The 57,421-nt window shown below is 70.4% G+C and carries 46 protein-coding genes and 3 pseudogenes (2 of these 49 cut by a window edge); 21 read left to right on the top strand and 28 right to left on the bottom strand.

The window, feature by feature from the left end:
• Positions 1–121: the 3' portion of a hypothetical protein gene (locus ACFU3E_RS06955; RefSeq protein WP_384153220.1), read on the top strand. 101 nt of this gene lie to the left of the window's left edge; only the last 121 of its 222 coding nucleotides appear in the window; the start codon falls outside the window, past its left edge; the stop codon is at positions 119–121.
• 14 nt (positions 122–135) lie between these two features.
• Here ACFU3E_RS06955 and ACFU3E_RS06950 read toward each other — a convergent pair whose 3' ends face one another.
• From ACFU3E_RS06950 to ACFU3E_RS06940, 3 genes are all read right to left on the bottom strand, one after another.
• Complete coding sequence (locus tag ACFU3E_RS06950; RefSeq protein ID WP_384153216.1) at positions 136–864, bottom strand: GntR family transcriptional regulator; 729 nt, start codon at positions 862–864, stop codon at positions 136–138.
• Positions 865–950: 86 nt separating this feature from the next.
• A complete protein-coding gene (locus ACFU3E_RS06945; RefSeq protein ID WP_384153213.1) occupies positions 951–1,391 on the bottom strand; it encodes an ATP-binding protein in 441 nt (146 codons plus the stop codon).
• Positions 1,392–1,667: 276 nt separating this feature from the next.
• On the bottom strand, positions 1,668–2,408 hold the full coding sequence (locus ACFU3E_RS06940) for a GntR family transcriptional regulator (protein WP_384153209.1): 741 nt from the start codon (positions 2,406–2,408) through the stop codon (positions 1,668–1,670).
• Positions 2,409–2,552: 144 nt separating this feature from the next.
• On the opposite strand from ACFU3E_RS06940, the gene ACFU3E_RS06935 reads away from it, so the two are divergent.
• On the top strand, positions 2,553–3,650 hold the full coding sequence (locus ACFU3E_RS06935; RefSeq protein ID WP_384153206.1) for a DUF1152 domain-containing protein: 1,098 nt from the start codon (positions 2,553–2,555) through the stop codon (positions 3,648–3,650).
• 232 nt (positions 3,651–3,882) lie between these two features.
• Here the strand turns inward: ACFU3E_RS06935 and ACFU3E_RS06930 are convergent, their stop codons facing one another.
• From ACFU3E_RS06930 to ACFU3E_RS06910, 5 genes are all read right to left on the bottom strand, one after another.
• A complete protein-coding gene (locus tag ACFU3E_RS06930) occupies positions 3,883–4,209 on the bottom strand; it encodes a hypothetical protein (protein WP_384153203.1) in 327 nt (108 codons plus the stop codon).
• Between the two features lie 891 nt (positions 4,210–5,100).
• Entirely contained in the window at positions 5,101–5,415 is a 315-nt protein-coding gene (locus ACFU3E_RS06925; RefSeq protein WP_384153200.1) for a hypothetical protein, read from the bottom strand.
• A gap of 1,005 nt (positions 5,416–6,420) precedes the next feature.
• On the bottom strand, positions 6,421–6,927 hold the full coding sequence (locus ACFU3E_RS06920) for a hypothetical protein (RefSeq protein ID WP_384153197.1): 507 nt from the start codon (positions 6,925–6,927) through the stop codon (positions 6,421–6,423).
• Positions 6,928–6,963: 36 nt separating this feature from the next.
• Positions 6,964–8,487, bottom strand: a complete 1,524-nt coding sequence (locus ACFU3E_RS06915; RefSeq protein WP_384153194.1) for a carboxylesterase/lipase family protein — start codon at positions 8,485–8,487, stop codon at positions 6,964–6,966.
• 264 nt (positions 8,488–8,751) lie between these two features.
• Positions 8,752–9,879 (bottom strand): amidohydrolase family protein, encoded by a 1,128-nt coding sequence (locus ACFU3E_RS06910; RefSeq protein ID WP_384153191.1) that lies wholly within the window; start codon positions 9,877–9,879, stop codon positions 8,752–8,754.
• A 202-nt stretch (positions 9,880–10,081) separates the two neighbouring features.
• Between ACFU3E_RS06910 and ACFU3E_RS06905 the strand changes: the two genes are divergently transcribed.
• The gene (locus ACFU3E_RS06905) at positions 10,082–10,558 is read left to right on the top strand and encodes a MarR family winged helix-turn-helix transcriptional regulator (RefSeq protein WP_384153188.1); all 477 of its coding nucleotides are present in this window, start codon (positions 10,082–10,084) and stop codon (positions 10,556–10,558) included.
• A gap of 239 nt (positions 10,559–10,797) precedes the next feature.
• The gene (locus ACFU3E_RS06900) at positions 10,798–11,112 is read left to right on the top strand and encodes a hypothetical protein (RefSeq protein ID WP_384153185.1); all 315 of its coding nucleotides are present in this window, start codon (positions 10,798–10,800) and stop codon (positions 11,110–11,112) included.
• Between the two features lie 157 nt (positions 11,113–11,269).
• Here ACFU3E_RS06900 and ACFU3E_RS06895 read toward each other — a convergent pair.
• The 4 genes and pseudogenes from ACFU3E_RS06895 to ACFU3E_RS06880 form a co-directional block, all read right to left on the bottom strand.
• Positions 11,270–11,386 (bottom strand): annotated as a pseudogene (locus tag ACFU3E_RS06895) (VapC toxin family PIN domain ribonuclease); the annotation flags it as partial.
• Positions 11,387–11,692: 306 nt separating this feature from the next.
• A pseudogene (locus tag ACFU3E_RS06890) lies at positions 11,693–12,607 on the bottom strand (ThuA domain-containing protein); the annotation flags it as partial.
• A gap of 324 nt (positions 12,608–12,931) precedes the next feature.
• Positions 12,932–13,816 (bottom strand): SgcJ/EcaC family oxidoreductase, encoded by an 885-nt coding sequence (locus ACFU3E_RS06885; protein WP_384153182.1) that lies wholly within the window; start codon positions 13,814–13,816, stop codon positions 12,932–12,934.
• Between the two features lie 5 nt (positions 13,817–13,821).
• The gene (locus ACFU3E_RS06880) at positions 13,822–14,412 is read right to left on the bottom strand and encodes a hypothetical protein (RefSeq protein ID WP_384153179.1); all 591 of its coding nucleotides are present in this window, start codon (positions 14,410–14,412) and stop codon (positions 13,822–13,824) included.
• 556 nt (positions 14,413–14,968) lie between these two features.
• On the opposite strand from ACFU3E_RS06880, the gene ACFU3E_RS06875 reads away from it, so the two are divergent.
• Together ACFU3E_RS06875 and ACFU3E_RS06870 are read left to right on the top strand one after the other, a co-directional pair.
• Positions 14,969–17,917 (top strand): GH59 galactosidase, encoded by a 2,949-nt coding sequence (locus tag ACFU3E_RS06875; RefSeq protein ID WP_384153176.1) that lies wholly within the window; start codon positions 14,969–14,971, stop codon positions 17,915–17,917.
• 304 nt (positions 17,918–18,221) lie between these two features.
• Entirely contained in the window at positions 18,222–19,721 is a 1,500-nt protein-coding gene (locus ACFU3E_RS06870) for an alginate lyase family protein (protein WP_384153173.1), read from the top strand.
• A gap of 364 nt (positions 19,722–20,085) precedes the next feature.
• Here the strand turns inward: ACFU3E_RS06870 and ACFU3E_RS06865 are convergent, their stop codons facing one another.
• The 4 genes from ACFU3E_RS06865 to ACFU3E_RS06850 all read right to left on the bottom strand — a co-directional run bounded on the left by ACFU3E_RS06865 (position 20,086) and on the right by ACFU3E_RS06850 (position 23,050).
• A complete protein-coding gene (locus tag ACFU3E_RS06865) occupies positions 20,086–20,967 on the bottom strand; it encodes a 2-oxo acid dehydrogenase subunit E2 (protein ID WP_384153170.1) in 882 nt (293 codons plus the stop codon).
• Positions 20,968–21,034: 67 nt separating this feature from the next.
• Complete coding sequence (locus ACFU3E_RS06860) at positions 21,035–21,688, bottom strand: hypothetical protein (RefSeq protein WP_384153167.1); 654 nt, start codon at positions 21,686–21,688, stop codon at positions 21,035–21,037.
• A 23-nt stretch (positions 21,689–21,711) separates the two neighbouring features.
• Positions 21,712–22,386, bottom strand: a complete 675-nt coding sequence (locus ACFU3E_RS06855; RefSeq protein WP_384153165.1) for a hypothetical protein — start codon at positions 22,384–22,386, stop codon at positions 21,712–21,714.
• A 253-nt stretch (positions 22,387–22,639) separates the two neighbouring features.
• Complete coding sequence (locus tag ACFU3E_RS06850; RefSeq protein WP_384153162.1) at positions 22,640–23,050, bottom strand: hypothetical protein; 411 nt, start codon at positions 23,048–23,050, stop codon at positions 22,640–22,642.
• 146 nt (positions 23,051–23,196) lie between these two features.
• On the opposite strand from ACFU3E_RS06850, the gene ACFU3E_RS06845 reads away from it, so the two are divergent.
• A complete protein-coding gene (locus tag ACFU3E_RS06845; RefSeq protein WP_384153159.1) occupies positions 23,197–23,385 on the top strand; it encodes a hypothetical protein in 189 nt (62 codons plus the stop codon).
• Positions 23,386–24,121: 736 nt separating this feature from the next.
• Here ACFU3E_RS06845 and ACFU3E_RS06840 read toward each other — a convergent pair.
• Positions 24,122–25,036, bottom strand: coding sequence for a ribosome-inactivating family protein (locus ACFU3E_RS06840; protein ID WP_384153156.1), 915 nt, complete (start codon positions 25,034–25,036; stop codon positions 24,122–24,124).
• 360 nt (positions 25,037–25,396) lie between these two features.
• On the opposite strand from ACFU3E_RS06840, the pseudogene ACFU3E_RS06835 reads away from it, so the two are divergent.
• From ACFU3E_RS06835 to ACFU3E_RS06815, 5 genes and pseudogenes are all read left to right on the top strand, one after another.
• Positions 25,397–25,960, top strand: a pseudogene (locus tag ACFU3E_RS06835) (helix-turn-helix domain-containing protein); the annotation flags it as partial.
• Between the two features lie 5 nt (positions 25,961–25,965).
• Positions 25,966–26,250: a hypothetical protein gene (locus tag ACFU3E_RS06830; protein ID WP_384153549.1), complete on the top strand. Its 285-nt coding sequence runs from the start codon at positions 25,966–25,968 to the stop codon at positions 26,248–26,250.
• Between the two features lie 273 nt (positions 26,251–26,523).
• Positions 26,524–27,108 (top strand): TetR/AcrR family transcriptional regulator, encoded by a 585-nt coding sequence (locus ACFU3E_RS06825; RefSeq protein WP_384153153.1) that lies wholly within the window; start codon positions 26,524–26,526, stop codon positions 27,106–27,108.
• Positions 27,108–28,274, top strand: a complete 1,167-nt coding sequence (locus tag ACFU3E_RS06820) for an FAD-dependent monooxygenase (protein ID WP_384153150.1) — start codon at positions 27,108–27,110, stop codon at positions 28,272–28,274. Before ACFU3E_RS06825 ends, ACFU3E_RS06820 begins: the two co-directional genes overlap by 1 nt.
• A 404-nt stretch (positions 28,275–28,678) precedes the next feature.
• Positions 28,679–29,428, top strand: a complete 750-nt coding sequence (locus ACFU3E_RS06815) for a calcium-binding protein (RefSeq protein ID WP_384153147.1) — start codon at positions 28,679–28,681, stop codon at positions 29,426–29,428.
• A 340-nt stretch (positions 29,429–29,768) separates the two neighbouring features.
• Here the strand turns inward: ACFU3E_RS06815 and ACFU3E_RS06810 are convergent, their stop codons facing one another.
• Positions 29,769–31,940: a hypothetical protein gene (locus ACFU3E_RS06810; RefSeq protein ID WP_384153144.1), complete on the bottom strand. Its 2,172-nt coding sequence runs from the start codon at positions 31,938–31,940 to the stop codon at positions 29,769–29,771.
• A 315-nt stretch (positions 31,941–32,255) separates the two neighbouring features.
• On the opposite strand from ACFU3E_RS06810, the gene ACFU3E_RS06805 reads away from it, so the two are divergent.
• The gene (locus tag ACFU3E_RS06805; protein WP_384153141.1) at positions 32,256–34,019 is read left to right on the top strand and encodes a PucR family transcriptional regulator; all 1,764 of its coding nucleotides are present in this window, start codon (positions 32,256–32,258) and stop codon (positions 34,017–34,019) included.
• An 80-nt stretch (positions 34,020–34,099) separates the two neighbouring features.
• On the opposite strand, the gene ACFU3E_RS06800 is transcribed toward ACFU3E_RS06805, so the two are convergent.
• Entirely contained in the window at positions 34,100–35,713 is a 1,614-nt protein-coding gene (locus ACFU3E_RS06800) for an alanine/glycine:cation symporter family protein (RefSeq protein WP_384153138.1), read from the bottom strand.
• Positions 35,714–36,095: 382 nt separating this feature from the next.
• Here ACFU3E_RS06800 and ACFU3E_RS06795 point away from each other — a divergent pair, with 382 nt between their 5' ends.
• From ACFU3E_RS06795 to ACFU3E_RS06785, 3 genes are all read left to right on the top strand, one after another.
• Positions 36,096–36,515: a trypco2 family protein gene (locus ACFU3E_RS06795; RefSeq protein WP_384153135.1), complete on the top strand. Its 420-nt coding sequence runs from the start codon at positions 36,096–36,098 to the stop codon at positions 36,513–36,515.
• Position 36,516: 1 nt separating this feature from the next.
• Complete coding sequence (locus ACFU3E_RS06790; RefSeq protein WP_384153132.1) at positions 36,517–39,540, top strand: hypothetical protein; 3,024 nt, start codon at positions 36,517–36,519, stop codon at positions 39,538–39,540.
• A 542-nt stretch (positions 39,541–40,082) separates the two neighbouring features.
• The gene (locus ACFU3E_RS06785; RefSeq protein ID WP_384153129.1) at positions 40,083–42,401 is read left to right on the top strand and encodes a PAS domain S-box protein; all 2,319 of its coding nucleotides are present in this window, start codon (positions 40,083–40,085) and stop codon (positions 42,399–42,401) included.
• A 156-nt stretch (positions 42,402–42,557) separates the two neighbouring features.
• On the opposite strand, the gene ACFU3E_RS06780 is transcribed toward ACFU3E_RS06785, so the two are convergent.
• Both ACFU3E_RS06780 and ACFU3E_RS06775 read right to left on the bottom strand, forming a co-directional pair.
• Entirely contained in the window at positions 42,558–42,764 is a 207-nt protein-coding gene (locus tag ACFU3E_RS06780) for a hypothetical protein (protein ID WP_384153126.1), read from the bottom strand.
• 102 nt (positions 42,765–42,866) lie between these two features.
• On the bottom strand, positions 42,867–43,523 hold the full coding sequence (locus ACFU3E_RS06775; protein WP_384153123.1) for a hypothetical protein: 657 nt from the start codon (positions 43,521–43,523) through the stop codon (positions 42,867–42,869).
• Between the two features lie 189 nt (positions 43,524–43,712).
• Between ACFU3E_RS06775 and ACFU3E_RS06770 the strand changes: the two genes are divergently transcribed.
• Entirely contained in the window at positions 43,713–45,269 is a 1,557-nt protein-coding gene (locus ACFU3E_RS06770) for a PH domain-containing protein (protein ID WP_384153120.1), read from the top strand.
• An 81-nt stretch (positions 45,270–45,350) separates the two neighbouring features.
• On the opposite strand, the gene ACFU3E_RS06765 is transcribed toward ACFU3E_RS06770, so the two are convergent.
• From ACFU3E_RS06765 to ACFU3E_RS06755, 3 genes are all read right to left on the bottom strand, one after another.
• On the bottom strand, positions 45,351–46,394 hold the full coding sequence (locus ACFU3E_RS06765; RefSeq protein ID WP_384153117.1) for an ABC transporter ATP-binding protein: 1,044 nt from the start codon (positions 46,392–46,394) through the stop codon (positions 45,351–45,353).
• Positions 46,391–47,857, bottom strand: a complete 1,467-nt coding sequence (locus ACFU3E_RS06760; RefSeq protein WP_384153114.1) for an ABC transporter permease — start codon at positions 47,855–47,857, stop codon at positions 46,391–46,393. The genes ACFU3E_RS06765 and ACFU3E_RS06760 overlap by 4 nt, the downstream gene beginning before the upstream one ends.
• A gap of 177 nt (positions 47,858–48,034) precedes the next feature.
• The gene (locus ACFU3E_RS06755) at positions 48,035–49,081 is read right to left on the bottom strand and encodes an iron ABC transporter substrate-binding protein (protein WP_384153111.1); all 1,047 of its coding nucleotides are present in this window, start codon (positions 49,079–49,081) and stop codon (positions 48,035–48,037) included.
• Positions 49,082–49,268: 187 nt separating this feature from the next.
• On the opposite strand from ACFU3E_RS06755, the gene ACFU3E_RS06750 reads away from it, so the two are divergent.
• Positions 49,269–51,923, top strand: coding sequence for an AMP-binding protein (locus tag ACFU3E_RS06750; protein WP_384153107.1), 2,655 nt, complete (start codon positions 49,269–49,271; stop codon positions 51,921–51,923).
• Positions 51,924–51,993: 70 nt separating this feature from the next.
• On the opposite strand, the gene ACFU3E_RS06745 is transcribed toward ACFU3E_RS06750, so the two are convergent.
• Entirely contained in the window at positions 51,994–53,133 is a 1,140-nt protein-coding gene (locus ACFU3E_RS06745; RefSeq protein ID WP_384153104.1) for an ABC transporter substrate-binding protein, read from the bottom strand.
• Positions 53,134–53,327: 194 nt separating this feature from the next.
• Complete coding sequence (locus ACFU3E_RS06740) at positions 53,328–53,822, bottom strand: MarR family winged helix-turn-helix transcriptional regulator (protein ID WP_384153101.1); 495 nt, start codon at positions 53,820–53,822, stop codon at positions 53,328–53,330.
• 188 nt (positions 53,823–54,010) lie between these two features.
• Between ACFU3E_RS06740 and ACFU3E_RS06735 the strand changes: the two genes are divergently transcribed.
• Positions 54,011–55,012, top strand: coding sequence for a TIGR00341 family protein (locus tag ACFU3E_RS06735; protein WP_384153099.1), 1,002 nt, complete (start codon positions 54,011–54,013; stop codon positions 55,010–55,012).
• 79 nt (positions 55,013–55,091) lie between these two features.
• Here ACFU3E_RS06735 and ACFU3E_RS06730 read toward each other — a convergent pair whose 3' ends face one another.
• Together ACFU3E_RS06730 and ACFU3E_RS06725 are read right to left on the bottom strand one after the other, a co-directional pair.
• Positions 55,092–55,421, bottom strand: a complete 330-nt coding sequence (locus ACFU3E_RS06730) for a TfoX/Sxy family protein (protein ID WP_384153096.1) — start codon at positions 55,419–55,421, stop codon at positions 55,092–55,094.
• Positions 55,422–55,429: 8 nt separating this feature from the next.
• Positions 55,430–55,888 (bottom strand): SRPBCC family protein, encoded by a 459-nt coding sequence (locus ACFU3E_RS06725; protein ID WP_384153093.1) that lies wholly within the window; start codon positions 55,886–55,888, stop codon positions 55,430–55,432.
• A 224-nt stretch (positions 55,889–56,112) separates the two neighbouring features.
• Here ACFU3E_RS06725 and ACFU3E_RS06720 point away from each other — a divergent pair, with 224 nt between their 5' ends.
• Together ACFU3E_RS06720 and ACFU3E_RS06715 are read left to right on the top strand one after the other, a co-directional pair.
• Complete coding sequence (locus tag ACFU3E_RS06720) at positions 56,113–56,691, top strand: redoxin family protein (protein WP_384153090.1); 579 nt, start codon at positions 56,113–56,115, stop codon at positions 56,689–56,691.
• A gap of 6 nt (positions 56,692–56,697) precedes the next feature.
• Positions 56,698–57,421 carry the 5' portion of a cytochrome c biogenesis CcdA family protein gene (locus ACFU3E_RS06715; RefSeq protein WP_384153087.1) on the top strand. It continues 119 nt past the right edge of the window, so 724 of the gene's 843 nt are visible here — the first part of the coding sequence; its start codon is at positions 56,698–56,700; its stop codon lies beyond the right edge, outside the window.

Below are 57,421 nucleotides of genomic sequence, written 5' to 3'. Positions count from 1 at the left end.
GAACGACGTCGGCACCACGATTGGGGTGGGCCTGATGATCGGGCTCTGGGTGGCCGCGGACTTCATCCTGGCCCTGACATACGTGATCTACCGGCTTGCCAGCCGCCAGCCTCGGAGCTGAGGCCCGTTCACCCGTCAGCTGAGGCGGTAAGTGTCTTCAAGTTCCTGCCGGTCAGCAGGAAGCAGCACGTCAGAGACCTGCAACGCCTGCCCTGACGCATCGCACGCGATGACCAGGACGCTCAGCACGGGCACGCCGTCCAGCAGGCCCAAGAGGTCGGCTTCGCCTGTCTCGGGGAGCCGAGCTGAGACCCGTTCCGTGACATGGTCGAAGCGGATCTTCTTCCTCGCTTCCAGGTGCTCGCGCACACTGCCGGCAAGGAGTTCAGCGCTCGCCAGCTCAGTGTCCTCCACCAGGCCGACGGGGAAGTACGACGAGACCAGCTCAACTGCTTCGCCTTCCTCCTGAACGAGGAAGCGACGCATGAGCACTTTGGCCTTCTTCGGCAAGCCGAGCGCTGAGGCGACTCGCGCCGGGACAACGACTTCGGCGACTTCCACGAGCCGTCCCGAAGTCTGGGACTCGTCGCGCTGCAGAGCCTCTCGCCCCCGCCTGTCCTTCTGCTCGACCACTTCCGGCCGGTCCCGAACGATCGTGCCGTACCCCTGTCGGGACTCCAGCCAGCCGTCACGCTTCAGCAGTTCCAGCGCCCGCACGACGGTGGGGCGGGACATCCCGAAGGACTGCACCAGCTGGTTCTCGCTGGGCACCCGAGTGCCAGGCGGGTACGTGCCGTCCTCGATGCGGTGCTGGATCGTCTGTGCGAGGCGCACGTACTTCGGTGGCTCCACTTCATACGCCATGAACGCCGCCTGTCGGGATTGGCCAAGTCAACTGGTCAACCAGACTAGCGAATCTTCGATTGTCAAAGTAGAAGCGGAGCGAACTCTTACCTTCCGGGCCAGGCATCGGCCACCACGAAGGAGACGACGGTTCCGCCGAAGCGGCTCGGTGCGGCGTGCCACGACTCGGCCAGGGAATCGACCAGGAGCAGCCCACGCCCGTGGGAGTCGTTGGCGTCGGGATGCCTCAGCCGCACGTTCGCCGGAAAGCCGGGGTTGTGCACGTCGACCCGGAGCGAGGTCCCCTCACGGAACCACTCGACCCGTACGAGCCAGGGTTCGTCCGACCGGCCGTAAGCGATGGCGTTGGTCACCAGCTCCGAGATCATCAGCGCACAGTCGTCGACGGAGCAGGCCGGGTTGTACGGCGCGATGAACTTGCGGAACCAACGCCGAGCCCGCGGTACGGACTCAGCGACAGGGTGCAAGGTCATCGCACCGAGGCGCGGTGATTCCTCAGACGGGTAGCGGTCGATCATGTAGGCCATCAAGTGCTCACTTCCTGCCGCTACCGTCGCAGTCGAGGCAGCGCCGCTTCGATGTGGCGCGGGTGCGGTCGGCGACGGTGGCAAGCGCCAGGGTCGTGCGTGAGCCGACGCGCTTCCAGCCGCGCCCCCGGCAACCCCGGCAAGGTAAGTGCGTGCCCTGATCCGGCCGCTGACTCGTCACACCGCGCCTCCTCCCAGTGAAGTGGCCTTAGCCACTTCCTGGATAGTGGCATTAGCCACTTGGCGGACGCAAGCGATTCGCTGCAACTGACACCCTCAGGTGAGGGGGTAGCCCTGCTCGAACGCCCAGCGATGCGGCGGGTAGGTGGCCTCAGCAAACTCCAACGGCCGGTCCTGGAGGTCGAAGACGACGTGGTGCACGATCAGCACGGCGGAGCCAGCCTCAAGTTGAAGGTCCTCGGCCTCTTCCTCCGTGGCCCCACGCGCGCACATGCGGTCTTCCGCGTAACTCCCCTGCCGTCCGGTCATGTTCTCGACGTACTGCAGCGTCCCCTCTTGAATCCGCTCCGGCCCCAGAAGCTTCGGCGCACGCTGACCGACATCCGGAGCGAACCACGAGGTGGACAGCGTGATCGGCCCGGCCTGGTTGTTCGTCACACGCCGCCGGTGCACCGCCCGACGGTCCTTGACCAGGCCCAGCGCCCCAACCACGTGATCCGGCGCCTCCATCCAACCGGCAGAGGTGATCACGGCGTACTCACCAGGCGTGTAGATCTTCCCGGTCTGCCGAGCGCGCCCGTACAACTCACGAGCCCGCCGGTTGACTTCGAGGCTGCGCACGTACGTGCCCGACCCCTGACGCTTCTCGACGAGCCCTTGATGACTCAGCGCTTCCAACGACCGTGCGGCCGTGGGCCGGGACACCTTCCAGTCCGCCGCCAACTGCCGTTCAGACGGCACCTCATCACCCGGTCGCAGGTCACCCCGAAGAATCTGATCACGGATGTAGTGCGCGATCTGGAGATACTTCGGCTGAGCCTCCTCGATCTGCGGCATCAGTCCTCCTCACCCAAGGCGAGCCCCAGGCGAGTAGTCGGGCACCCCGCTACCGAGCTGAGGCCTGCTTCTCGATACAAGTGGCTATGGCCTCTAGCCACTATAGGGTGAGTGGTCAACCCCCCACCCCGTAGGCTGAGACGCATGACGCGGTTGATCGTCGCAGCAGGAGGAGGGGGCGACGCAGTCGCCGCCGCAATGATTCACGCCGCCCTCTACGGCGACGAGGACCAGGCGGTGATCCTCACGTACGCGTGGGACCGCCTCCTGATCGACCCGGTTCCGGGTCCCCGAGGACCGGACAACTTCACCGGCCTCCACCCCCTCACTCCAGCAGTCTGGGCAGTGCCGGCCGAGGCCCGCCCGATCGCTCCGGCGGGTTCGACTCTCCCCCGACTCGCAGCAGAGCTCCGGCACACGTTCGCGCTGATCGATCCGCGCTCTGGGGTCGAGGGCGTCACCCGCCAACTCGAAGAGCTGGTCGACCACTTGTCACCGGAGTCGATCGACCTCCTGGACGTGGGCGGCGACATCCTCGCCCGCGGCGATGAGCCGACGTTGAAGAGCCCGCTTGCCGATGCCGTCACGCTGGCCGCGTGCTGCCAGGTGAACGCTCCCGTCCGCCTCTTGGTGACGGGCCCCGGCCTCGATGGCGAACTCCCTCTCGACGAACTGCGCGGCATGCTCGGCGCGCTCCTCCACACCCTCACCGCGAAGGACGTCGAGCCGATCAGCTCGGTACTGGAGTGGCACCCCTCCGAGGCAACCGGGATGCTCGCTGCGACAGCCCGAGGCGTACGCGGCACCTGCGAGATGCGAGACGCCGGCCTTCCTGTTCCCCTAACCAACGAAGGACCGTCGGTCCACGAGGTCGACCTGGACGACGCGTTGACCCGCAACCAGCTGGCCCGCGCCATCCTGACGACCGCCACCCTGGACGAGGTCGAGGCACACAGCCGCGAAATCTGCGGCTACTCGGAGATCGACTACGAGCGCAACAAGGCCGCGTGGCTCAAGGATCAGCAACCGGCACAGCTCGTCCCGGAGGCCGTACTGTCCCAGCTCGACCAGTTCGAAGCCGAGGCCGGGGGCCGCGGGGTTACCCACACGACGTTCCGCCGCATCACCGAGGCCCTGAACCTCAACGGCTCCTTGCGCGAGGACCTACGCCAGCTGCTCATCAGCAGCCGTCCAAAGCAGTACGACGCTCCCTTGTGGCGCATCGCAGCCACTACTGAGTAACAACCTTCTTTGCGGGTTCAAGTGCGGCTCGCTCCGCTCCCCGCGCGCGGCCCGGCCCCCGGCCGGTCCTGCGCTCCAGTCTCCGCCCCGCTCCAGCCCGGCCGGCGCCCGTGCCGCGCGCTGGCTAGCGTGCCGTTTTGACGCGAGAAGGCCCATGTCGTGGCTGGGCCACTCGATCGCAAAGCCCGCACCCAGACGCCGGAGCGTTCTGGGTACAGGCCAGTGAGCGATGCTAGTGGTGGGCGAGCTGCTCCATCTCTCCCTGCTCCACCGCCTCGATTTTCACCTGACCTCGAAGCTCGTCCGCGGTAAGTGCCTTCGGCGACTCAACCGCGCACCAAATCCACACCCTGGTGTTGGTCAGACTTCCATTGACGAGCTGAACAATACCTGTATGGGAGTCTTGCACGAAGATCTGAGACGCCCAGAGCTGTTCAGCCCATCCCTCACTCTGGAACCCAAAGGTCACCAAAGTATTCGGGTTTGACACGTCTACCTTGATCCCTTGCCATGTTGCGCCGGAGATGTCGATTGGCTTCTGCGAGCGGTAGTACTGCATGGTGCGCCTCCTTTTGGGTCACCGCATGCCTATCGCGTCTTCACTATTTATGACCGCACAAGTGTCAGAGGTTTGCAACTCGGCCTCCTACATAAGCGCCTGGTTGGTCGCGTCCAGGTTGAATTTACAACTGCGTGACAACACCGATGAATAGCAGCAGACAGCACGCATGCGTACGGATCATCAGGGCAGGTGAATGGTGCGCTAGCCCAAGGCATAGCCCTGCCAGAGTTGTTTCGGGATGTAGGAGTCATCACGCAAGGTCGTCGCCCATGCGCTTCCGTAGTCGTACCTTGCTCTGGTCGACGGTAGTAGCAACGTGGCTGGGGCCGGTGGGGGTGCAGCGAGGCACACGCGCGCGTGACCGGTCGACGCACCCGCCGACGTGGCTGACTTTCGTCGGCTTGGGTTCAAGCGTGGGTATGGCGAATAGGCTACTGATGCCCGAGGAGTTGCACGGTGCGTTCGAGGTTCGCGGTCTCGATGCCCTGCCGGCGAGTGCGCCGAAGCCGACGTCCGCAAATATGGGCGAGTGACTCAGCGGGTGTGATCCCGTCCCAACCAACATGGGAGCCACCGCCACGAAGCGCAGCCAGCGCGGCTAAGGCCGCAGCGTCACTGCCGACCAACAGCCGTTCGAGTAGTTCCCGCTCCAAACCGTCACCCCACCAGAATCCTGTTGTACAGCAGCCGGATACAGCAACCGGTCCCACCTCGTAGCGGCCCGCTGAGACCGGCGCGCGACCTCTATGACCGTCCCCGACCGATCTCTGTAGAGCTACGGATCAGAAGGGCACAGCAAGTGGGCCGTCCGACTCTCGCCTGACGGTCTTCTGCTCTCAGGCGCTCCACTTCTCTGTGGCATGAGGGCGGACACTGCTGTCTCGGCTGCTACCGGCCCGGCTTCCAGTCCGCATCGAGGATGGCAGCATGCACAGCGGCGACGATCATCGTGAGGGCAAGGACGCCACCCACCCAGTTATTCGGGTTGCCGAGAACCGATCCCAGGACAGCGGAGCCGTAGGTGATCACCGCGTACACAGCTGGCACGGCCATGCTGACTACACGCTTCTTGGCGGCGATGAAGAAGAGGGGCGGGGCCAGGAGGCCGGCCGACGCTACGACCGCAACGAGCCAGATCACCTTGTGCAGTGTGTTCGCGTACATGCGTGCTCGGATGGGCGCATTGATGTGCGGGCTGCTCATGGTTCCCCCTTGGCTCCGCCTGGCGCCCAGTGTGACCTACAGCACCTGCAGTATGGAGGCCTTTTGGAGGATCCGCTGAACGGATCTCAGCGTTCGCCCGGCTCGACCCCGTCTCAGTTTCCGTCTCATTCAGCGCCGTTCACGGCCGTTCAGCCAGGACGCAAGCCAGTAGCCGCTCAGGCAACCGGCCGCCCGTGAACGCAAGTGAACGGCCCTGCTCGTGGCCCTGCCGGACACCACCACAGTTGGAAATTGTGTTGGCGCGAGAGCAGGGCGGGTACTGCGCCCGGTCGGTCATACGTGATCAGCTTGGGGCGTGGAGACCATCATCGCCAGTGCCATAGCCGTTCTGGGGGCCCTGCTCGGCTCGGGGCTCACCCTGGCGTTTCAGCAGCGCACCACCGACAAGGGGCATGAGTTCACCCGCCATGAGAGGCTCCGGCAGGAGCGACTCGATGCTTACTCCGCCTACGCCGACGCACTCATCAACTACCGCCGCTGCCTTGTACATCTCTGGTTCTGCGAACACGAACAACCACCACACGAGGACCCCGGGGCGGTGCGAGTCCGCGCGTACGATCTGCGTTCCAACGCCCAAGAGGCTCTTACTTGCAGACGTCACGGCCCTGCCCAAGACGGACAGCAGGGGCGAACTGGACCAGCGCAGGGTCAAGACCCGCGACGACATCAGTCGATTGGTCAGAGCGTCCAAGCGCCATCTCTGATGCGCCTGCCGACGCGTCTACGAACGGTCAGTCCGTCAAAGCCGTGCTCCGGGCGGGCCGCACCACAAGCGCACCAGATCAGGCGGGGAACAGCGGGGAATCACGGTGAAAGCCGTTCAGCCTGAGCAGGCGGCAACTGGGGCGTTCCGCCAGCTCAGCGCCCGGACCGCCCTCAAGTGCCCGCAGCTTCCCAAGCTGAGAGCGCGAGTTCGATTCTCGTCACCCGCTCCATGAAGAAGGCCCAGGTCAGAGACCTGGGCCGTTTTGTTGTCCGTTGTGATCAGTCGCCGCTTGCCAGATCCGTGCCAGAACGCTTCCCGGCGGCCTTCTGGACGCGGCGACCGTTCGTCCGCTCCGGCTCGGCGAAGCGGACGTGGAGGCGCAGGTTGTCGAGGTCGACGTCCCGACGCCGGAGTCCGGCCAGCTCTTCCGGCCGGAGCGGACCATAGGCACCGGGGTAGACCATGAGCCGCCACCGCATCCCCACCGCCACGTCCGGCACCGCTCCGGCAAGCGCGCCCAAGCCGAGTGCCACCTCGTCGAAAAGGAACTCGGCTTCCACCAGGTCGCCCCTGGGGACGGCACCGCCGCCAAGCGCACCACCAGCACCGAGCGGCACAAAGCCGAGCGGCAGGGCAAGGAGGCCGCGCGGGAGGAGCCTCGCCCGCCTCGCCCTCACCGCACCGGACGACGAGCCCAGCCCGATCAGCTCCGCAACCGGTTCTGGACCGCCCGCCCGGACCGCGCCCGCCGTGGCTCCGTCCACTTCAAGCAGCAGCGTTTGCACGCCGGTTTGAGCGGTCGGTGTCGAAAGGCAGGTGTTCTAGTGGCAGGCGGTGACGTCGTCGGCCGGGGGTTCGGTGATCATGCGGTCGGCTGCGGCCGGGGAGCCGCCGATGGCCCGGGAGTTGCCCGTGGCTTCCGGGGCATACGGCGGCCAGCCCGGGGAGCCGGTGGCGGCGAAGGCGGCCCAGGCGCCGACGAGGGTGTCGCGGGCGGCGAGGTGTTCGGGGGTGTCGGCGCCGACGTCGGACAGTTTGTCGAAGACGTGGAGCAGGTCGGCGCCGTGGAAGGCGCCCATGGCCGGTCCGCACGGTTCGTCGACGAGGAGGTAGTGGTAGGCGCGGCCTCCAGCCCCTGCCTGGGCCTGGGCCAGACGCGTGGCCGGGATCCGGTAGAGGGCGTCGGTGAGGAAGGCACCGCGCAGGGCTGAGAGGTCCTCGGAGTCGGCGATACGGCTCCGGTAGGCGTCGAGGAGCTTCTCCGGCTCTGTGACACCGGCGCGCCGCATTTCGGTGTACAGGGCTGTTTCGCCCTCGGGGCGAAAGGACTCACCGCCGATCATCTGGAAGACGCGGACTTCGTCGCGGGTGGCACCGACGAGCAGGGGGATGTCGGCGGCGGCGCCGTCGGCGACGGCCTGCTGCGGGGCGACGGGCAGCACGCTGCCGTCGAGTACGGCACCCCAGGACCGGCCGCCGGGCAGGTTGCGCTGTCCGATGTCGCCGGTGACGACCGTGCTCTGCGCGTCCAGGATCCGCCGGCAGGTGACGGTGAGCAGGTCCTCTGGGCCATCGAGGCGGAGTGCGGTGATCAGGTCCTCGGCCATGGTGGTGGCGGTGGCCCGGTCGAAGATCCGGGACGTGCTGCCGCTCTGGAGGATCGCCTTGTGGAAGAGGCCGGCGGCCGCTGGTGCGGCCAGCAGGGCTCCGATGGAGAAGGCACCGGCGGACTGCCCCGCCACGGTGATGTTGCCGGGGTCGCCGCCGAAGGAGGCGATGTTGTTCCGTACCCAGCGCAGCGCGGCCGTCTGGTCCTGCAGGGCGAGATTGGTGGACCCGGCCCACTGGCTGCCGAGGTCGGCCAGGTGCAGGAAACCGAGGGCTCCCAGACGGTAGTTGGCGGTGACGACAACCGCGCCGGTCTGCCGGGCGAGAGCGGCCCCGTCGCTGTAGGGGGGTGCGGCGGAGCCGGCGTCGTATCCGCCGCCGTAGATCCACACGATGACGGGGCGGAGGGCGTCCTCGGCCGTCGTCGTGGACGTCCAGACGTTGAGATACAGGCAGTCCTCGGACGTCTCCCGGATCTCCGCCGTGGGGAAGGTGGGAAAGGAGGACTTCTGGCTCGCCCCCGGCACCAGGGAAGACGCGCCCTGCGCGGGCGCCGGTGCGAAGCTGTCGGCCCGGCGGACACCCCGCCACGGCCGGGGTGGCTGAGGCGGGCGGAACCGCAGCTCACCCACCGGGGGTGCGGCGAAGGGGATACCGGCGAAGAGTCGGCCTCCGTCGGGGAGTGCGCGTCCGCGAACGGTTCCCGTGGTGGTGTCGGTCAGGAGTGCGTCTGCCATGGCGTGAGCCTGTCTTCCCAAGGTGCGGAGGATTCGTTGCTGCTGTCGGCGTGGTGGGCCAGGCCCTGCCTGACGGAAGTCGCGCCCAGCCTGGCGAGGATCCCGTTTGAAGGTCTGCTCAAGTGGCGTACCAACGCCATCGACGTACGGGCGGATCCCGTGGGCTCAGGACCGAGCATGCGGTGCCGGTGCTCGCGGGGCCGGGCCGACGGCACATGTACGCACCGTCGGCCCGACCACACTCCTCACCTGCTGCTGTCTTGATCAGAGGTTCAGCAGGTGTGCCGCGTTGCGGTGTGCGATGCGTGTGAGGTCGGCGCGGGAGAACGGCGCTGTGCGGAGGAACTCGGCTGCCTCGGCGGTTGATTCGTAGGGGTAGTCGACGGCGAACAGCAGCCGGTCGGCGCCGATGGCCTGGACGGCTCCGAGGAGGGCCGCGTGGGAGAAGACGCCGCTGGTGGTCGCGTAGAGGTTGTGCCGCAGGTAGTGGGAGGGCAGGTGTCGTGGCCTGCTCTTGGGGTCGGCCTGCTGGTAGCGACTGTCGAGTCGGGCCAGCTGGAAAGGCAGGAGTTCTCCCATGTGCCCCAGCGTCGCCGAGGCCCCGGGGAACTCGTCGAACACTCCACCGTAGATGATCCGAAGTGCGTGGGCGCCGACCTGCGCCGTCCATCCCCAGGACGGCCCGCTCAGCACGGGATGCCCCTGGAACACCCGCCACTGATCGGCGGGGAAGAGCGCGGGATGGAGGTAGAGCGTCACGCCGAGCCGCTCAAGCTCGGCCCACACCGGCCGGAACTGCGGCTCGTCGAGGTAGTGGCCCTGAACGTGGTCGTTGTGCAGGACCCCCTTGAGGCCCAGTTGCTCCACCGCCCGGCGCAGCTCGGCCACGGCGGCCTTCGGGTCCTGCAACGGCAGGGCGGCGAAACCGGCGAACCGTGTCGGGTGGGCGGCGACCACGTCGGCCAGGTGGTCGTTGACCCGGCGGGCCGTGGCCACGGCCTCGGCGGGGTCCTTGATGGCCTCGACGCCGGGTGAGGTGAGCGACAGGATCTGCATGTCCACGCCATGCTCATCCATGTCAGCCAGCCGCAACTCCGTGAAGTCGGCGAGCCGGCGCCCCCACTCTTCCCCCCAGCCGGGGGGCATCCGGGCTTCGCCCGGCCACGGGATCAACTCCGGAACGGAGAACGCCTCTTCGACCGCGATCACCTTCATACCGCGCCCCGGGCGGCCGGCGGCGGTCCCGGCCGACGTGGAGGTGGCGGCCTGGGCGGCGGCGGGCGGGGCCGCGAGGGCTGCCGTGCCGGCGGCGGCACCGGCTGCGGCGGCCAGCAGGCGCCGCCGCGAGGTGTCCGCGGCGAGGGGGGATACAGACGATCCTGTCGTCATCATCCTGCCTTTCCATCGATGTCAGGCGAATCGGGGCATGGGGTCGGGGCTGGGGATCGATCCAGCCAACATTAGGTAACCTAATCATAGGCTACCTAATGAAAGGGGATCTCGGAAGCCCCGGCGATGTCGGGCACCAGATCTGACCGGCTTACGATCGGCAGTCCGCGCCGAACCGACCGCCCCAGCGTGAAAGCAGAACCACATGACCTCCTCCCCGTCTGAATCCGAGCCGCTCATCCGGCTGCTGTGGCGCGCACACAACTGGTTCCGAGCTGCCCTGACCACTGCGTTCGAGACCCAGGAAGACGGGTCGGCCATCAGTGCGGCACACGTGACTCTGCTGAGTCAGCTCCCGTCAGAGGGGGCGAGCATTGCCGAGCTGGCCCGGCGTCTGGGCGTCAGCGCCCCGACAGCGCACCAGTGGGTCCACGAACTTGTCGCCGCGGGCGTGCTGACCGTGGAGAGCGATCCTCGGTCTGCCCGGTCGAAGCTCGTGCTGCTCTCGGCGTCAGGCGTCCGGCGCCGCGAGGAGACGATGCAGATCCTGGCCGGGATCGAAGCCACGCTCGCCGGGCGCATCGGTGCGGATACCGTCACCGCACTTCGGGCCGCACTGGAAGAACCATGGGGGTCTCCGGAATCGGTGGCAGTGGAACTCCCCGGCCCTTCCACCCCTTGACCCTGTCGGCTCCCGGGCGCAGCGGCCAGTCCCTCCCCGGGCAGCACCAGACGGTTTTCGAACGTCATGGCGAGCGGTCCCCGCCCGTCTCGGTTTCCGTCTCATTCAGCGCCGTTCACGGCCGTTCGGGCGAGACACGGAGCAGCACAGTGGGAAATCGTGTTGGTCTCTCGCGGCCGAACAGTGCGGCGTTGCGTCCCGCTGTCGACAACACCCACGGCTCTGGCCATGATTGGCCGATGCCCGAGTTCAGTTGGCCGGACCGCTCCCTGGTGCCGGCCTCAGATGCCGTAGACCGGAGCTGGCCAGCGACAGTTTCCGCATTGCCCCTCGGATCTCACGTCAGCGGACGGGTCATCGGCCGGCAGCCATTCGGTGTCTTCCTCCTCATCGATGGCGTGCCCGATGCAGTCGGGCTTGCCGAGATCACCGCCATGCCTCACCACATGCAGCTGCCCGCCTTGGGCGCCATCGTCGCCGGTGAGGTGATCTGGCACACGAACCACAACCGTCAGGTGAAGATTCGCCTCGATGAATGGCAGGTACCCAGCTGATCACCTCCTGGTCGGCGCCGCTCTGCAAGACAGGACTTCGACGAGTGCGCCGCGGTGGACACGGACGGACCCTGCGGCACCGAGGTGATGCTCGGCCATCTCCGGTATGACGACGCGGGCCGCCATCCTCACCTGACGCACGCTCGGCGGAAACCTCTCAGGCGATGTCGTGGACGTTGTGCTCGGTCAGGTCGGATGCGTGCCGAGCGACGGCACGGTAGTCGGCATCGTCGTGGAGGACAGTCAGGCCATGGTGAGTCGCGGTGGCAGCGATGGTCGGCGCTCACGGCGGTTTTCGCCGCGGGAGGGGCGCCGGCAGTCTCGCGCCGGAGCGGAGCCCGGTCGGCCTGTGGCGGAGGTGCGGATCAGTCGCGGGGATGGCGGGAGCTCCCGGCGGGAACCGGGGGAAGAGTCCCTCCGGGGGCTGTCGATGCCGGCCTCAGGCCGCCCCACCGCCTCCTTGGCGTCTTGCCTGGCCGAGCGCGGTCACGAGGCGTTGCGTCGCGTAGTCGACGGCGGCCGCCCTGAGGGCAATGTCCCTCCGATCCCTGCCCCCGTTGCGGCGACGGAGACGAGCTGCTTCCGCGGCGTGGCAGAGCATCCCGAGGCCGCCGGCCGACGTCGGTGTTCCGTCGTCGCTCGGTTCGAAGGCGCCCGGTCCCGCTTGCCGCCATGCCGACGGCGACGCGGCCGTGCCGTCGGAGACCGGCCGCTAACCGTTCTCCGGCCGGCAGTCCGCCTCGACGGCGCCGGTGGCCCACTGGATGCCGCCCAACAGGTGCTGGCGGACGGCGGGTTCGGCGAAGGACTCCTTGCTGTGGCCGATGCCGGTGTAGAAGGAGCGGCCGCCCTGGTAGTTCTGGCACCAGGCGATCGGATGGTCGCCGTTCATGGAGCCGCCCCAGTACGAGGACTCGTCGAGGGAGGCCAGGACGCGGACCCGTTCCCGGGGATTCGAGCGGAAGTCGTACCACTCGTCGGTGCGGTTCCAGGTGGTGGGCAGGTCAGCGGTCGCCGGGTGGGCGCGGTCCTCGACGTGCACCGTGGCACGCATCGGCCACCACGGATGCGACTTGAAGTAGGCACCGACGAGCCCGCCGTAGAACGCCCAGTCGTACTCGGTGTCGGCGGCCGCGTGGATGCCGACGTAGCCCCCGCCACTGCGGATGTAACCCTCGAAGGCCGTCTCCTGGGCGGCGTTCAGGACGTCACCGGTCGTCGACAGGAACACGACCGCGTCGTAGCGCCCGAGGTTGTCGGCAGTGAAAGCTCCGGCGTCCTCCGTCGCGTCGGCCGTGAAGCCGCCCGTCTCGCCGAGCTGTTTCACCGCCGCGACGCCGGCGGAGATCGAGCCGTGGCGGAAGCCGGCCGTCTTGGAGAAGACCAGCACCCGCGTGCCGTCCTGCTTCGCCTGTGACACGGCCGGTCCCGAGACGCAGCCCAGGAGTACGGCCGCTCCGACGACTGATGTCATCAGCCGGTTGATCGATCGCATGCTGTGCATGTCCTCTCATCCGGTGGTGCGTGTGACGTCGAGTGGCGGCCTCTGCGTACTCGCTCCGAGCTACGCGAACGGTGATCACGCCGGTGCTGCGAGCGTGGTGCCGACCGCGCGGGCGGCCGTTTTCGTTGTCGAGTCGCGCGCCGAGAACGAACGCCGGAACGGCAGGGGCCAGGAGAACCGGGGACACGGATGGGACCCCTGATCGTTCACCAGGGTCGGGGCGATCACGGGCGGCACGCGTAGCGCGTCCGCCACTCGGTCCGCCGCTACAGCTGTCGCGTTGTCGCGCGACCCTGCGGAGCGTCCGGCCGGAGTTCAGGACCCGGTGGAGCCGGACGGCGGGCGCGGGCCGCCGAAGCCGTGTTCCGAGAGGTCGAACCAGTTGCCCTCCGGATCCATGGCCCGGTACTCGGCGAAGGGGCGGTTGGTGAAGCGTTCGGCCGGTTTCGGAGTGCCGGCCGCCACCAAAGCCTCGGTGGTGGCGGCCGTGTCCTCGATGTGGAACCCGAAGTGGTTGAAGCCGACCGGGGTATCACCGTCGAGCTGATGCTTGATCAGGGCAAGGGAGAGATAGCCGTCGGAGAGGAAGCAACTGCCGTCCGGATCGCGGTGGAACAGTTCCATCGCGAAGACCGAGGAGTAGAACTCGGCCAGCTTCTCCGGGTCGCGGGCCACGATGGCCAGATGGCGGAGCCTCGGCCGTGCGGCGGTGGGTTCGTCCACGGTGGAATCCTTCGAGTCGGGGTCCTGCCGCGCCGGGCGGGGCGCGGGGATCATGTTGTGGAAGGCGCTGATCAGCCAGTGGCCCTCCGCTGTCCGTTCGACGACGGCCAACGCGTGCGTGGTGGTCAGCGGCCGCCCGTCCGGGGCGGTGACGGTCGACTCCGCCTCCACCGTGGCCAGGTCGGGCCGGAGGAACCGGACGGCCACGACGCGTGCGTCGAGGACGGTTCCGGCGTACGGCCCGTGGAAGAGGGCGTCGTGACCGGCCGCGATGCCGGTCCGGCCGGGTGGCTTGTCGCCTCGTACGGTCGTGAAGTCGCAGTCCTCCGCGAAGCTCGCGGCGAAGAGCGCGGCGTCACCTGCCGCCCAGCCGCGGGCCATCTCGGCCCACAGGGCGCGGATCGCCCGGGCATCGTCACGGTTGCCGCCCTCGGTGCCGTGCTGGGCGGGGGCGTTCGTTCCTTCGGGCTGCTGCATTGTTCTCACGCCTTCATCAGTGAACTCGTACGGATCCGCAGGTCGATCTCGGGGCAGTCGGCGCCGTGGGAACCTTCGGCTGGATGCTGGGGAGGCGGGGCCCAGGCGCCCAGGGCGTGGTAGAACTCGCCGTCCCGGCGCTCCAGGTAGCAGATGATGTTGAGGGGCCAGCCGGTCCGGCCGAAGAGATGACGGTCCATGGGAGTCGGGCGCTCGCTGAGCATCTGGTCCCGTTCCGACGGCGGGCCCAGGCGGTGCCAGTCCGGGTGCATGTGGATGGAGCCGAGCAGGTCCATTCCCAGGGCCTCGGCCTCTCGGGACGCCCGGAGGAGGTCGTGGGAGTCCATCCACCAGCCGCGGTGCTCGTTCTCGTAGGCCGGCCCGAACGTCGGCACGATCGTCTCGCGGAACTCCCGTCGAGCCGCCGGATCACTGGTGCGGGCATTACGGCCGAAGGCGACACGCCGCACGTGGTAGGTCGTCGCTTCGGCGCTGCCGAGTAAGAGCGCGAAGCAGGGTAACGGGGCGTCAGGGGTGATGAGTTGATACTCGGCGGCAGCCACGGCGAGGAAGTCCGCGAGTGCCTTGTCGTCCATCAGGACGGTTGGAGGAGGGGGGATGGTACGGCCGGTTGCCGAACAACCGGCCGAGCCGCATCGGGCGTCCGCCGAACCGGACCCGGATGCGTTCGTCACAGCGGACATGGGGTGGTCTCCGTCGAAAGGGGGGTGGGGAGGCCGTTGGAGCGGAGTGCCCGGAGACGTTACTTGAGAGTTCATGCTCATAGGTCGACTGCCGTGAACTGTGGGGTTTTCCCTACGGCTTGATAGGAACTTGCGGCCGGACGGTTCGCGACGTCGAGAGGGACGGGGCGTCAAACGCGCGACGAGGCGCCGTGTGATCGGCGATTCCGGCACCGGCCGGGCTGTGTACTCGCAAGCAGGCCCGACGTGGAGACGTTTTCCAGCCGGTGAGAGCCCCAGGGGGCCTCAATTGGCTTGAGGCGCACAGGGATTGACGTAGAAATCGCTTACCATCTACGGTCCTCCCGGAATCGCGGACACCTTTCGGAATCTCGAACATCTGGCGTCGGTACGCCCTACGGGAACAGGGAGTCGAAGCGGAATGGGCCCACAGCGAAGACTCGGCTGGATGTCGCTTGCCGCGGCAACCACCATGGCACTCGCGGCCGGAGTGATCACCGCCCCCGCCGCCCACACCGCGGACGACCCCGTGGAGGTCGTGGTCAACGGGGACGACGTTCGCGCCGACAACGTGAACGGTCTGACCTACAAGGGCCTCGGCGTCCTCAGTTGCAACAGCACGAGCAACCTGCTGATGGACTACAAGGCGGAGCACCCCGGCCGGTACTGGCAGCTCATCCGCGTGCTGTTCGGTGGAAAGAACCCCCTGATCAACCATGTCAAGGTCGAGATGGGTTCGGACACGAACACGTCGACCGGTTCCGACCCGGCGACCATGCGCACGGCGGACGAACTCGCCGACGCGTCGCGCTCCCCGGGCTTCCAACTGGCGGCGGACGCCAAGACGGTCAACCCGAAGCTCAAGGTCTCGATTCTCCGCTGGGTCATGCCCCGATGGGTCCAGAGCGAATGGAACAAGGGCACCGGATCCGACGAGATGTACAAGTGGTACAAGGAGACGATTCTCGACGCGTACGAGAAATACGGGTACATGGTCGACTACGTGAACCCGGACACGAACGAGACACGGGATCCGGACGAGGCCTTCATCAAGTGGTACAAGAAGGCGATTCTGGCCGACACGGACTTCGCCGACCCCCGCTACGGCATACCGGCGAAGAAGCGGAAGAAGGCCGAGAAGGCCTACCGCGGCATAAAGATCATCGCCGCCGACGAGAACACCACCCACAATATCGGGCCGTCGATGCTCGGCGACGCGGAACTCTTCGGCATGGTCGACGCGGTCGGCTACCACTACAACACCGATGACCGGCGCGACGGGCCCGTCGGCAGCGACACCAACCTGCCGTACACCCGGCTGGCGACCGGGGAGAACAAGTACGGCGAGGACAAGGAAGTCTGGTACAGCGAGGGAGTCGCCTCCTTCGGCTACACCGACTACCGCGTCAACAACACCGAGGGCCCGAACGGAACGAGCACCGGTATCGGCGGCGTCCAGAGCGCTCTCGATCTCGCGAACCGCTCCGTCAAGAGCTACGCCAACTCGAAGCGGACGCACTACGTCTTCCAGCCGGCGATCGGCTCCTTCTACGAAGGCGCGCAGTACAGCCACAAGGAACTCGTCAGCGCGCGTGACCCGTGGTCGGGGCACCTCCACTACGACGCGGCCCTCTACGTGATGCAGCACTTCACCCAGTTCGCGAAGACCGGCTGGGAGAACGACACGAACACGGCGGGCATCTGGCGCACCGTGCCGGAGGCCAGTTACAGCGGGGTGAGCGGCACCGAGAACGTCGACGGCTCGAACGGGGCCCCGAGTTACATGACGCTCGCGGACCCCCGTAAGAAGGACTTCTCCACGATCGTCGTCAACGACAGCGACCAGCCCAAGACCTACCGGATCAAGGCCGAGAACATGCGACTCGGTTCCGACCGGACCATGGAGATCTGGGAAACCCGCGGGCCGGACGCGGGCGAGCCCTACGCCGCGAACTTCAAGCACCTCGTCGACGAGATCCGGCCCGGCGGCGACGCGTACTACACCTACACGGTCAAGCCGAGGTCGATCGTGACCTTGACGACGCTCGACAAGAGCCACGACAAGGCGACGAGGCAACGCCTGCCCGAGTCCCGGAACCGCACGGTGCTGGACACCGACGCGACCGGCAAGAGGCACAACACCCGCGACAACGTCCTGTACGCCGACGACTTCGGGTACGAGGAGGAGGGCAGGGTCCAGGTCGGCACCGGCAACGGTGCGCACAGGACGTCCCAGCCCTACCTGAGGTCGCGCGGCAATCAGCCTCGCTACATGGTCGACCAGACCGGCGCCTGGGAGGTCGGTCAGGACGCGAGCGGCGACAACGTCCTGTACCAGTACATGGACCAGTCCATGAAGGACACCGGCGCCTGGAACCGCCACACCCCGAACACGACGGTCGGCGACTTCCGCTGGGAGAACTACCGGGCCACGGTCGACGTCGCGTTCCCCGACCCGGACGGCGGACTCGCCACCCTGGGCGTCCGTCAGCAGAAGGGCATGGCGGTCAGCGACGCCGCCTACAACGTGCGCATCGCACCGACCGGCGCCTGGACGTTCTACGAATACGGCACGGCCGTCACGTCGGGAACGGTCCCCGCGTCCGACGGCTACCGCCTCGCCATCGAGGCGAAGGGCGCGACGATCACGACCTACATCGACGGCAAGGCCGTCTCCACGTACCAGGACCCGACTCCGCAGACCGAGGGACGCGTCAAGCTCGGATCCGACTTCCACAAGACGGCGTTCGACAACCTGAAGGTCGAGAAGATCGACGGGTACACGCCCTACGCCCGCGCGCAGCTCGACAACATGGACAGCTCGGTCACCTACGACGGCACGTGGAGCCGGAAAGCCGCCTTCGGCGACCCGATGGACTGGTACCGGTCGACGTCGACCGGCACGACCGCCGGCTCGTCGTTCACCGTCCCGTTCACCGGCACGGGCATCGACGTCATCGGCGGCAACGACGGCACCGCCGTCCTCGACGTCTACGTAGACGGAAGGCTGATCGCGCGGGACGCGAAGACGGCCGCGACCGACAAGCGCCTCGCGACGTACGCGCTCCGCGGTCTGCCCGACGGCGCGCACACGGCGAGGTTCGTCCTCAAGTCCGGGAAGATCGTTCTCGACGCGTTCAACGCCATCTCCGGGGACGTGGACCGCACCGTGGACACGACACCGATCCGGGCCGCCCTGAAGAAGATCGGACGTCCGGAGCGGGCGGACCACACGGCCGGCTCCTGGGCCCTGTTCGCCTCCGCGTCGTCGGCGGCGAGGGCTGCCGTGACGGGACGGCAGAAGGGCCTTGACGCCATCGGCGTCGAGCAGATCACGGACCGGCTCGAAGAGGCTCACGACCGGCTGGTGCGCAAGGACGGCACCGCCGCCCGGTAGGTGCCCTGCCCTGGGCCTTCGGGCCCCGCGCGTCCGCCGTGAATGATCAAGGGGCCGTATCGGATTCCTCCGGTACGGCCCCTTGTGCGGGCGCGTGTCGCCGTCCGCAGGGCTCGGCGGACAACGACCGCGACCGCACCGCACCCGCACACCCGCACACCCGCACACCCGCACACCCGCACACCCGCACACCCGCACCTACGACACTGCTCGCCCACCGGGCCGCCGGACAGGTTTTTGTTATGCACCGGTGCGGCGCGCGTCTCCTTGGGACAGGACCGGAGAAGAACCAGGAGACAGTTCGATGGAGCAGGCCACCACAGACCGTTCGCTCAGCCGTCGCCGGATACTCAAGCTCGCCGGCGCGGCCGGTGCCGGCGCCGGTGCGACCGGGGCGGCCACGGGGACCGCGTCAGCCGTGCCGACGGCCCCGAAAAGCGGGTTCGCCCACCCGGCGCTGCTGCACACGCAGGCCGACTTCGACCGGATGGCCGAGAAGGTCAAGGCGGGTGCGCAGCCCTGGACGGACGGCTGGAAGCGGCTGCTGAGCAGCCGGGACTCGGCGACCGACTACCAGCCACGGCCCGTCGCGACCGTCATCCGCGGAGGCGAGGGTGCGAACGTCCACCTGCTGTTCCGGGACGCCGCCGCGGCCTACCAGAACGCCCTGCGCTGGAAGATCACCGGGGACGCCGGGCACGGGGACAAGGCACGGGACATCCTCAACGCCTGGTCGGGGACCCTCAAGCAGCTCGGCGGGAACGCCGACCGGTACCTGATGGCGGGCATCCAGGGGTACCAGCTGGCCAACGCCGGCGAGATCATGCGGGACTACGACGGATTCGACCTCGGCCGGTTCCAGTCCATGCTGGTCGACATCTTCTACCCGATGAACGACTCCTTCCTGGTCAACCACAACGACGCCGTCCCCAGCAACTACCGGGCCAACTGGGAACTGTGCACCCTGGCGTCCATCATCGCCATCGGCGGGCTCACCGAGGACCAGGCCAAGATCGACCGGGCGGTGGAGTACTTCAAGAACGGCGACGGCAACGGCTGTGTCGAACGGGCCGTCCCCGTCCTGCACGAGGAGGCGGACGGCGTCGTCCTCGGGCAGTGGGAGGAGAGCGGCCGGGACCAGGAGCACACCATGGCCGGTGTCGGCTGGATGGGCGCGCTCTGCGAGATGGCCTGGAACCTGGGCGAGGACCTGTACGGGTACGACGACAACCGGTTCATGAAGGGCGCCGAGTACGTCGCCCGCTACAACCTCGGCAAGGACGTTCCGTACACCACATACTCGCGCCGCATCGGCCGGCGCGTGGCGGGCCGGGCCGCAGGACTGCACACCGAACCGGAGATCAGCGAGCAGGGCCGGGGCAGCGCCCGTCCCATCTGGGCCATGATCCACAACCACTACGCGGTGCGCCGGGGGCTGGACGTACCGAACATCACGGCCTACAAGGACAAGCTCGCGCCCGAGGACGGCGGCGGGCTCCGCGGCGGGGCCGGCTGGAGCTACGACCACCTCGGCTACGGCACGCTGACCTACACCCGGGACCCGGAGGACCTCGGCGCGTCCGCGCCTGGCGCCGGACGCGAAACCGGGACGGCGAACGACGCCTCGGGCAGCGCGGCAGGCGGCGGGACGCGCCCGCAGGGCGGCGCCCCCCACGATCTGGCCGCCACGGGGGCGGACGGCGTCCTGGCCTGGTCCGCCGCCGGGGCCTCGGCCCTCCTCGGAGGTCTGCTCCTGCTCCGCCGTCGTGGGCGCCGAACGAACACGCCCGGATCCGACGCGTGATCCGCGACGCCTGAGCCGGGGCTGGGCGGACGGCCTCGGCGGCCTCGCCCATGCCCACGGAGCCGACGTCGAATGACAGCGGGAGGCCGGCGCACGCGCGCATCCGCAGTCGAAGGCTCTGTTTGTCGGAGACCTGCTGAGTCGCGTGGCGGCTAGACCAGAGAGGTGTGGCAAGGCACTGACATTGATGCTGATACTCGGGCTGTCCCAGGTTCGTGGCGAGCTTCAACTCATCATGTGGGATCGTGGGATGTCAGAGGCTGAACGCACGATCGCGGCTAGGCCGAGGATCATGGGGCGGGCTGGCATCGGGGCAATCACGCAGGAGGCGGGGCCCCGCGTGGTTCCGTGGCTCCGTTTGGCCCTACTCAGTCGTACCGGTCGTGTCTCCATCACTCGTGCCGACGGCGGGTGCGCGTACCGCCTCGGCGTCCTCGACGAGGTGGCGCAGCTCCGCGACGAACCGGGCGGCGGGTGCCCCGTCGATCACGTTGTGGTCGAAAGTGATCGTCAGGTCGAGCACGTCACGGACCTCGATCCGTCCGTCCACAGCGCGGGGCCGCTGCGTCGCACCGCCGATGACCACCTGGAGAGGCATCAGACTCGGCGGGGCAATGCCGAACCCGCCGCCGGCGCCGAACATTCCCACCGCTGTGACCGCGACCGTGCCGGTCAGCTGGCGGAGCCGGACGGACCTGGCCAGCACCGCGTACATCGTCGGAACGAGGCCGGGGAGGCGGGTCATGGTGGTGCCGAAACGATCAAGGAGGCGCCCCGTGCCCGTCGTGGCGTAGTCGCGCTTGGCGGCCCGCAGTTCTGCCGTGAGGTCCTGTACATCGCGGATGTCGGCATTATGCAGCACATGCGGGAGGGTGAAGAGGCCTTGCCGTGTCGTGACCTCCACGAGCGTGTTCACGTCGACATGGCGGTGCCGGACCAGCCGGCCGCGCCAGTTCCGGTAAGCATGCACCTGCGGGTGCGCCGCTGCTGCCCGCGCGACGGACGCCACGACGAATGCGGTGAACGACACCGGTTCCGCGGACCGCGCGAGCAGGTTCCGCGCCCTCGTGACGTCGAGATCGACGAGGCTGTGCATGGCCGCCAGGTGCCGGCCGGCCCGCACGGCCGCGATCACCAGCCGCCGACTCGGCGGGAAGGGCCCGACGTCGACCCCGCGTGGCCGGTACGCAGCAGCGGGGGACGTCGCCCGGCGGCTGCCGTCAGGTGTCATGCTGTGCTTGCGCATCGAACGGCTCCTTGCAGTCGGTTCCGTCGCCACCTCCCGGAGCCGTAGCCCGGCCAGCGGTCTACCGTCACACGTCACCGCCCCGGGCCCCTGCGGGCCGAGAACCCTGTTCCGCAGCCGCCCTGACCGCACGGAGCGCCCCGCGCAGAACGACACCGACGCCGGGGGAGACGAGCGTCCAATAGCGGCCGAAGCGGGCCGTGGATGCTGGGTCGGTGCAGGCGGTGCGCGCCTCGTAGGTGAGCAGGGACCGCCGGGTGCCGTAGGGATGGACCACGAAGGCGGCCGCCATCTTCGCCCAGCCGGCCTCGTCGAACGACGTGAAGTGCTCCGGTTCGACCCGCCGCCACTCGATGGAGGCCCGCCACGGCTTCCCGACCGCCCCGAAGACAAGCTCACGTCCCGGATTCTCGCCCAGCGCCACCCAGGGCTGGCCCTCCCAGGCTTCACCGGTGGCATCGAACAGGTCGGCCACCCGCAGGGACGGCGGGGTCGGCATGGACCGGCCGCGGAGCCGTTCAGGCAGTCCGCGCGCCGACATGGCCGCGTTGACGAGCGGGGAGTCGATGGTGAGCAGGTCCAGCCCGCGCGCTGCCTCGTAGGCGACAGGCGGTGCCGCGGCGAGCGCCACGCATTCGAGGCGAGAGAACCCGAACTCGGGCAGCGCGCCGTCCAGCAGCAGCGGTTCACCGGCGGGATCGACGGTCGAGTCGGCACTCATCAAAGCCTCCCGGGAGCACGCGGTCACGCAGCCCGGGCGAGCCGCGTACGCAGGTTGTGGAACTGGCGGGTCTGCATGATGAAGTGGGCGGGTTCCCAGAACAACAAGTCCATCGGCCTCGTGAGCACGCGCGGGCGGCTTCGACCGTGCGTGCGGACGACAAGGCGGGTGTCCGCCCCGGCCGGTTCGAGGTGGAAGCCCCAGACCGAGCTGACGAACACCAGCGGCACGGATCCATGGAAGGGGTCGAACGGGCGACCGGACGGCAGCCGCGTGTCGGCCCGCAGCACCAGAGTCCGTTCCGGTGCGAGTGCCGCGACCGTGAACCAGGCACGGCCGCTGGGCACCGAGGCAAGCCGCTGTCCCGGCTCCAGGCCCTGCCACTGGGGGACGAGGCGATCTGCGCTCGGTCGTCCACCGTTGTCCAGCCGGTCCCAGCTGTACCAGCCGCCGCGGTCGCAGCCCATCTGCGCCAGCCACAGCCAGACCGTCGAAGGCGGCGCGGGCAGGGTCGTGGCCATCGTCGAGCTGCTGTCGGCACCGGGGATGAGCTCATCCCCGGGATAGGAACGGGCAGCCTCTTCGCGAGTCGCGCCCCAGGTCAGCATCCTCGGCCGCAGGATCAGGCCATGCAGCGCCAAGGCGACCGCTGCGGAAGCGACGGAGGCCGACCCGAGCGTGGCTCGGTGTTCGCTCACACGTCCAGAGTTACTCATCCGACTCGGTGGCGCCATCGGACTGCTGCGCTGCAGCGGAGGTGGCTTGAGGGCGGACATCACCACAGCGCCGCCGTCATGGGACGCTCCATCGGACCATCCAACCTGACATCACCAGGTGACATCAACGACTGTGGACGCAGGCGGCCTTGAGCGATCACACACGCCACACCGGCAGGTGTGCGAGGCCGTAGGAGAACCGCCGGATCGAACTCCTGAAGCGGTGCTCGCTGTCTCACGGGCCGGCCGGGGCCTTCTCCTCAGGGAGCAGGTACCAGGACGTGTGCCCAACCAGAAAGCCATCCAGCTCCTGGGCGGCCGCGGACTCGGACGGCAGGTCGTCTGGGCGAGGTCGGTGGAGAGCGTTCAGTTCGTCCCGCAGCTGTGGGTCCAGCACGGGAGCCTGGCAGCCGTCGATGGTGCCTCGCAGAAACAGCCAGTCGAACAGTCGCACCGCTGGGCTACGCCCCGACTGGGGGCGCTCGGACACATGCGCCTCCTGCCAGGAGCCGACGTAAAAGCAGGCCGCACCGGCCAGCGCTTCGACGAGGGCAGAGGTCGGGTCCTTGAGGTTCCAGTAGACCCGCGCATCGGCCTCGGGCAGGGGCTCTGGAATCGCGGCGAGCCACAGGCGGTAGTCGCTCATCGGCACAGCTTGCCACCCGCCGGCCCCAGGATGGGGTGGTGGCCGCCAGCTGCGCGTACTGCCTCGCCGGGCGACCACAGTCTGCATATGGTCTGCGTCGGGGACGAGTTGGATGACGGCGCCGGCTGGGTGGGGAGCATGGGACGTTGAGCAGGAGACGCTACGTTGCCAGGGGCGTGCCAGGTGGCTACCGAATCTGGGACAACCGAGGACGCCGATGGTGGGGCGATCTCTACGAGTTGTGCCCCGACGAGCTCCTGGCCGAACTCAATGGCCAGGCGGACCAGGCCCGGATCACCGCGCTGATGAAGCGCTACAGAGCACAGAAGCGATAGTTCCCGCCGAGCACTCGACGACGACGCACGCACCACGAGCGCACCAGATCGGACGGGGAACAGCGGAGGAGTCACGGTGAAAGCAGATGCCGCCGACGAGGCCGTACTGCGACTGTTTGCCCAGGTCATGGTGAGACCGGGCACAAATGATCGCAGCTTCCGAAACTGAGAGCGCGAGTTCGATTCTCGTCACCCGCTCCATGGTGAAGACCCAAGTCCTCAGGGTGGCACCGGACCGCGTGGAGTGCGTGTGCCCGGTGCCGGAAGTGGTAGAACCGGACGTCCTCGGGCAGGCCGGCGGTCTCACACGCCTTCCGCCACGTCCGCCCGAAGGTGCTGCGCCGGAAGGTGGCCCCGTTCTCCCCGTCCCGCTGACCGGCCCGCCGTCGTGTCTCCCGATCCCCGTTTCCCGATCCCCATGCCGCCGCGGCGGCGGGCCTCCCAGACGCTCCCCACAGAGTGGGGACCGGGGTGTCGGCCCGCTCCCGGCCCGAGGAGGCCTTCAGGCTGCCGGCCCCTGCGACCACCAGCGGGCGGTGTACGCGCGCGACGCGCAGCCCCTCTGCCAGAAACGTGTACGCCGACGGCGCCGGAGTGGAACCCGGTCGGCCTGTGGCGGAGGTGCGGATCAGTCGCAGGGATGGCGGGAGCCCCCGGCGGACGGAGAGCCCCCGGCGGGAACGGGGGAAGAGTTCCGCCGGGGGCCGTCGATGCCGACCTCGGGCCGCCCGTCCGCCTACTTGGGCGTCTTGACCGGGCCGAGCGCGGCCATGAGGAGGTACTTCGCGTAGATGGCAGCGGTGGTGAAGGCGATGTCCTCCCACTCCCTGCCGCCGTTGCGGGGGACGGAGACGTACTGTCTCAGCGGCTCCGGGTCGGTGTAGTTCGACTTCTTGCGGGTCTCGCCCAGCACCTTGTTGAAGCGGCCACTGAGCTCACTCCACCGGTTCTGCATCGACACGTAGTGGCCGGGCATGTTACCCCCGGCGTGGCTCGCCTGGCTGCGGGCGATGAGGTCGGCGATGGGCCGGAAGCGAGTGGCCTCCGATATGCCCTGGGTCATCATCAGGAACGCGCGGGCCTGCTCCGGACGGCTCCTGCGGTCGGCCCGGATCAGTGTCTCCACCGCGTTGTTCCAGGCCTCCAGGCCGTACTGGATGTGGCCGCGGTCACCGCTCACCCCTGTCGCGGCTTCGATCTCCCCGTAGCTCTCCCCGAAGGTTGCCGACACCCCGTCCCGCTCGTTGTCCCGGCCGTTGACCGGCGGTTGCCTCTGTCCCCGGTCCACCGAGACGTACTGGTCGCGCCCGCCGGAGTTGCGCCACCAGCCCACGAGGTACAAGTTGCTGGCGCGCAGCCGCAATCGCACCGACCGGTCGTTGTGCGGCGCCACGACCCTGACGGTGAGGTAGCTCTCGGGGTGCCCGGCGCCCGAGGTGTGGTCGACGTTGTACGAGGTCCCTGGGACATCGGAGCTGCCATGGCCTTGGCCCACGTGCCGGCGGATCTCTCTGATGAAGGCGGCGTAGCTGGTGGTGTCGCCGATCTTCCAGGTGACGATGGGCTCGCCGTCGTTCACCGCGCTCGCGGTCGACACCATGCCGAGGGGACCGAGCAGGGTGGCGCACACCGCCAGTACGACCGTGGTCACGATCGATCCGACGGTGGCCCCACGCGTTCGCCGCCGTGGCGCTCTCGTCGTCCGGCGGCGCGGTTCCCGTTCGGGGATCGCCAAGACCTCTGACTGGGACATCGCTCTGTTCTCCAAGTGACTCGGGGTGCCGGTGTCCCGGCCTGCCAGAACCCGACGTTCGCAACCGACGCGTTGTTTGGCACGTCCCTTTTGTCACGGCAATCAATTCCGCGGGCCGGAAGGGATTGATTGACGCCATGTGCGATGTCGCCTGTCTGTCGCCTCGGGTTCATCCGGGAGCAACGACATGCCCCATATGGTCGTCTCTCCTCATATCACCCGATGTCGCTTTCAGTACGTGTGCGGAGGTACGCAACCGTGGGGCGTCCCGAAAGACCTCTGGACCCCGAGGCCGGTCCCGTTCAGCGGCTGGCTCATGAGCTCCGGGAGCTGCGCCGGAGCGCCGGGACCCCGTCGTACCGGACCATGGCCGGGACCGCGGGCTTCTCCGCGTCCACGCTGTCGCTGGCGGCGGCCGGCGAGCGGCTGCCGTCCCTCGCCGTCGTCCGGGGTTATGTGCTCGCCTGTGGTGGTGACCCCGGTGCGTGGGAGAGCCGCTGGAAGGACGCCGAGGCGGTGGCGGCGGGTGCGGCCCGCGAGGAGGACCAGGACGCGCCGCCGCCGTACCGGGGCCTCGCCCGGTTCGAGCCGGCCGACCAAGCGCTGTTCTTCGGCCGGGACCGGCTGGTGGAGGAACTGCTGGAGCTGGTGTGCGGGCACCGGTTCGCCGCGGTGTTCGGCGCGTCCGGCAGCGGGAAGTCCTCGCTGCTGCGGGCCGGGCTGATCCCTCGCCTGCGGGAGAAGGTCGCGGTCCGGGGCCGCCCGGCGGTGCTTCGGGTACTGACCCCCGGGGACCGGCCCGCCACCACGTACGCCGCACGCTGGCGGTGGGCGGCGAGGCGGGAAGCATCCAGCTGTGGGACGTCGCCACCCAGCAGCCGCTCGGCGGCCCGCTCACCACACCGGGCGAGGCGATCGACACGGTGGCCTTCGCCGCGGGCGGCTCCGCGGTGTACGCGGGAAGCGCGCACGCGCCACTCCAGCGCTACCCGATCGAGCCGTCGAAGGCGGTGGAGTCGGTGTGCGCGCGGGCGGGAGCGGCGGGCCTGACGCGGGCGCAGTGGCGGACGTACGTGCCCGACGTGCCGTACCGCCGGGTGTGCGGAGACTGACCCGCCGGGCCCGGCCACCCGCTCCGGCCGACCTGCCGCAGCGGCGACGTGGCTGCCGTGGCGGGACGGCAGAAGGGCCTTGACGCCGTCGGCGTCGGCGTCGGCGTCGGCGTCGGCGTCGAGCAGATCACGGACCGGCTCGAAGAGGCTCACAGCCGGGCAGCGCCCGTCGCGACTCCGCCGAAGGGCGACTTCCAGCCGAGCCACTTGGCACAGGGCAGCCGCGCACCCTACGATTGGACAGTCGTCCAATACGATCGGCCAAGGAGAGGGATGCCCGGTCGGACCAACGCCGAACGCGGCCGGAACGTACGCGTGCAGCTGCTGGCGGCCGCCAGGGAGCTCATCGGCGAAGTCGGCTGGAACGGCGTGAGCACACGAGTCCTGGCCGAGCGGGCCGGCGTGCGTTCCGGACTCGTGCACTACCACTTCGAGTCGCTCCAGGCGCTGCTGCGCCAGGCCGCACTGGAAGAGATGAGCCAGATGCTCGACGCCACCGCCTCGCTCCTCGCCGAGACGGCGAGCCCCGCCGACGGCGTCGAGGCGATGCTGTACGAACTCGACCGGTACAACGGCGCCGACCCCGCATCCCTGCTGTTCACCGAGGCGTACCTCGCCGCCACACGCGACGCCCTGCTGCACGAGCGCATGAGCGAACTCATGACCGGCTTCCGCACCTCCCTCGCCGCGGCACTGGCCCGTTCGGGGCACCACGCGCCGGAGGACGCGGCGAGCGTGATCATGGCTGTCTTCGACGGCTTCGTACTCCACAAAGGTCTTGATCCGGAGCTGTCGGCCGCTCGCGTCGCCCCTCTCCTGCGCCGACTCACCAGCACCGACCGGAACGGAGCAGACTGATGAGAGCCGTCATCTGCGGTGCCGGCATCGCCGGCCTGGCCCTGGCCAACCGCCTGCGTCAGCACGGGTGGGAGGTCCACGTCGTCGACCGCGCACCCGGGCCGCGCACCCAGGGATACATGATCGACTTCTTCGGCCCCGGATACGAGGCCCTGACCGCGATGGGCCTGCAAGCGCGGCTACGGGAACTCGCCAGCCCGGTCGAAGAGCTCCGCTACATCGACGGCCGTGGCCGCGTGACCGTCAGCGTCGACTACGCCCTCTTCTCGAAGGCGCTGAACGGCGAGATCGTCAGCATCATGCGCCCAGAGCTCGAACGCCTGCTCCGTGAGTCCGTCACCGATGAGATCGACCTTCGCTACGGCACCACCGTCGACCGGATCGACGACGGCAGGGCCTGGCTCTCCGACGGCACCACGCTCGACGCCGATCTGATCGTGGGCGCGGACGGCGTGCACTCCCGCGTCCGCTCACTGGCCTTCGGCCCCGAACGCGGATACCTCCGATACCTCGGCTTGCAGACCGGCGCCTTCGTCTTCACGGATCCAGAGGTCTTCGAGCAGATCCGTGGCCGGTTCGTACTCACCGAAACCCTCAACCGCCAGATGGGCTTCTACGGGCTCGGGGAAGGCCGCGTCGCGGTCTTCGCCGTGCGCCGCAGCACCGACCCGAAGCTGCCCGAGGACCCCCGCGAAGAACTGCGTCGCGCATACGCCGGCATGGGCGACCTGACACAGCGCGCCCTGGAGCGGTGCCCGCCGCCCGACGAGATCTACTACGACCAGGTCGCACAGATCGGCATGCCGCGCTGGACCGACGGGCGGGTGGCGCTCGTCGGCGACGCCGCTCACGCGGTCTCGCTCGTCGCCGGACAAGGCGCGTCCCTCGGCGTCGCGGGGGCCTATGTGCTGGCCGAACGGCTGCACGCGGCGCCCTCGGTTCCCGAAGCGCTCGCCGGCTACGAGCGGCGCTGGCGTCCGGTGGCGACCGAAGTCCAGCAGGCGGCCCGGGATCGCGTGACCGAATGGTTCCTGCCGACCTCGTCGGCCAGACTCCTGTTGCGGCGCTGGGGGTTCCGCGCCATGCGCCTGCCCGGCCTCGACCGGCTGCTGGTCGGCCCCTTGTTCCCGAAGAACCACCAGACCGTGGCCGAGCTGAGCGCCTGACCGCACGGCGGCACGAGCCGGCGCTCGATGGGGAGGAGGGGAGTATTCGGCAGTCGGCCTCCTCGCGAAACCCACTCGCAGAGACCAGCCGCAGGTACGGACCCGTCCCCGGAGTCGGGGAGGCGGCGCCGTCGAACGGCGGTCACGGCGGCGGAACCGCAAACGGAATCGCGGGGCCCCAAAGCTGGCGCGATCACGCCGTCACAGGGCGTGCGCTCGACGGCACGATAAGTGCCGCTGCGGCACACGGCCCTGATCAGTCCCTCCGGCAACGGAGAGGACGGCCGGGGCGGACGGGGTGGAGAGCCCCGGCGGTTCACACGCGAACCCCGTGCCATCAACCGGGAGGAAACCATATGAGCACTGCCAGACAGGCAGTTGTCGTGGCCATGCTAACTGGCGTCATGGCCTTCGCCCTGCCGACGGCAGCGCACGCCGCGCCACCGGCGACATGCAACGACATGCCTGCCGACATCGTCGGCACGGACGGCGACGACCGGATCGTGCTCAGCTCCGACACCCGCCTGGTGATCTCCACCGGAGCCGGTGACGACACCATCATCCTCAGCGGCGCCGGCAACCACGTCATCTGCGCCGGAGCCGGTGCGGACACGGTCATCGGGGGCAGCGGCGACGACTGGATGACCGGCGAGCAAGGCCGGGACCACGTCGAGGGCCGCAACGGCGATGACACCGCCTTCGGCGGAGAAGGCGCCGACACCCTGCTCGGCGGCACGGGCAACGACCGTCTCACCGGGAACGCCGGCGCCGACACCCTGGACGGCGACGCCGGAGCCGACTGGATCGACGGCCTGGGAGGGGCCGACCGGATCTCCGGCGGCGCGGGCGGCGACACGCTCTACGGCGGTGCCGGAGTCGACCGGATCACCGGCGACGCGGGCCCGGACACTCTCCATGGCGGGGCCGGGCCCGACACCCTGAACGGCGACGCCGGAGCGGACACCCTGCGTGGCCAGGCGGGCGCCGACGACCTCGACGGCGGCATGGGCAACGACCTGCTCTACGGCGGCGGCGGCAACGACCTGCTGACCGATCCCGCCGGCGCGGACGACTTCGGCGACGGCGGCGCGGGCGCGGCGGACCGGTGCGACATCCGGATCGAGACGCGGGTGAACTGCGAGACCCTCTTCTGAGGCGTCTCCTCCCGCCTCCCCTCATGCCGGGGCGGTGCCATCCGTCGTCTTCGTCGCCCGAGCCGCCGGCAACGCGGACCTGAGCACCGTCGACGCCTCCCGGCCGGGCCCCGCGCCGCGGCGTTCGACCGGCCTGTCGCACCACCTGGTCTGCACGGCCATCCGACGCCTGGGCGATTTTCCGAGGCGATGAGCCGTCGGTGCGCATGAAAACCGGGAGGCGCCCACGGGGGCGCCTCCCGGCCGAAGTCGAGGGCGAGGAGAGCGAAAGGACTTGGGTTCATTAGGAGTGAATGAGAAGGAAGCCCCTTCATGGCCTCGCCGTGGGCAACGCTAGCACTCAGCCCGGGATCAAGTCGCGCAGATTTTCGAGTGTGATGACCCGGGAGTCCGGGTGGAGCCCCTCGGGACGTTCGAGGCCGATGTACATCACGGGCTCGTCCGGGACCTGCTCGCCCTCCCACAGGTCCATGGCCGTGGTCTCACGGGACATCAGGTCGATCAGATACCCCACCGTCAGCTGCTCGCGCTCCACGAGGGCACGCACCACCTTGGACACCGACACCTGGTTCTCCTCGACCCGGTTGGCCTCCGAGATGCCCTTCAGATACAGGTGCAGCCACTTGGCGCGCCACCGGCCGTCCTCCCCGCGCAGGAACACCAGCGGCAGCGCCACCCGGCCCACTCCGCGCAGCTCCGACTTCATCCGCACCGTGCGCGGCTCGAAGGGACGGCCCTTCTGCTCACCGTCGCGCAGCATGAAACCGAAGAGGGACTCCTCGACCTCCTCGAAGCCTTCGCCCGCGTAGATGTTGACCTGCGGAACGATGAACGTGCCGCGCACCCGGTCCAGGGACAGGTTGATGAACTCCGAGGCCCCGTCGGGCGCCTCGGTGACATCTCCCGAGTGCTCGCCCCCGACGGCGGTGAGGGCCGTGTAGGAGAGCCAGGAGTCGCTGCTGTAGTCGCTGTGCAGAAGCAGGGCCGACAGGTCGTAGTCGGTCCGGTGCTCGGTCTCCTTCCAGTACACGAAGAAGCGCAGCAGTTCGCCGTCGACCTCCGAGACCGAGCCCCGTGGCAGTACACCGAACCCGGACGCGGTCGCCCTGCCGCTGAGCGGGAGCGCCACGTCGAGGACGTCGGGGTCGATCAACAGCCGGCCCGGCGCCGGGAGCCGGCGGCGCATCTCGGCGTCGAGGGCGGCGATCAGCCGGTCGCGGTCGGCGGCCGGTACCGCGGGCCGCACGTCGGCGGCCACCCAGGCGCGGCCCCGGCGGTTGACGAAGATGCGGGGTTCGCCGCTCTCCCGCTCCCGGTTGTGGAGGTGCTCACGGACCGAGAGGACGACCCGGCCGGAGACCTCCGGAGCGACCTCCACCGCGGCGGCCACCACCACGTCCCGCTCCTCCTGGTCCGCGGCGATGCGCAGCAGGAGGTCCAGGGCGCGGAACAGCTTGCCGGGAGCGGACTTCAGCAGCTTCACCGCACCGGTGACGTCGAACTCGTCGAGCAGCTCCTCGACGCGGCTGCCGAAGGACCGGGCCTCCTTCTCGCCCCGCGCGACGGCGAACACATCGGCGGCGTGCGGCCAGCGCGGGTACTCGTGTGGATGGAGGCGCTCACCGAGCCGCTTGAAGGGCTCGCGGTGCGCGTGCACGTCGGCGAGCTTGGCCGGGTTCGCCGCGACCACCGCGTCGAGACCCGCGAGCAGCCCCCGGCGCACCGGCCGCGACAGCGCCCGGAACCGGGTCGGCTCCTGGAGCGTCACGTCACCGTCCGACAGCGCGCAGGCCAGCCGCAGCACATCGGTGACGGTGTCCAGCAGGAGCTCGGCCCCGGCGGCGAGGCGGGCCTCGTTGACGACCGCCCGGTTCTCCCGGACGGGGATCGACTCCGGCTGGGGGCCGAGCGCGCATCGCCCGGCGAGGGTCCTCAGGTCGCGCAGGTGGTCCTCGCCCAGTGGCGTCGTGCTGCCCGCCAAGGCCAGGTACAGGTCCGTGAGTTCGTCGTCCAGGTCCCGCCCGAGGTGCAGGACGGTCACCCGGTCGCCCGCCGAGGCGATCAGCTCGTCCTGCGCCGCGAGCATCTCCTCGTAGGTGTGCTGGTAGCGGCCGTACACGGGGAGGCTGAGCAGATCCAGCACCCCGTGCGCCAGTTGGGTCAGAACGTTCTCGCGCGACGTGTCGTCGCCGAGCGCCTTCGTCACACACCGCATCCAGAACTCTTCGGTGTCCGGCACGTTCGCCGGAAAGTCGATGAAGTACGAGTTGTGCCGGACGTGGTCGCCCACCATCTCGCGCACGGTGCGCAGCGTTCGCCGGGCGGTGTGCACGACTGCGGCCTCGGACAGCCCCGACAACCGCTCCAGCAGCTCGGCCGAGAGCTTGAAGCCCACGGTTGCCAGCGCCGCATCGAACTGCCGTGCGACGGTGGTTCCTTCGCCGGGAGAGCCCTTGGGGCAGGAAAGGCGGAGGGTGTGCCGGATGACCAGCGACTCGAGACTGTGCTCCATTCGGGGATGATCGCAGAGGTGTGCGAGCCGGCGCACAGGAGTTTCCTGCCTGCGCTCCGGCACGTGGCATCAGCAGCGCGATCGTCATCGGCATCGTGATCGGCATCGCGATCGGGGTCCTCGGCGGACTCGTCGTCGTTCTGGCTCCCGGAGCAGCCGGACCAGGCCAGAGGTGTCGAGCAAGTGGATCACCGGCTGCGCTTCTCCGCCCTGGAGTCGGCGGCGGGGCCGTGCCGCCGGGGGGCTTCCCGTCTTCGCCGCCTCTTTGTATGTTTGTCCTGTTTCCAACGGGGGCGGGTAGGACGGTTACTCATCGTGGACGAGACGGCGACACCTCCGGCCGGCGCGGGCATACGGCAGTTGCTGCTCGCGCTCGGTGAGCCGGTCATCGACCTGGTCGCAGCGCCCCCCGGGCTGGAGGACGTCGAAGTCGGGGACGTGGCCATCCTCGACGCCGACGAGGAGCCGGAGCCGTACCAGGCGCATCTGGTGCTGATCATCGGCGCGCGTGGGCGCCGGGCGCTGCGTGTGGCGCGGGCCGCCGCCCGGCGCGGGGCCGCCGCGGTCATCGTCAAGATGGACGCGGACGACGACCGGGAGACGTTGAAGGAGCTCGCCGAGGACACCGGGGCCGTGGTGCTCGGCATCCGTCCGGAGGTCCGCTGGGCGCACCTGGACTCCTTGGTCAGAGGCGTGATCGCCGACACACGCCGGGCCGGTGAGCTGGAGTCCGCCGAGCAGCCCGCCGACCTCTTCGCGCTGGCCGAGACCGTAGCCGCCCTCACCGGGGGCAACATCAGCATCGAGGATGCCACCAATCGCGTGGTGGCCTATTCCCGCTCCGACGACGGGGTGGACGAGCTGCGGCGGCGTTCCATCCTCGGCTGGGAGGGCCCCGCCTACTACCTGTCGCTGCTGCGCGAGTGGGGTGTGTTCGAGCGGCTGCGGTCCGGCGGAGAGGTCGTGCGGGTCGAGGAACGGGCCGAGCTGGGGATCCGGCGGCGGCTGGCGATCGGTATCCGGGTCCAGGATCAGTGGCTGGGCTCGATCTGGGTGCAGGAGGGCAGCGGTCCGTTGGCCGACACGGCCGAGCAGGCCCTGGTCGGCGCCGCCCGTGCCGCGGCGCTGCTCCTCGTACGGCATCGGACCGGGACTCCGTCGGACCTTCAGGTGGAGGAGGCGCTGCTCGGGCGGATGCTCGACGGGCACATCGACCCGCGCACCTTCGCCGCCCGCATCGGGGCCGAGCTGACGAAACCGGCGGCGGTCGTGGCTTTCGCCCTGACGGACCTCGCTCGGCCGGACTCCGTTCCGGCCGGATGCGCTCCGACGGCTCCCGCCTCGACGGACTCCTCCCCGTCGGACTCCGTCCCGGCTGACGACTCCGCCTCCGCCGATCGCCCGGCCTTCGAACTGCGCCGGGCGGAGATGACCAGCCTGGTCACCGTGCACGCCGGCGCGTTCCGGCGCCGGGCCCTGGTGGCGGCCGGTGGGAGCCGGGTGTACATGCTGTTGCCCGGGTTGCCGGAAGGGGCGGGCGAGGGCATCGTCGCCGGGCTGGCGGGCGACATCGTGCGGTCGGCCGGGCAGCGCCTGCATCTCGATGTGCGCGCGGCCGTGGGCTCGGTGGTCGGCGGGCTGGACTCGATCGCCGCGTCGAAAACGGAAGCGGACCAAGTGCTCGGCATCATCACGCGCCAGGGCGATCCGCGCGTGGCCACCATTGCCGACGTACGCTCCGAGGTCCTCGTCGGCGAGACGCTCGCCCTGCTGGAGCAGCACCCGCGGCTGCGCGACCCGCGGATCTCCGCGCTGCTGGCCCACGACCGCGAGCACGAAGGCGGGCTGGTGCCGTCCGTGCTGGCCTATCTCGCGTCGCAGTTCAACATGCGGGCGGCGGCCCGACTCCTGCACCTGCACACCAACACCCTGCGCTACCGGCTGAAGCGAGCCGAGGCGATCAGCGGCATCGACCTGGCCGACCCGCACCAGTGCCTGTTCGCGCACCTTCAGCTGCTGCTGGAGACGGAGACAGTGCCCGTACGGGACGCGTCGCACACGTCGTCGTACGGGCACTGAGCCGGGGATCCGGGTAGCCGGGGATCCAGGTAACCGGGGGTCCGGGATCCGGCAGGCGCCGGGCCGGGGCCGGCCGGGAGCTACGCGGTGGGCTCCTCCGTGGCCTGCACCCGTGCTTCCGCGGCGCCTCGCGCACCGACGTCACCCGCGCGCAGCGCCTCCCGGAACCGGGCCAGCTCCTGCTTGACGAACGGGGCGAGGAGATAGAGGCCCACGATGTTGACCAGGGCCAGCAGGAACAGCACCGCGTCGGTGAAGTCCAGCACGCTGCCGAAGGTGAGCACCGCGCCGATCACGATGAACAGGCAGAAGACCAGCTGGTAGACGCGCTCGCTGGTCTTCGTCTTGCCGAACAGGTGGGTCCACGCCTTCTGGCCGTAGTACGACCAGGTGATCATCGTCGAGATCGCGAAGAGCAGGACGGCCACGGTGAGGACGTTCGGGAACCACGGCAGGACGGTCTCGAAGGCCGTGGAGGTGACCGTCACGCCGTCCGCCGTGGTGCCGTCGGCCGCGTACTGGGCCTTGGCCTCGTTCCAGAACGGGCTGTCGGCGATGACGATCGTCAGCGCGGTCATGGTGCAGATGACGACCGTGTCGATGAACGGCCCGATCAGCGCGACCAGGCCCTCGGTCACCGGGTAGCGGGTCTTCACGGCGGAGTGGGCGATGGGTGCGGAGCCCAGGCCGGCCTCGTTGGAGAAGGCGGCGCGGGTGAAGCCGACGATCAGGGCGCCGATGACACCGCCGACCACGCCCTCACCGGTGAACGCCTCGTGGAAGATCGAGCCGAACGCCGACGGGACCGACGTGACGTTGGTCAGGATGACGATGAGGCAGGCGCCGACGTAGATGACGGCCATGCCCGGCACGAGGCGGCTGGCGACCTTGCCGATCGACTTGATGCCACCGATGATCACGGCGCCGACGACGACGGCCAGCACGATACCCATGATCAGTGCGGAGCCGCTGCCGCCGAGCGCGCCGTCGTCACCGCCGGTGATGTTGCGGATCTGGGTGACGGTCTGGTTGGCCTGGAACATGTTGCCGCCGCCGATACCGAACAGCAGGATCATGACGGCCGCGAGCGCGGCGAGCACCTTGCCGACGACCCGGCCGCCGGCCCCCGGCAGCCGCTCGGCCAGCCCCTTGCTCAGGTACTTCATCGGGCCGCCCGAGAACGACCCGTCCGGGTGCTCGTCGCGGTAGCGCACGCCCAGCGTGCACTCGACGAACTTGGACGCCATGCCGAGCAGGCCGCACAGCACCATCCAGAACGTGGCACCGGCACCGCCGATGGTGACCGCCACGCCCACACCCGCGATGTTGCCGAGACCGACCGTGCCCGACAGCGCCGAGGACAGCGCCTGGAAGTGGGTGATCTCGCCCGGGTCGTCGTGCCTGCTGTACCGGCCGCGCAGGAGGTTCAGGGAGAGCTTGAGGGTACGGAACTGGATGAAACCGAAGTAGAGGGTGAAGACCGCACCGGCGACCACCAGCCAGGCGACGATCCACGGAAACGTGAGCCCGAAGAGGGTGACGTCGGCGAAGACGAAGTCACCGAGTCCCTTGGCGAGCGGATCGAACAACGAGTTGATCTTGTCTTCTGTCTGCCCGAGGATGCCGTCCTCCGCCCCCTGTGCCTGGAAGCGGCCACCCCCGAGCCCGGGCTGCAGCGCCTGAATCCGATGCATTGCGATCCTTTCCTCCGGCCACCCGTCGACCGTGACGGGGCTGGCAGGCCCCGAACTGGGGGCTTCACCACCGGGAAGTCGCCCGGAGCCCCTCGGGTTTGGGAAACCGTAGGATCCGGCGTGTGCCCGAGTTCCGGTACAAGTGCACAAAGAACCGGCCGGTACGCCGTCGATGTGACCGCGGCCCGAGACCGCTCCGGCAGCCGCGTAACCGGACCGGGCCCGCCGCCGGGCGGAGCGGACACGGCAGGAGGGTGGACGGCGGGGCGCACCGGGCTCGGCCGACCGCAGGAAGCGGATCCGCTGCCGAAGCGGGCGGCGTTCGGGCAGACTTCACCCGGGGCGTTCAGAGCGGGATATTTGTTGGGGGGAAGCGAACGGCATGGGAATCTCCCTTTCCGAGGCGCTTGCGGAGTTGCGGCGCGAGCTGTACGCGGCGCAGGCCGACGCATCGCAGCAGCAGTTCCGGTTCGAGGTGGAGAAGGCCGAGCTGTCACTGGAGCTGGAGTTCCGCCAGGAGGACAACGGCGGAGTGAAGGTCGAAGTGAACGCGTGGGCTGCCAAGGGCGGTGCGGAGGCGGGTGGCGCGCTGGGGCGTACGAGTCGGCAGACACTGACGCTGACGCTCCAGGTGCGTGATGAGGCCGTCGGCGGCGAGAGGGCCAGGGTCCGGCGGCCCGTCGGCGGACCGGCCCTGCCGGAGGACGACCCGCCGCAACCGTCCCCCGGCGCCCGGCGCCCGGACGACGGCGACATACGAGCCGACATGGCCGACGGGCATCGGCGGCCGTGGGAAGGGTGACGTGGATCCACAGCGACTCGTCCTGGTGCAGACCGGTGGCCCGGAGGGTTCCGGCTCCGGGTACCTGTTGGGGCCGCAACTCGTCCTGACCGCGCTGCACGTCGTCCGGCAGGAGAGCCGTTGGGTCCGGAAGGTGTCGGCGCGGGTGGGACACCCCCGCTACGGTGCTGGGCCGGTCCAGGGTCCGGCCAGGGTGTGCTGGCCGGACCCCCAGCGCGGTGCTCCCTCCGGCGACGCGCCGGATGTGGCGCTGCTGTGGCTTGAGAAGCCGGTGCTCACCGAGGGTGGCCCGGTACGGTGGGGGCGGCCGGGTGGCGTTGCCCCCATCCCCTTCGAGGGGGCGGGTTTCCCCGCTTTCGCCGATGACAGCCGGGGAACCGACGTCCGGTTCGAGTATCTGCGCGGAGACCTGCCGGCGGTCTCCACCGCATCGGTGGGCTGGGTGCTGAACTGCCACGAGTGGCCGGGGCTGCGCGCCGACGGCGATCGCCCGTGGGCCGGAGCGTCCGGCTCGGCGGTCTTCTGCCACGGCAGGCTCGTCGGTGTCGTGGCCGAGGACAACCGGACGATGGCCTGGCGCCGCCTGCAGGCCGCCCCGGTGCACGAGGCCCTGCGCTGCCCGGACTTCGCCGGCCTGGTGAGCCGGCACGGCCACCCCGGCACCGGCACCGACGTGGACGAGCTGACCGCCGAGGGTGTGGCGGTGGCACCGCAGGACACGGTGCGCGACTACCTTCGGGCGGCCCGCAAGGCCGGCGAGCGGCATCCGTACCAGAGTCTGTTCGTCCAGGGCGCGCCGCCGTCCCTGATCGACGTCTTCGTACGCCAGGCGAGCAACCGCGTCTCCGGCGACTGGCAGGCCTCGTCCCACGGTGACGGCGGCATCGTCGCGCCCCGTGCGGCCCGCGGCACCGCTTCGGCGGAGCCCGTCGAGACGGTCTTCCACAGGGCCGACCGGCTGTGCGTCCTCCTCGCCGGCCCCGGGGGCGGCAAATCCACGACGTTGCGCATGCGGTTGCACGACGCGGCGGCCGACGTGCTGGTGGGCGCGCGAACCGCCGGGGAAGCGGAGCAAGCAGTTCCGGTGTGGGTGAGCGCACGTACGCTCACCGGCGAGGAAACCCGGGTGGCGGAGGCACTTGCCGCCGCCACCAGGAACCTCAGCCGGTACGGGCGGTGCCCGGAGCTGCCGGAAAGCCGGCTGCGGGAACGGCCGTGGCCCGGGGCCCACTGGCACCTGCTCGTCGACGACCTGGACGAGCTCCCCACCGCCGCGGAACGCCGCACGGTGCTGGAGAAGCTGGCCAGCGCCGTGGCGAGCGATCCACCGATCTACCGGTGCGTCATCGCGACCCGCCCCCTGGCCGAGGACGAACTCGGCGTCCTCGGCCGCCACGTACCGCGCTACGAGCTGCAGCCGTTCACCGCCGACGACCTGAACCGTTATGCCGAACGGTACTTCCGCAGCCGGTGGCCGGAGCAGGAGGCGGCTGTCCGGGCCCGCCGGTTCACCCAGGCGCTGCGCAACGCTTCCCTGGAAGAGCTGGCCCGCACTCCGCTGATGGCCTTCATGCTCTGCCAGCTGCATGTCATCGACCCCGAACACCCCCTGCCCGACGGCCGCACGACGGCGTACCAGGAGTTCACCCGGCTGCTCTACGAGAACAACGAGAGCAAACGCGTCGCGGACAGCCACGAGGCATCGATCCGGCGTCTGGTCGAGAGTGTGCAGAGCGCGCGGGGCCGTCAGGAGGTGGACGCCGCCGCGCGGCAGGTCCACGTGCTGCTGCCCGAGCTGATCGAATACCTGGCCCACCGGTGGTTCACGGGCCGGGAGTCCTCGGTGACCGAGGCACTGACCTCGCACGAGGCCGTACGCTGTCCCCGCCAGGTCCGGCCGGACCGCTGGGCGGCGTTCCTGGAGGATCTGCTCCTGCACACCGGGCTGCTCGTGCACCGCGCCGACGGTCTCGGCTTCCCCCATCGAACGTTTCTCGAGCACCACGCCGCGCGCTACGCGACACGTGACGAGGCAGCACGCGCCCACCTGCTCGACGCGTTGCTTCCCGAGTACGACCCGGCAACGGACGGCACGCCGCGGCTGGCGAATGTTCCCCTGTCCTACCTGGGGTTCCTTCTCGACGGCCTGCTCGGCGCCGACGACTTCGGCGCGAGCGAGACGGCGACGCGTCTGCGCGTCCTGGCGGAGCACGGCGAGATGTCGGCCTTGGGGCTGCTCATGGCGCTGGGGGCGGGCCTCATGAGCAGGCTTCCCATGGAGCCCGTCATCCGCCGCCTGCACCACCTGATCGAGCACCCGAGTGTTTACGACCCCTTGAACGCACCTGTCTACGCGGCCTGGTGGCTGGCCCAGCTGGACGAGTACGCGCAGACCGGTGCGGAGCTGCTGAAGCGGTTCGCGGAGGACGACGGCAACCGGGTGTGGGACCGGATCACAGCAGTCGGCTTCCTCGGGCGGCTGGACGGGCAGCAGGAGTTCGCCGCCGCCTGGCTGACCGACTGGGCCGGCTGGAGCCACTGGCTCGCGGACGATGAACGTGTGGCCGTGGCCGAGGCGTTGGCGCGGATCGAGGGGCACCTCGAAGCAGGTGCGAAGTGGCTGGTCCGTTTCACCGAGGACACCGGCCTCGCGGCGCGCGATCGTATGACGGCCGCACGAGGGCTGGCCGCGCTCCCCGGGCACCGGGCAGCCGGAGCGGCCTGGCTCGTACGCTTCGCCGAGGACCCCGCGATCGACGACCACGAACGGTTGTGGGCGGCCTGGCAGCTGGCCCGAGTGGACGAGTACGAGAAGACCGGGGCAGCTCTGCTGACCCGCTTCGTCGAGGACACCGCCTTCGGCGGCACCGAGCGCGTATGGACGGCATGGTGCCTGGCCCAGCTGGACGGACAACGCGAAGACGGTTACCGATGGCTGGCGCGCTTCTCCCGGGACAGCACGTTGTGCACGGAGGCCGACGAACGGTTGCGGGACCTGGCCGAGAACACCATACGACGCTTCTGACGCGGCGCACGCCGCCGCGGTCGGGGAGAAGTACGCGCCGATCCGGCCTGGGACGACCCAGGCCCTCAGAGGGGCCACACCGTGCGCGATGTCTCCGGGCGGCGGTGGGCACACGTACGGAATGCGGTTCGGCCTCTCCGACGGCGCCCTCGCTCAGATCACCACCACACGCGGCACCTGGCGCGACCCCATCGGCCGGCCGGAGCACCCCGTGCGGGCGCGCCCGGAGCGGTCCGGCGGTCACGGCCGGACGGCTGCCCTCGGCGCGCAGGGGCCGTGCGGGTGCCGACCAGCGGGGTGTCGATGCGCACGCGGATGACCTTGTGCAGCGCGGTGTGCGGGAAGGGCCGGTCGCGGCCGGACGATTGTGACCAGCGGTATGACATTCCCCCTCTCGTTTTCGCCAGACAGGAACAGCGTCCGGTCGCAAGCAGGCAGGTACGGCCGTCTCGGGGCCAGTAAGGGGCAGGCCGGGGCGGGCATGGCCGAAAAGCGCTGAGATGGCCCGACTCACCACAACCTGCCAGTCAGTTGGGGCCGCCATGCGCGACACGATCACATCAGGGTCGACCGGCAGAGGAGGGGCTGCCGGGCAGGCCGGCCGCGGACGCGGCACCACGAGCCGTGCGAGCACGCCCGGAACGGTCGAGGACCGGTTTCGGGGGCTGCTGGAGGCGGCCCCGGACGCGATGGTCATCGTGGACGGCACCGGCACCATCACACTCGTCAACGCCCAGACCGAAGCCCTCTTCGGCTACCGGCGCGACGAACTCCTCGGCCGCCCCGTCGAGATCCTCATCCCCAGCCGCTTCCACGCCCACCACGCCACCCACCGCGACGGATACGCCACCACCCGGCAGGTGCGCCCCATGGGGGCCGGGCTCGAACTGCACGGACTGCGCAAGGACGGCAGCGAGTTCCCCGTCGAGATCAGCCTCAGCCCCATGGAAACCGCCGACGGGCTCCTCGTCTCCGCCGCCGTCCGCGACGTCAGCGAACGCAAGGCCGCCGAGGAAAGGTTCCGGGCCCTGCTGGAGGCGGCCCCGGACGCGATGGTCATCGTGGACGGCACCGGCACCATCACACTCGTCAACGCCCAGACCGAAGCCCTCTTCGGCTACCGGCGCGACGAACTCCTCGGCCGTCCGGTCGAGTTGCTGGTGCCCGAGCGGTTCCAGGCCCACCACACCCGCCACCGGGACGGCTATGCCGCCACCCGGCAGGTGCGGCCGATGGGGGCCGGGCTCGAACTGCACGGACTGCGCAAGGACGGCAGCGAGTTCCCCGTCGAGATCAGCCTCAGCCCCCTGGAGACGGCGGACGGGCTCCTCGTCTCCGCGGCCGTCCGCGACGTCAGCGAACGCAAGGCCGCCGAGGCGCGCATCACCGAGCTCGCCGCCCTGGTCGAGTCCTCTCAGGACGCGATCCTCGCCAAGACGCTCGACGGCCGCATCACGTACTGGAACACCGCCGCCCAGCGCCTGTACGGCTACACGTCCGAGGAAGCCGTCGGGCGGCACGTGTCCATGCTGGCCACGCCGGAGCGCAAGGACGAGGTCATCCAGCTGCTGGAGCGGCTGCGGCAGGACGAGAAGATCGAGCATTTCGAAACCCTGCGGGTCACCAGTACCGGTGCCATGCTCGACGTCGACGTCACCCTGTGGCCGACCCGGGACGCCACCGGAACGGTCGTCGGCGCCTGCGCCATCGTCCGTGACATCAGCGACCGCAAGCGCGCCGAGGCCGAACTCACCGAGTTGTACCGGCAGCAGAAGCACATCGCCCTCACCTTGCAGCGCAGCCTCATGGGCACCCCGCCCGCCATCCCCGGACTGGCCGCCGCCAGCCGCTACCGACCCGCGACCCAGGGCGCCGGCGTGGGCGGCGACTGGTTCGATCTGATCCCGCTCGGCGCCGGCCGGGTCGGTGTCCTCATCGGCGACGTCATGGGCCGGGGTCTGGAAGCGGCGTCCGTCATGGGCCAGCTGCGCTCCGCCGCCCACGCCCTGGCCAAGACCGGCATGCAGCCCCGTCAGCTCATGCAGGCTCTGGACGCGGTCGTCGCCGACCTCGATGTCCCCGACCAGTTGGTCACCTGCTGCTACCTGGTCATCGCCCCGGACGCCGGATCCGTCACCCTGTGCTCCGCCGGACACCTGCCCACCCTCGTCGCCACCCCCGGCGGCGGCGTCAGCCGGCTGCCCGCGCCGGTGAACGCCCCTCTCGGCGTCGGCGACATCCTCTACCAGCAGTCCAGCGCCGCCATCGCACCCGGCGCCGCCCTCGTGCTGTACACCGACGGCCTGGTCGAAACCCCCGGCAGCGACATCGAGTTCCAGATCGACAAGCTCACCACGGCCCTTGACGACGCCTTCACGCTCTCCAGCGGCCTCGAGGATGCCGCCGACCACGTACTCGCCGCGCTGCTGCCCGACGCCGAGGGCCACGACGACGACGTCACCCTCCTTCTGGCCCAGTTCCCCGCCGCTCCGCTGGACATCGCCCGTACAGAACTGCCGGCCACCGCTTCCGCGGTCTGCGCGGGCCGCTCCTTCGCGGTCGAGACCCTCACGGCCTGGGACTGCGCCCACAAGGCCGACGACGTGAGGCTGCTGGTCTCCGAGGTCCTCACCAACGCCGTCCAGCACGCGAAAGGCCCTGTCGTCCTCCACCTGCGACGCACCGCCACCGAACTCGCCGTCGAGATCAGCGATCTCAGCCCGCACCTGCCCCAGCCACGGCTGGCCGGCCAGGACGAGGAATCCGGACGCGGCCTCATCCTCGTCGACGCCCTCGCCGACACCTGGGGTGTCCGCCCCGACGAGCAGGGGAAGACCACCTGGTTCGCCCTCCGGCTGTGACCGGCGAAACCCCGGCTTCCCGCACACGCACGGCCGGCTCCGGCAGCGGCCCGCGGCACCCGGTCGGCCGACGATCGAGGAGACCGGTTCAGGCGGCGAGCGCGAGCACCGAGTCACCCGGCTCAGCACCGTGGGGCCTCGGCTCCCGGATGTGGGTCAGCCGAGTCGCCGAGGCGGGGCGGGCGGGCCCTTCCACGGCGTGGTCCGCCGTCCGAACCAGTCGGAGAGGGCCGCGCCGCCCTGCAGCCCCAGGCTCAGGAACACCAGGTGGGGTGCGGTCGCGGCCAGCAGGATGCCGGCGGCCTCACGGGGCATGACCGCCAGGTCGGCCACCGCGGGCACCAGGCCACCCACGTACAGCACGAGCGCGGCGACCCCCTGCACCCGGATCCGCGCCGGGGACCACCGAGTGCGCGCCCTGCTCGGTGCCCAGCCGCGGAGCATGGCGATGCGCCCGGACTGCGCTCACCGCGCGACCGGGCAGTTCCCCCAGGCCGCGGACAGGGCTTCGGGAATCTGCGGGACGTCACCGCAGCCGTGCGGCCCACGAGGGGAGCCGTCGCTGGTGACGTAGATCCAGCCGCCCCCGGCAGCGCTGCGGAAGTACTTGGTGGCGCTGCCCTCGTCCTGCATGCCCACGAGTTCCTCGTGCGTGGCACCGGGGGTGGCCTCGAAGCGGGTGGCGGCGTAGCGGACGCCGCCGCACCGGCCGTAGAAGAACTGGTGCGGCACCGGCCGCACGTGGACGAAGCGGGGAAAGCCGCGCTGGTACGCCCTCGTCACGGCGGCCTTCACTTCGCTGCTGACGGTCAGATTGCGGCAGTCGGGGTTCGCGGACGTGGGAGGGGTTCCGGAGGGGGTGGGGGAGGTGGCCCTGACCGGGGCGGCAGAGGCGGGCGACGGCGTGGTGGTGGCCGGACCCGTGGGCGTGTTGGTGTCGGATGCCGAGGGCGTGGTGGCAGCGCCGTTCGAAGGGGTGCCCGCCGGGTCGGAGACACGCGCGGAGGGTGGGGACGAGGAGGGGGCGCCCGCGCCGGCGTGGGAGCCTGACGTCTGGCACCCTGCCAGCACCAGGATCCCGCCCAGCACCGCCATCACCGACGTACCTCTGCGACCGGGCATGGGGGTCCCTTCTTCGAGCGAGCCTGTCGGGGTACTGGACACCCGGGTCAGCTCAGAGGTTGCGGGCGAGGGGCGTGCGGGACGGTCACGGTTCCGTATACGCGTACGCGATCCGGCAGCCGTACGGGCCGGAAAGCTGCCGGGCACCGCACCAGCAGGTGCGGCCCGGCCGATGGCAGGATTCCGCGCATGACCAGCGGCCAAGAAGTGACCTGCCGTCCCCTGCAGACCCGCCTCCTGTGGTTCCTCGTCGGACTGGGGGCGGCCGGGGCGGGACTTGCCGTGGTGCGCATGGCGTACTGGGGCGGGCTCGTGGACGGGTGGGCGTACCTGGGCCTGTTCGTGGCGCTGGTGGGCTTCGCGTGCCTCTACGGGGCCACCGCCCAGGTGAGCGCCGACGCGTACGGCCTGCGCTCCCGGACGCTGCTGCGCCGCCTGAACGTGCCGTGGCGCGACGTCGCCGACCTGCGCGTATACGTGCAGTACGGGCGCCACGGACAGGAGATCCACCGCATCAGCGTGATGCTGCGCGACGGACGTACACGGCGTCTTCCGCTGCCGCTGAGCGGGTCCTACGACGACCGGCCGGCCTTCGACGCGAAGCTCGACGCTCTCCGCGCGCTGCACCGCCGTCACGGAGCCCCGGAGTCGAGCCACGTCGCCGTCATCTCGTACCGCACCGCCGGGCGCGGCTCGGCCGTGTCGCTGAGCCTGTGCGCGCTGCTGCTCGCGGGCGCGGGCCTGGCCGCCTGGTTCGTGCCGGTCGTCGAATCGGAGAAGCAGGCGTGGACGTCGGCTGTCCCGTGCACGGCCGAGACGCCCGCGGCGGAACGCGGCCAGTGCCTGACCACCCTGCCGGCCGTGATCACCCGGACCGAGGTAGGCACGGGGAAACAGCGCAGCTGGCTGTACTTCGCCGACAGCCGGCCGCTGGAGCGGCTCTCCGTCTCGCAGGAGGGAGCCCAGGGGTTCCGGCCCGGCGACCGCGTCGAGGTCACCGTCTGGCGCCGCCAGGTGAGAGAGGTCACCGGAGAACACCACGTGTGGCGCGAGCACTTCACCGGTGCCGGAGAGCTGGCCGTCATCGCGGCCGGGTGCGCCCTCGGCGCGGGCTATCCCGGCGCCCGGGTGCTGCTGCGCCGGCGCGGGCGCCGACTGCCCGACGACGAGGTCCTGCCGTCGGCGCTGCCGTTCGCGGGCGTGCTCGTCGCCACGGCTCTGTGGCTGCTGCCGCTCTGCTACCTCCACCCCACGACCCTGCCGTCCTCTCCCGTGGCGCTCACCTGGGCGGCCTCGGGTTCCCTGGCCACGCTGGGCCTCTTCGCCTGGGCCTGGCGCGCGACCCGCATCCGTACGCCCGGAGACGGCGCGGTGACCGAAACGGTCCAGGAGCCCCCCGAGGAGGAGGTCTTCCTGGCCGCCCGGTTCCTGGAGCCCACCGACTACAACCCGAACAACTTCGGCACCCACATCGTCCTCGGCGGCGGCCCGCCCGCCGTCACGCCCCACCCCGGCCCGGGCCGGTTCGCGGCACGACGGATCCCGGTGGAGCGGCTCACCGTCACGGGCGTGCGGCGCCTGCGCGGCAGCGACGGCGACACCGTCCCCAGAAGCTGGCACATCGCCGAACTCGACGACGCGGGCGAGCCGGTCCACCTCGCGGCCGCTCCTGCCGATCTGACCCGCATCATCCGCGCACTGGACCTGGCGAGGACCCCCGCGAGCGCCGCGCACCGCGAGCCATGACCGCGCCTCCGGCGGCCTGTGAAGGCGACGGCCCGGGACGCTGGTTCCCGGAGGGACGGGCAGGGCTTGCGAGGACCGTGACTACGGGTGGAGGCCGGCCTCCCCCACGACCCGGACCCCCGTCTCCTCCCCCGGGCGGACGGGCAGAGGACCCGCGACCCTGATGCCGACCGGGGTGTCGTGGCCGTCGACGGCCACGGTGACCATGGCGTCGTGGCCGAAGTACGCGACGTCGGTCACCGTGCCCCTGACCGAGTCGGCGGCGTCCGCGCCGGTCAGGAGGAGCTGTTCCGGGCGGAGCAGGACCGTGCCGGTCCGTACACCCTCGGGCGGCGCGGCGAGGGGCACGGCGCCCAGTGCGGTCAGGGCCGTGCCGTCGGCGTCGACGGTGCCGGGGAGCAGCACGGCATCGCCGACGAAGCCGGCGATCCAGGGGTTCGCGGGGCGCCGGTAGAGGTCCTGCGGGGTGCCGCACTGGGCAACCCGGCCGTCCCGTACGACGGCGACGAGGCCGGCGGTGGACAGGGCCTCCTGCTGGTCGTGGGTGACGAGGACCGCCGTGGCGCCGGCCGCCCGCAGAGCGGCCCGTACGTCCGACCGCACTCCGGCCCGCAGCGCGCTGTCGAGGGCGTTGAACGGCTCGTCGAGCAGCACGAGCTGGGGGCTCGGGGCGAGCGCGCGGGCGAGGGCGACACGCTGCTGCTGGCCGCCGGACAGCTCGTGCGGCATGCGGTCGCCGTATCCGGCGAGGCCGACCAGTTCGAGCATCTCGTCCGTCGTGCGCCGCCGTTGGGAGCGGTCGGCGCCGGTCAGGCCGAAGGCGACGTTGCGGGCCACGCTCAGGTGCGGGAAGAGGGCACCCTCCTGGGGCACGATGCCGATGCGGCGCCGCTCCGGCGGGAGGTGGACGCCGGGCCCGCTCAGGAGCCGGCCGCCGAGTCGCACGGTGCCCGCGTCGGCGCGCAGGAACCCGGCGACGATGCGCAGCAAGGTGGTCTTGCCGCAGCCGGAGGGGCCGAGGACGGCGGCCAGGGTGCCCGCGGGAACGGTGAGTTCGAGCCCGCGCAGGATCGGCTCCCCGTCTCCGTAGGACTTGGTGAGCCCTTCGACGTGCAGTTCGTTCATGTCCGGTGCCTGCCTAGGAGGTACGAGGGGACGGCGGACAGCAGGATCAGCGCGGCCGCGTACGGGGCGGCGGCCGCGAAGGAGCCGGCGCCGGTTTCGGTCCACAAACGGGTGGCCAGGGTGTCCATGCCGGTGGGGCGCAGCAGCAGGGTCGCGGGGAGTTCCTTCATGCAGACCACGAAGGTGAGCGCGGCCCCGGCGGCCACGCCGGGCGCGGCCAGCGGCACGGTGACCTCGCGCAGCACCTGCCACGGCCGCCGCCCGAGCGAGCGGGCCACGTCCTCCAGGACGGGCGGTGCCTGGAGCACGGCCGCGCGGGTGGCGGCCACCGCGACCGGCAGGAACAGCACGGCGTAGGCACAGACCAGCAGCGGGAGCTGCTGGTACAGCGGGTATGCGTAGCGCACGGCGAAGAACACCAGGGCGAGCGCGACCGTGATGCCGGGCAGTGCGTGCCCCGCGTACGCCGCCTGCTCCAGCAGACGGGCACCGCGGCCCCGGTGCCGGGCGGCGATCACTCCTACCGGCAGGGCGAGGACGGTGGTGAGGCCGGCGCCCGCCGCCGCGACCCCGAACGTCGCCCAGGCCGTCTCCGCGAGCCCGCCGAGGTCCAGGCCGGCCGAGCTGCCGACGGCCAGCCAGTACCCGAGGGTGCCCAGCGGGAAGGCGACGGCCGTGGCCGCCACCGCCCCGCACCACAGCAGGGCGAGCGGCCGCCACCGGCCGAGAGCGACCGGGAGAGCCGGGCGGGCGGTGCCGGTACCGGTCCTGGCGTGCCCGGCGCGTCCGCGCGTACGGGCCTCGGCGGCCACCAGCGCGATCGTCATCACGACCAGCACCACGCTGAGGGCGGCGGCCGGGGTCCGGTCGAAGGAGGCGCGGTACGAGGTGTGGATGGTCAGGGTGAAGGTGTCGTACCGCATGAGGGACACCGCGCCGAAGTCGGAGAGCACGTACAGGGCGACGAGCAGCGCTCCGCCCGCGGCGGCCGGTCGCAGCTGCGGGAGCGTGACCTTGGCGAACGTCCGCAGCGGCCCGTGCCCGAGGGAGCGTGCGGCCTCCTCCTGTGCCGGGTCGATGCCCCGCAGCGCGGCGGCGACCGGCAGATGGACGTACGGGAAGCTGACCAGCGTCAGGGCGAGTGCGGCGCCGCCGAACCCGGCGAGGCCCGGCTCGGCCGACAGCCAGGCGAACGCGGCGACGTAGCTGGGCACGGCCAACGGCAGCGTGGCCAGCACCGACCAGGCGCGGGCTCCGGGCAGCGCGGTGCGCACGGTCAGCCAGGCCAGCGACACTCCCAGCACCAGGCAGGCCGCCACGACCACGACGGTCAGGCCGAGGCTGCGGCCGAGGAGGTGCAGGGTGCGTGCGTCGGCGACGACGTCCCAGGCGAAGGCGGGGCCGCGTTCCAGGGCGCGGACGGCGAGGTAGCCGAGGGGCAGCAGGGCGAAGAGGGCGGCCACGCAGGCGGGGACGAGCAGGACCAGAGGTGGCCTGCGGCCGGCGGTACGCGTCCTTCCGGGCGCGCGGGGCGCCGGTGGGCGGACCGGGCGGCCCCGGTCCGCCCCGCGCTCACGCCCGTCCGGGGCGGGGGCTCCGGCCGGGCGGCGCGAGGTGGGCGGTGAGGTGGGCACGGCGGGTCAGACCAGTCCCACGTCCCGCAGCACGGCCAGCGTCTCCTGGAGGGACTCCAGCTTGCCGAGGTCGATGTCGGGGGACTCCAGCGACTCCAGCGCGGGCAGGTCCTCCACGGTGCTGGTGACGCCCGCGGCCAGCGGGTACTCCTTGGTCTCGTCCGCGAAGTAGGTCTGCGCCTCCTCCGACAGCAGGTAGTCCACGGCCTTCTGCGCGGTCTCGCGCTGTCCGCTGTCGGCGAGGATGCCCGCGCCGGCGACGTTGATCAGCGCGCCGGGGTCCTCGCCCGGCAGGAAGTGCAGCTCGGCGTCGACCCCGTCCTCGCCCTTCTCGGCGACCCGCTCGTACCAGTAGTAGTGGTTGACCAGGCCGAGGGAGACCTCGCCGGACTCGACGGCGTCCAGGGTGGCGAGGTTGTTGGTGTACGTCTTGGCGCCGTTCGCCTTCAGGCCCTGAAGCCACTCGCGGGTGGCGTCCTCGCCCTCGAGGACGCGCATGCCGGTGACGAAGGCCTGGAACGAGGCGTTGGTCGGCGCGAAGCCGACCTTGCCCTTCCACTCCGGCTCGACCACGTCGAAGACACTGTCCGGGACGTCGCCCTCGGCGACCTTGTCCGGGTTGTACGCGATGACCCGGACGCGTCCCGAGAGACCGACCCAGTCGCCGTCGGAGCCGCGGTACGCCTCGTCGACCTTGTCGAGGGTGGCCGCGGGCATCTTCTGGAGCATGCCCTCCTTGGACAGGGCGCCCAGCGCGCCGGCGTCCTGGGAGAAGAACAGCCCGGCCTTGGTACGGTCGCCCTCCTCCAGGATCTGGGCGGCGAGCTCCGCGCTGTCGCCGTACCGCACCTCGACCTCGGCGCCGACAGCTTTCTCCAGCTTGTCCAGAAGTGGCTTGACCAGCTTCTCGTTGCGGCCGGAGTAGATGACGAGGGAGGAGGCGTCGCCCTCGCCCCCGCCGTCCTTGTCGCCGGAGCCGCAGGCCGCGAGGGCGGGGAGCAGCAGAGCGGCCGCTACCAGCGCGGTCGTCCGGCGAACCGAGGGGCGTCGCATGGTGTGTGCCTTCCTGCGGAGCTCGCCTTCGCGCCACTGCCGGTCCTGTCGGCGGGAAGCGGCGGCGAAGCGGGTCCTGTGACTCTTCTGTGGCTTGAATATGACCCTGTTATGAATAAGGTAATCCTTACCTAAACGTCAAGGGTTCCGTGCTGAAGCGGACGTTGCCGCGGAAAGGGCGCGCCCCGTGCTCCACCCCTCCGAGCCCCTCCCGGCTCCGTCCCCCCTGCGTCTGCTGCCCGCGCAGCCCGTGCGGTCCGTGCGGCCGAACGGCGTGCCCTTCGCGCGCGGGCTCGCCGCCCACGGCGACCGGGTCGCGCTCATCACGCCGGAGGGAGAGCTGTCGTACCGCGAACTGGCCGAGCGGGTGGCCGCCACCGCCGAGCGCCTCGGGCCGGTACGGCGGCTGGTGCTGCTGGCCGGGGCCAATCGGACCGACGCGCTCGTCACGCATCTGGCCGCTCTGTCCGCCGGTCACCCCGTCCTGCTCGTCCCCGGCGACAGCGCGAGCACGATCCGCTCGCTGTCGCAGGCGTACGACCCCGACGTCGTGGCCCGCCCGGATGCCGGTGGGACGTGGATTCTCGAGGAGAGGCACCGCGGCAGCGTCCACACCCTCCACCCGGACCTCGCCCTGCTGCTGAGCACCTCCGGCTCGACCGGCTCGCCCAAGCTGGTGCGGCTCTCGCACGAGAACCTGCAGGCCAACGCCGAGTCCATCGCCGCGTACCTCGGCCTCGGCGACACCGACCGGGCGGCCACCACGCTGCCCATGCACTACTGCTACGGCCTCTCCGTCGTCCACAGCCATCTGCTGCGCGGCGCCGGGCTGGTCCTGACCGAGCGGTCGGTGTCCGAGCCGGCCTTCTGGGAGGAGTTCCGTGCCGCCCGCGGCACCTCGCTGGCAGGGGTGCCGTACACCTTCGACCTGCTCGACCGGGTCGGTTTCGAGCGGATGGAACTGCCGCACCTGCGCCGTGTCACCCAGGCCGGGGGCCGGCTCGCTCCGGAACGCGTCGCCCGGTACGCCGAGTCGGGGCGCCGCTCCGGCTGGCAGCTGTTCGTGATGTACGGCCAGACCGAGGCCACGGCCCGCATGGCCTACCTCCCGCCGCATCTCGCCGCCGGGCGCCCCGAGGCCGTCGGGGTGCCGATACCGGGCGGCTCCTTCCGGCTGCGGCCGGTCGACGGTCACGGTCCGGACGTCGGTGAACTGGTCTACTCGGGGCCGAACGTGATGCTCGGTTACGCCGGGAGCCCTGCCGACCTCGCCCTCGGCCGGACCGTGGAGGAGCTGCACACCGGGGACCTCGCCCGGCGCGCGTCCGACGGGCTGTACGAGATCGTGGGCCGCCGCAGCCGCTTCGCGAAGATCCTCGGGCTGCGCATCGATCCGCAGCGCGTCGAGTCCCTGCTGGAGGAGCACGGGGTCACCGCGTACTGCGCGGGGGACGGGGAGGCCCTGGCGGTGGCCGCGCTCGGGGGCGCCGGTGAGCAGGCAGGGATCCGGCGGCTGGTCGCGGAGGACTGCGGGCTCCCGTCCCGCGCCGTGCGGGTGCAGGTCCTCGACCGGCTCCCCCGCCTGGCCTCGGGCAAGCCCGACTACGAGGCCGTGCGGCGGGCGACTCGCCCCGTGGAGGAAACGGCACCCGGCGCCGGGGAGGACCTCCGCCGCGTCTACGCGGAGATCCTCGACCGCGCCGACGTCACCGAGGACAGCAGCTTCACCGGCCTGGGCGGCGACTCACTGTGCTACGTCGAGATGTCCCTGCGCCTGGAGGAGGCCCTGGGCCACCTGCCCGCCGACTGGCACACGAGGACGATCCGCGAGCTGCGGGCCATGGCGGCGCCCGCGGCGGCGGGACCGGGAGAACAGGAGGGGCCGGAGCCGCGGCGGGCCCGGCCGGCCCCGGGGCCGCGGGGGGCGCTGCGTTCCTGGACCACACCGGAGTTCTGGAGGACCCGCCGCACGCTGGAGACCGGCATCGCCCTGCGCGCCGTCGGGATCGTCCTGATCGCCGGCTCGCACGTCCAGGTGTTCGACATCAAGGGCTTCGCCCACATCCTCATGGGTGTCGCGGGCTACAACTTCGCCCGCTTCCAGCTGACCGGCGCCGGACGCCGCGAGCGCGTTCGGCGCCTGTGGCGCAGCATCGCCCGCATCGCGGTCCCGAGCATGGTGTGGATCACCGGCGCCGTACTCCTGACCGACTTCCTCGACCCGGCCAACGCCGTGCTGCTCAACAGTCTGCTCGACCAGGGGAACGACCGCTTCGACTGGGCCTACTGGTTCGTGGAGGCCCTGGTCTACTTCCTCGTCGTGCTCGCCGCCCTCCTGGCCGTACCGCTGCTGGACCGGCTGGAGCGGCGGTACGCGTTCGGCGTGCCGCTGGCCCTCACGGCCGTCGGCCTGGTCGGGCGCTACGACCTGCTGCACCTGGCGTCCGCCCGCCCCCAGCTGAGCCCCACCGTGGTCTTCTGGCTGTTCACGCTGGGGTGGGCGGCCGCGCGGGCCGGTACCGTGCGGCAACGGGCACTGCTGACGGCGGTGCTGGTGCTCACCGTGCCCGGCCTGTTCCAGGACCAGCCCGTGCGCACGGCCACCGTGATCGTCGGGCTGGGGCTGCTGATCTGGGTACCGGCCCTGCCCAGCCTCGGCCCGCTCAGCGCACTCGCGGGCGTCCTGGCGAGCAGCTCCCTCTACATCTACCTGACGCACTACCAGGTCTACCCCTACCTGCAGGAGCGCTTCCCCGTCACCGCCCTGCTCGCCTCTCTCGTGGTCGGGGTCGGCTACGCGGCGGTCGTGACCCGGGTGACGCGGACGGTCCGGTGGCTCTGACCGGGCCCTTCCACCACGGCGTGCCCGCGGCCGGCTCTTCCGGCCGCAGCGGACCGTGGCCGGCACCGAGTCAGCCCTGGGTGCCGTCCTGGTCGACGGGGTGCAGGCCGAGCACGCCCTGCGGGTCGGAGGGGTTCACGCCCTTGACGTCGCCGACATAGAGGTTGATGCGGGCCTTGTAGCGGTCGAGGGCGGTGCGGTCGCTCATGAACGCGCCGAGACCGAGCGGGTTCATGTTCGCGTAGTCGAAGATGCCCTTGCGGCCCGCCGGCGCGGCGACGTCGGTGCGGGCGCTCCAGGTGCCGATGGAGTCGCGCTGGGCGTCCTTGGACAGCAGCCAGCTCAGGTAGAGCTTGGCGGCGGCCTTGTGCGGGGCCTGCTTGAGGATGGCTCCGGTCTGCGGCCAGGCGACCCACGGCGACTTCTTCGGCAGGGTGGTCTCGGCGACGCCCGGGACGCCTCCGGATGTGCCGAAGCTCGCCACGTAGTCACCGGAGCCGACCAGGTCGGCGGAGTCCTGGGTGCCGCGGACGAACTTCGGGTTCTGGGCGAGCAGCTTCTTCAGGTAGTCGAAGCCGTACTTGTCGGTGAGCTGCTTGAAGTAGTAGAGGACGGCGTCGTCGTCGTTCGGGTAGGTGAAGACGAGCTTGTTCTTGAACTCGGGCTTGAGGAAGTCCTCGGCCTCGACGGGCGCGTGGTCGCCGAGCTCGGTGGCCGTGACGTTGGAGAAGGCGAAGAAGAACAGGCCGGTGTAGTAGCCGTCCTTGTCCTTGATCTGGTCGAAGACCTTGTTCCAGCCGACCGGCTTGTACTTCTGCAGCACTCCTTCCTTCTTCCAGCGCGGGAAGTCGTCGACGGTCTGGAGGTGGACGACGTCGGCCACCACGTGGTGCTCGTCGACCTGGTTGTCGATGCGGGCGTCGTGGTTCTTGCTGAAGTCGACGACGATGTCGACCTTCATCTGGGGGAACTTCTTGACGAACGCGTCCTTGAGGTAGTCCGCCTGGCCCGGCTTGTCACCGCCGGCGTAGACGACCAGGCGGCCGCCCTCGGCCACGGCCTCCTTGTACAGCTTCCGCAGCTGGTCTTCCTCACGCGTGTGCTTGGGGGCGGGCTTCGGGGAGGGCGTGGCGGCGGCGACGGTGGCGCCGCTCGCGGCCAGGACGCTCAGGGTGGCGGCGACGGCCCATGCCCTGCGGGGGGACTTCACACTCGGCTCCTTCGTGGTGGGGACAAGAAGGGGAAGCTTGATGCTTCAAGCATCTGCTTGCACCCTAGAGTCGGTATTGCAAATCTGCAACATCGCGCGATGAGTGCCCGGATGGTCAGGCAGTGGCAGTCGGTCGGGGAGGGGCGGGGAGGGGAGGGGAGTGCGGCAGGCTCGCCCCTGCCCCTGGAGGGAGGTCAGCGGCGCCAGGGGGGAGCGGCGGGGAACTCCGGGCGGTCCGGGCCCGTGAGGCCGGTGAGGATGATCTCGCACGCTTCACCGAAGGCCCGCGCCTGCTCGGGCGTCAGCCGGTCGAAGACGGCAGCCCGGACGGTGGCGACGTGGCCGGGAGCGGCCTGCTCGAGTGCGGTGAGCCCCTCGTCCGTCAGCACGGCGAGCTGGGCCCGCCCGTCCCCCGGCGCGCCCTCGCGGCGCACCCAGCCACGCTCCTCCATGCGGCTGACGGTGTAGGAGAGCCGCGTCCGGGCGATCTTCAGCTGTTCGGCGAGGTCTGTCATGCGCAGCCGTCGCTCGGGAGCCTCCGAGAGGAACACCATCACCGAGTAGTACAGGTGGCTGAGGTCGGCCTGGTGCCGCAACTGCTGGTCGAGAGCGTCCTCCAGCACCAGGCTGAGGTCGCGGTAGGCGCGCCAGGCGCGCTGCTCCTCGGGGGAGAGCCAAGGGGGTTCCATGGATCGCACTCTAGTGAGAGCTCCTTCGAGAGCCGGCTCTCCGGCGGGGTCCGGGGGGGCCTGGCAGTGCCTGCATTCCGGTGGCCGTCCGCACGGGAAGGGCCCGGCGTCACCCGCTCCGGCCCGGATCGATCACGTGCACCGTGTCCCGCAGGCCGGGATCACGCCGGTCGTGGTTCCTTGAGGGAATGCTCAACGGAGTTCGTGCCCGTGTCCTGCCGACCGCCCAGCGCCGCACGCTGAACGAACTGACACAGGACCTGGACCTGTCGTCCGGAGACACCACCTCCAAGCGTTCGGCATTCTGGACCATGCTGACGCTGTCGTCGGTCATCGCGGCCGGTGGGGTTCTCACGGACTCGACGGCCACCGTGATCGGCGCGATGATCATCGCGCCGCTGGCCACACCGATCATGGGCATCGCGCTGGGCTCGGTGCAGCGCCGCCGCACCGGAGCGGCCAGGACCGTCCTCTTCGCCTGCTCGCTGGTGATCGTGACGGGGATGCTCTTCTCAACGGTGCTCCCCGGCGACTACGACCTGCTCTCCAACAGCCAGATCGCGGCACGGACGTCACCGGGTCTGATGGACCTGGTCGCCGCCCTGGCGACAGGCTTCGCCGGCGCGGTGGCACTCGCCCGGCGGGACGTCGCCGCCGTGCTGCCCGGGGTCGCGATCGCCATCTCCCTCGTCCCGCCCCTGGTGGTGGCCGGAGTGTGCCTGGGCCAGTTGTCGGGCTGGCTCGCGCTGGGGGCGCTGGTGTTGTTCGTGTCCAACTTCTTCGCGCTGGTCTTCGGCGGCATGGTGGTCTTCGCCACGCTCGGCTATGGCACCCAGGCCGACAGGGCGAGCGGACGGCCCGCCCGCAGGACGTACGCGGCCATGGCCCTGCTGTTCGTCATCGTGTTCGTACCGCTGGCGGCCAACACCACGATCACACTCCTGCTCGACACCTGGACCGGCCGGACCAAGGACACCGCCGAACAGTGGCTCGCGGAAGTGCCGGGCGCGTCCGTCACGAGTGTCGACGCGACATCCCGGACCATGTACGTGCACGTCCGCACCCCTGGAGACCTTCCGCCGGTCAAGGCCTTGCTCGACCGGCTCCAGGGACGGATCCCGGACGGCATCCCCGTCGTCGTGGACACGTCGCGTGGCCGGCGCATCGACGCCGGAGTCGTCGGTGGCTGAATGCCGCTACGCGCCTTGCTCGCCGAGCGCACGCCGGGGCAACGGAACCAGGAGCGGAGGAGCCTGCCGCTGACAGGGGTTACTTGGGCGGCAGGCTCGCCGCGAAGGCCTGCCCCTGGTCGATCCAGCCGGCCAGGGCCTCGTCCTCGGACACGGCGGACGCGGCCACGACGACCCAGCCGCGCATCGGGCGTCCGGTGAAGTCGAAGGGCCGCGTCCCGGGCCGTGCCAGGGCGGCCTCGGTGGCGTCCGGGCCGACCCGGACCATCAGCTCGTCCCCGATCACCCCGACCGCCATGTTGCCCTCGTGCAGGAACGCCAGCCCGCCGAACATCCGCTTCTCCGTGACGCCCGGATCCGCACCCAGCCGGGCGCGCACGCGCTCCGCCAGCCCCTCGTCGAACGCCATGACCGCCCTCATCCTCCCGCTCGCCGGCTCACCTGCCGCTCAAGGTCCCGAAGATCCTTGACCAGCGACGAGCGCACCTTGCGCCCCATCATCGGCCCCGCCGGCCGGTAGAGGCCGGAGGCGTCACCGCGCACACGGATCCGGGCGTGCGTGCCGCCGTCCGGCAGCGGCTCGAAGGTGTAGGTCACGTGCATCGGCAGCGGGCCGGCCACCGAGACCATGTCCAGCAACCCCGGCGGCTCGTAGGCGGCGACCCGCAGCACGTAGTCGATCCGCCTGCCCAGGAAGTACGCCGTCCGCGTCACCTCCGCCCCGGCCCCGAACCCGCCCGCATCGGCCTCCCGCGTCAGCCGCGCCGTCCGGATGCCCTGCGTCCACTCGGCATCGTGGCGCCAGTCCATGGCGTACGCCGCCACCCGTTCGCACGGCAGCGGGATCACCCGCTCCACCGTCACATCGATGCCCATGCGCTGCCCCGAATCCCCGGCGACAGTTCCATGGACCCACCCCGGACGGTCGGCGGCAACCGGACGCTGTGGCGGACGACCGGCGCGTAGGCCGGGGCCCCCGGCCTCGAACGGCTCAGGGACGCCGCCGGCCGACGTCACCGATCTGTAAGCCCCCGGTTTGCTGCCCGCTCGAGCCGCCGCGACTACGCTCACCAACGGTCCCGACCCTCCAGGAGTCCTCCTTGCGCGCCCGTACTCTCCTCCCGGCCGCCCTCGCCGCCGCCCTCCTCGCTCTGACCGGATGCGGCTCGGACGACGGCTCGGCGTCCGCCGACGGCACGGGTGCCTCCACGTCGAAGGCGTCCTCCCCCGCCGGCTCCCACGACAGCGGCAGCGGGTCCCAGGACGCGGAGGTTCCCGAGACGCTGCACTTCACCGCCACCACCGTGGACGGCAAGCCGTTCGACGCGAAGACCCTCGCGGGCAAGCCCACCGTGCTGTGGTTCTGGGCGCCGTGGTGCCCGACGTGCAAGGGGCAGGCCGCCGAGACCGCCAAGGTCGCCGCCGCCTACGAGGGCCGGGCGAACGTCGTCGGCGTCGCGGGCCTGGACAAGAACTCCGCCATGCGCGACTTCGTCGCCGACACCGGCACCGGCTCCTTCCCGCACCTGTCCGACGAGAACGGCGAGGTGTGGAAGCGGTTCGAGGTGACCCAGCAGAGCCACTACGTGATCCTCGACAAGAACGGGAAGACCGTCCACGAGGGCGTCCTCCCCGGCGGCAAGGGCCTGGCGGAGAAGGTCGCCGCCGTCACCGGCTGACCCGCCATGGCCGAACTCCCTCTCGCCCTGGCGCTCGGCGCCGGGATGCTCGCCGCCGTCAACCCGTGCGGCTTCGCCCTGCTGCCCGCCTACCTGTCCCTGCTCGTCCTCGGCGACGACACGCCCCGCCGCGGCGTCGCCGTCGGCCGGGCACTCACCGCCACCGCCGCGATGACCCTCGGCTTCGCCGCCTTCTTCGGCCTCTTCGGACTCGTCATCCAGCCCGTCGCCGGCCAGATCCAGCAGCACCTGCCCTGGTTCACCATCGTCTTCGGCCTGCTCATCACCGCCGCCGGGGCATGGCTCCTCGCGGGCCGCCAACTGCCCGCCATGGCTCCGAAACTCCGCCGCGCCCCCACCGTCACGCGGTCCGTGCCCTCGATGGCGCTGTTCGGCATGGCGTATGCCACCGCCTCCCTCGGCTGCACCATCGCACCCTTCCTCGCCATCGTCGTCTCCGCCTTCCGCAGCGGCTCCACCGGCGAAGGCATCGCCCTGTTCACGGCCTACGCCGTGGGCATGGGCCTGATCGTCGGCGCCGCCTCCCTGACCGTCGCCCTCACCCGCACCACCGCCGTCACCCGGCTGCGCCGCCTCGGCGCGACAGCCCCGCGCCTCGGCGGCGCTCTGCTCCTCCTGGCCGGCGCCTACGTCGCCTACTACGGCTGGTACGAGATCCGCGCCCTGCGCGACCCTGCCACCACCGACCCCGTCATCGACGCGGCGGCGC

Origin of the sequence: Streptomyces sp. NPDC057424 (assembly GCF_042803315.1) — a bacterium.
Classification (GTDB): Bacteria; Actinomycetota; Actinomycetes; order Streptomycetales; family Streptomycetaceae; genus Streptomyces.
Note: the sequence above shows the minus strand (reverse complement) of the source record. Positions and strands in the feature narration are given on the sequence as shown.

Excerpts from the sequence above, each read along its gene's own strand:
- ACFU3E_RS06950 (WP_384153216.1), bottom strand. The coding sequence starts at position 864 with ATGGCGTATGAAGTGGAGCCACCGAAGTACGTGCGCCTCGCACAGACG.
- ACFU3E_RS06945 (WP_384153213.1), bottom strand. The coding sequence starts at position 1,391 with ATGGCCTACATGATCGACCGCTACCCGTCTGAGGAATCACCGCGCCTC.
- ACFU3E_RS06940 (WP_384153209.1), bottom strand. The coding sequence starts at position 2,408 with ATGCCGCAGATCGAGGAGGCTCAGCCGAAGTATCTCCAGATCGCGCAC.
- ACFU3E_RS06935 (WP_384153206.1), top strand. The coding sequence starts at position 2,553 with ATGACGCGGTTGATCGTCGCAGCAGGAGGAGGGGGCGACGCAGTCGCC.
- ACFU3E_RS06930 (WP_384153203.1), bottom strand. The coding sequence starts at position 4,209 with ATGCAGTACTACCGCTCGCAGAAGCCAATCGACATCTCCGGCGCAACA.
- ACFU3E_RS06925 (WP_384153200.1), bottom strand. The coding sequence starts at position 5,415 with ATGAGCAGCCCGCACATCAATGCGCCCATCCGAGCACGCATGTACGCG.
- ACFU3E_RS06915 (WP_384153194.1), bottom strand. The coding sequence starts at position 8,487 with ATGGCAGACGCACTCCTGACCGACACCACCACGGGAACCGTTCGCGGA.
- ACFU3E_RS06910 (WP_384153191.1), bottom strand. The coding sequence starts at position 9,879 with ATGATGACGACAGGATCGTCTGTATCCCCCCTCGCCGCGGACACCTCG.
- ACFU3E_RS06905 (WP_384153188.1), top strand. The coding sequence starts at position 10,082 with ATGACCTCCTCCCCGTCTGAATCCGAGCCGCTCATCCGGCTGCTGTGG.
- ACFU3E_RS06900 (WP_384153185.1), top strand. The coding sequence starts at position 10,798 with ATGCCCGAGTTCAGTTGGCCGGACCGCTCCCTGGTGCCGGCCTCAGAT.
- ACFU3E_RS06885 (WP_384153182.1), bottom strand. The coding sequence starts at position 13,816 with ATGCAGCAGCCCGAAGGAACGAACGCCCCCGCCCAGCACGGCACCGAG.
- ACFU3E_RS06880 (WP_384153179.1), bottom strand. The coding sequence starts at position 14,412 with ATGGACGACAAGGCACTCGCGGACTTCCTCGCCGTGGCTGCCGCCGAG.
- ACFU3E_RS06875 (WP_384153176.1), top strand. The coding sequence starts at position 14,969 with ATGTCGCTTGCCGCGGCAACCACCATGGCACTCGCGGCCGGAGTGATC.
- ACFU3E_RS06870 (WP_384153173.1), top strand. The coding sequence starts at position 18,222 with ATGGAGCAGGCCACCACAGACCGTTCGCTCAGCCGTCGCCGGATACTC.
- ACFU3E_RS06865 (WP_384153170.1), bottom strand. The coding sequence starts at position 20,967 with ATGCGCAAGCACAGCATGACACCTGACGGCAGCCGCCGGGCGACGTCC.
- ACFU3E_RS06860 (WP_384153167.1), bottom strand. The coding sequence starts at position 21,688 with ATGAGTGCCGACTCGACCGTCGATCCCGCCGGTGAACCGCTGCTGCTG.
- ACFU3E_RS06850 (WP_384153162.1), bottom strand. The coding sequence starts at position 23,050 with ATGAGCGACTACCGCCTGTGGCTCGCCGCGATTCCAGAGCCCCTGCCC.
- ACFU3E_RS06825 (WP_384153153.1), top strand. The coding sequence starts at position 26,524 with ATGCCCGGTCGGACCAACGCCGAACGCGGCCGGAACGTACGCGTGCAG.
- ACFU3E_RS06820 (WP_384153150.1), top strand. The coding sequence starts at position 27,108 with ATGAGAGCCGTCATCTGCGGTGCCGGCATCGCCGGCCTGGCCCTGGCC.
- ACFU3E_RS06815 (WP_384153147.1), top strand. The coding sequence starts at position 28,679 with ATGGCCTTCGCCCTGCCGACGGCAGCGCACGCCGCGCCACCGGCGACA.
- ACFU3E_RS06810 (WP_384153144.1), bottom strand. The coding sequence starts at position 31,940 with ATGGAGCACAGTCTCGAGTCGCTGGTCATCCGGCACACCCTCCGCCTT.
- ACFU3E_RS06800 (WP_384153138.1), bottom strand. The coding sequence starts at position 35,713 with ATGCATCGGATTCAGGCGCTGCAGCCCGGGCTCGGGGGTGGCCGCTTC.
- ACFU3E_RS06795 (WP_384153135.1), top strand. The coding sequence starts at position 36,096 with ATGGGAATCTCCCTTTCCGAGGCGCTTGCGGAGTTGCGGCGCGAGCTG.
- ACFU3E_RS06785 (WP_384153129.1), top strand. The coding sequence starts at position 40,083 with ATGCGCGACACGATCACATCAGGGTCGACCGGCAGAGGAGGGGCTGCC.
- ACFU3E_RS06775 (WP_384153123.1), bottom strand. The coding sequence starts at position 43,523 with ATGCCCGGTCGCAGAGGTACGTCGGTGATGGCGGTGCTGGGCGGGATC.
- ACFU3E_RS06770 (WP_384153120.1), top strand. The coding sequence starts at position 43,713 with ATGACCAGCGGCCAAGAAGTGACCTGCCGTCCCCTGCAGACCCGCCTC.
- ACFU3E_RS06765 (WP_384153117.1), bottom strand. The coding sequence starts at position 46,394 with ATGAACGAACTGCACGTCGAAGGGCTCACCAAGTCCTACGGAGACGGG.
- ACFU3E_RS06755 (WP_384153111.1), bottom strand. The coding sequence starts at position 49,081 with ATGCGACGCCCCTCGGTTCGCCGGACGACCGCGCTGGTAGCGGCCGCT.
- ACFU3E_RS06740 (WP_384153101.1), bottom strand. The coding sequence starts at position 53,822 with ATGGAACCCCCTTGGCTCTCCCCCGAGGAGCAGCGCGCCTGGCGCGCC.
- ACFU3E_RS06735 (WP_384153099.1), top strand. The coding sequence starts at position 54,011 with ATGCTCAACGGAGTTCGTGCCCGTGTCCTGCCGACCGCCCAGCGCCGC.
- ACFU3E_RS06730 (WP_384153096.1), bottom strand. The coding sequence starts at position 55,421 with ATGGCGTTCGACGAGGGGCTGGCGGAGCGCGTGCGCGCCCGGCTGGGT.
- ACFU3E_RS06725 (WP_384153093.1), bottom strand. The coding sequence starts at position 55,888 with ATGGGCATCGATGTGACGGTGGAGCGGGTGATCCCGCTGCCGTGCGAA.